Annotated in this window: 53 protein-coding genes; 23 read left to right on the top strand and 30 right to left on the bottom strand. The window is 60.8% G+C overall.

The annotated features are described in order from the left end of the window. Positions 1-62 precede the first annotated feature (62 nt). A complete protein-coding gene (tam, locus tag NTD85_RS01520; RefSeq protein WP_262141252.1) occupies positions 63-833 on the bottom strand; it encodes a trans-aconitate 2-methyltransferase in 771 nt (256 codons plus the stop codon). Positions 834-1,206: 373 nt separating this feature from the next. Between tam and NTD85_RS01525 the strand changes: the two genes are divergently transcribed. The 3 genes from NTD85_RS01525 to NTD85_RS01535 all read left to right on the top strand — a co-directional run bounded on the left by NTD85_RS01525 (position 1,207) and on the right by NTD85_RS01535 (position 2,905). Next, positions 1,207-1,710 carry an inclusion body family protein gene (locus NTD85_RS01525; protein ID WP_008076892.1) on the top strand — a complete coding sequence of 168 codons (504 nt, stop codon included), beginning with the start codon at positions 1,207-1,209 and terminating at the stop codon, positions 1,708-1,710. Positions 1,711-1,834: 124 nt separating this feature from the next. Further along, a complete protein-coding gene (locus NTD85_RS01530; protein WP_262141253.1) occupies positions 1,835-2,374 on the top strand; it encodes an inclusion body family protein in 540 nt (179 codons plus the stop codon). A gap of 120 nt (positions 2,375-2,494) precedes the next feature. Beyond that, the gene (locus NTD85_RS01535) at positions 2,495-2,905 is read left to right on the top strand and encodes a low affinity iron permease family protein (RefSeq protein ID WP_003222503.1); all 411 of its coding nucleotides are present in this window, start codon (positions 2,495-2,497) and stop codon (positions 2,903-2,905) included. Positions 2,906-3,004: 99 nt separating this feature from the next. Here the strand turns inward: NTD85_RS01535 and NTD85_RS01540 are convergent, their stop codons facing one another. The 6 genes from NTD85_RS01540 to NTD85_RS01565 form a co-directional block, all read right to left on the bottom strand. Then, positions 3,005-3,508 carry a DUF4142 domain-containing protein gene (locus NTD85_RS01540; RefSeq protein ID WP_003222501.1) on the bottom strand — a complete coding sequence of 168 codons (504 nt, stop codon included), beginning with the start codon at positions 3,506-3,508 and terminating at the stop codon, positions 3,005-3,007. Positions 3,509-3,583: 75 nt separating this feature from the next. Beyond that, the gene (locus tag NTD85_RS01545; RefSeq protein WP_003222499.1) at positions 3,584-3,742 is read right to left on the bottom strand and encodes a KGG domain-containing protein; all 159 of its coding nucleotides are present in this window, start codon (positions 3,740-3,742) and stop codon (positions 3,584-3,586) included. Between the two features lie 118 nt (positions 3,743-3,860). Beyond that, positions 3,861-5,210, bottom strand: a complete 1,350-nt coding sequence (locus tag NTD85_RS01550) for a sensor domain-containing diguanylate cyclase (RefSeq protein ID WP_262141254.1) — start codon at positions 5,208-5,210, stop codon at positions 3,861-3,863. A gap of 79 nt (positions 5,211-5,289) precedes the next feature. After that, positions 5,290-5,928, bottom strand: coding sequence for a LysE family translocator (locus NTD85_RS01555; protein WP_103485687.1), 639 nt, complete (start codon positions 5,926-5,928; stop codon positions 5,290-5,292). Positions 5,929-5,988: 60 nt separating this feature from the next. Next, positions 5,989-6,405 carry a fosfomycin resistance glutathione transferase gene (gene fos, locus NTD85_RS01560; protein ID WP_262141255.1) on the bottom strand — a complete coding sequence of 139 codons (417 nt, stop codon included), beginning with the start codon at positions 6,403-6,405 and terminating at the stop codon, positions 5,989-5,991. 4 nt (positions 6,406-6,409) lie between these two features. Further along, on the bottom strand, positions 6,410-7,126 hold the full coding sequence (locus NTD85_RS01565; RefSeq protein WP_262141256.1) for a hypothetical protein: 717 nt from the start codon (positions 7,124-7,126) through the stop codon (positions 6,410-6,412). A 107-nt stretch (positions 7,127-7,233) separates the two neighbouring features. Here NTD85_RS01565 and NTD85_RS01570 point away from each other — a divergent pair, with 107 nt between their 5' ends. Next, positions 7,234-7,473, top strand: a complete 240-nt coding sequence (locus NTD85_RS01570) for a CopG family ribbon-helix-helix protein (RefSeq protein ID WP_103485684.1) — start codon at positions 7,234-7,236, stop codon at positions 7,471-7,473. Then, on the top strand, positions 7,463-7,747 hold the full coding sequence (locus NTD85_RS01575; RefSeq protein WP_103485683.1) for a type II toxin-antitoxin system RelE/ParE family toxin: 285 nt from the start codon (positions 7,463-7,465) through the stop codon (positions 7,745-7,747). The genes NTD85_RS01570 and NTD85_RS01575 overlap by 11 nt, the downstream gene beginning before the upstream one ends. A gap of 7 nt (positions 7,748-7,754) precedes the next feature. Here the strand turns inward: NTD85_RS01575 and NTD85_RS01580 are convergent, their stop codons facing one another. After that, complete coding sequence (locus NTD85_RS01580; protein WP_262141257.1) at positions 7,755-8,678, bottom strand: LysR family transcriptional regulator; 924 nt, start codon at positions 8,676-8,678, stop codon at positions 7,755-7,757. Between the two features lie 77 nt (positions 8,679-8,755). Between NTD85_RS01580 and NTD85_RS01585 the strand changes: the two genes are divergently transcribed. The 3 genes from NTD85_RS01585 (at position 8,756) to NTD85_RS01595 (ending at position 11,832) form a co-directional block, all read left to right on the top strand. Beyond that, a complete protein-coding gene (locus tag NTD85_RS01585; RefSeq protein WP_262141258.1) occupies positions 8,756-9,244 on the top strand; it encodes a DMT family transporter in 489 nt (162 codons plus the stop codon). A 171-nt stretch (positions 9,245-9,415) separates the two neighbouring features. Further along, positions 9,416-10,651: an aminotransferase class I/II-fold pyridoxal phosphate-dependent enzyme gene (locus NTD85_RS01590; RefSeq protein WP_003222486.1), complete on the top strand. Its 1,236-nt coding sequence runs from the start codon at positions 9,416-9,418 to the stop codon at positions 10,649-10,651. A gap of 14 nt (positions 10,652-10,665) precedes the next feature. After that, the gene (locus NTD85_RS01595; protein WP_262141259.1) at positions 10,666-11,832 is read left to right on the top strand and encodes an MFS transporter; all 1,167 of its coding nucleotides are present in this window, start codon (positions 10,666-10,668) and stop codon (positions 11,830-11,832) included. Here the strand turns inward: NTD85_RS01595 and yiaY are convergent. After that, a complete protein-coding gene (gene yiaY, locus NTD85_RS01600; RefSeq protein ID WP_262141260.1) occupies positions 11,829-12,977 on the bottom strand; it encodes an L-threonine dehydrogenase in 1,149 nt (382 codons plus the stop codon). The genes NTD85_RS01595 and yiaY overlap by 4 nt on opposite strands. A 153-nt stretch (positions 12,978-13,130) precedes the next feature. Between yiaY and NTD85_RS01605 the strand changes: the two genes are divergently transcribed. Next, entirely contained in the window at positions 13,131-14,156 is a 1,026-nt protein-coding gene (locus NTD85_RS01605; RefSeq protein WP_262141261.1) for a DUF4917 family protein, read from the top strand. A 97-nt stretch (positions 14,157-14,253) separates the two neighbouring features. Here the strand turns inward: NTD85_RS01605 and NTD85_RS01610 are convergent, their stop codons facing one another. Further along, entirely contained in the window at positions 14,254-14,796 is a 543-nt protein-coding gene (locus tag NTD85_RS01610) for a helix-turn-helix domain-containing protein (protein ID WP_003222480.1), read from the bottom strand. Positions 14,797-14,902: 106 nt separating this feature from the next. Between NTD85_RS01610 and NTD85_RS01615 the strand changes: the two genes are divergently transcribed. Continuing rightward, positions 14,903-15,685 (top strand): aldolase, encoded by a 783-nt coding sequence (locus NTD85_RS01615; RefSeq protein WP_262141262.1) that lies wholly within the window; start codon positions 14,903-14,905, stop codon positions 15,683-15,685. Positions 15,686-15,710: 25 nt separating this feature from the next. Continuing rightward, a complete protein-coding gene (locus NTD85_RS01620) occupies positions 15,711-16,592 on the top strand; it encodes a dihydrodipicolinate synthase family protein (RefSeq protein WP_262141263.1) in 882 nt (293 codons plus the stop codon). A 52-nt stretch (positions 16,593-16,644) separates the two neighbouring features. Here the strand turns inward: NTD85_RS01620 and NTD85_RS01625 are convergent, their stop codons facing one another. The 5 genes from NTD85_RS01625 to NTD85_RS01645 form a co-directional block, all read right to left on the bottom strand. After that, positions 16,645-17,166 carry a hypothetical protein gene (locus tag NTD85_RS01625; RefSeq protein ID WP_262141264.1) on the bottom strand — a complete coding sequence of 174 codons (522 nt, stop codon included), beginning with the start codon at positions 17,164-17,166 and terminating at the stop codon, positions 16,645-16,647. After that, positions 17,166-17,810, bottom strand: coding sequence for a hypothetical protein (locus NTD85_RS01630; RefSeq protein ID WP_045122715.1), 645 nt, complete (start codon positions 17,808-17,810; stop codon positions 17,166-17,168). Before NTD85_RS01630 ends, NTD85_RS01625 begins: the two co-directional genes overlap by 1 nt. Before the next feature lie 153 nt (positions 17,811-17,963). After that, on the bottom strand, positions 17,964-18,308 hold the full coding sequence (locus tag NTD85_RS01635) for a YegP family protein (protein WP_003222469.1): 345 nt from the start codon (positions 18,306-18,308) through the stop codon (positions 17,964-17,966). A 177-nt stretch (positions 18,309-18,485) separates the two neighbouring features. Then, on the bottom strand, positions 18,486-18,791 hold the full coding sequence (locus tag NTD85_RS01640; protein WP_003222468.1) for a ribbon-helix-helix domain-containing protein: 306 nt from the start codon (positions 18,789-18,791) through the stop codon (positions 18,486-18,488). Between the two features lie 13 nt (positions 18,792-18,804). Further along, on the bottom strand, positions 18,805-19,386 hold the full coding sequence (locus NTD85_RS01645) for a DJ-1/PfpI family protein (RefSeq protein ID WP_003222466.1): 582 nt from the start codon (positions 19,384-19,386) through the stop codon (positions 18,805-18,807). Positions 19,387-19,715: 329 nt separating this feature from the next. On the opposite strand from NTD85_RS01645, the gene NTD85_RS01650 reads away from it, so the two are divergent. Continuing rightward, positions 19,716-20,621 (top strand): DMT family transporter, encoded by a 906-nt coding sequence (locus NTD85_RS01650; protein ID WP_086792057.1) that lies wholly within the window; start codon positions 19,716-19,718, stop codon positions 20,619-20,621. 65 nt (positions 20,622-20,686) lie between these two features. On the opposite strand, the gene NTD85_RS01655 is transcribed toward NTD85_RS01650, so the two are convergent. The 4 genes from NTD85_RS01655 to NTD85_RS01670 form a co-directional block, all read right to left on the bottom strand. Beyond that, positions 20,687-21,913, bottom strand: coding sequence for a class I SAM-dependent methyltransferase (locus NTD85_RS01655; protein ID WP_262141266.1), 1,227 nt, complete (start codon positions 21,911-21,913; stop codon positions 20,687-20,689). A 269-nt stretch (positions 21,914-22,182) separates the two neighbouring features. Next, positions 22,183-22,800, bottom strand: coding sequence for a TPM domain-containing protein (locus NTD85_RS01660; protein ID WP_103485673.1), 618 nt, complete (start codon positions 22,798-22,800; stop codon positions 22,183-22,185). 33 nt (positions 22,801-22,833) lie between these two features. Beyond that, positions 22,834-23,586 (bottom strand): TPM domain-containing protein, encoded by a 753-nt coding sequence (locus NTD85_RS01665; protein WP_262141267.1) that lies wholly within the window; start codon positions 23,584-23,586, stop codon positions 22,834-22,836. Between the two features lie 13 nt (positions 23,587-23,599). Beyond that, positions 23,600-24,208 (bottom strand): LemA family protein, encoded by a 609-nt coding sequence (locus NTD85_RS01670; RefSeq protein ID WP_003222455.1) that lies wholly within the window; start codon positions 24,206-24,208, stop codon positions 23,600-23,602. Positions 24,209-24,466: 258 nt separating this feature from the next. Between NTD85_RS01670 and bglX the strand changes: the two genes are divergently transcribed. Continuing rightward, on the top strand, positions 24,467-26,758 hold the full coding sequence (gene bglX / locus NTD85_RS01675; RefSeq protein ID WP_262141268.1) for a beta-glucosidase BglX: 2,292 nt from the start codon (positions 24,467-24,469) through the stop codon (positions 26,756-26,758). A gap of 141 nt (positions 26,759-26,899) precedes the next feature. Here bglX and NTD85_RS01680 read toward each other — a convergent pair whose 3' ends face one another. The 5 genes from NTD85_RS01680 to NTD85_RS01705 all read right to left on the bottom strand — a co-directional run bounded on the left by NTD85_RS01680 (position 26,900) and on the right by NTD85_RS01705 (position 31,296). Next, complete coding sequence (locus NTD85_RS01680) at positions 26,900-28,057, bottom strand: phospholipase D-like domain-containing protein (protein WP_003222452.1); 1,158 nt, start codon at positions 28,055-28,057, stop codon at positions 26,900-26,902. 1 nt (position 28,058) lies between these two features. After that, the gene (locus NTD85_RS01685) at positions 28,059-28,649 is read right to left on the bottom strand and encodes a YceI family protein (protein WP_103485669.1); all 591 of its coding nucleotides are present in this window, start codon (positions 28,647-28,649) and stop codon (positions 28,059-28,061) included. A gap of 218 nt (positions 28,650-28,867) precedes the next feature. Further along, complete coding sequence (locus tag NTD85_RS01695) at positions 28,868-29,173, bottom strand: amidase (protein WP_262141269.1); 306 nt, start codon at positions 29,171-29,173, stop codon at positions 28,868-28,870. Continuing rightward, entirely contained in the window at positions 29,170-30,249 is a 1,080-nt protein-coding gene (locus tag NTD85_RS01700) for a serine hydrolase domain-containing protein (RefSeq protein WP_262141270.1), read from the bottom strand. The genes NTD85_RS01695 and NTD85_RS01700 overlap by 4 nt, the downstream gene beginning before the upstream one ends. Before the next feature lie 168 nt (positions 30,250-30,417). After that, a complete protein-coding gene (locus NTD85_RS01705; RefSeq protein WP_262141271.1) occupies positions 30,418-31,296 on the bottom strand; it encodes an acyl-CoA dehydrogenase family protein in 879 nt (292 codons plus the stop codon). Between the two features lie 153 nt (positions 31,297-31,449). On the opposite strand from NTD85_RS01705, the gene olsB reads away from it, so the two are divergent. Further along, positions 31,450-32,205 carry an L-ornithine N(alpha)-acyltransferase gene (gene olsB / locus NTD85_RS01710; RefSeq protein WP_003222441.1) on the top strand — a complete coding sequence of 252 codons (756 nt, stop codon included), beginning with the start codon at positions 31,450-31,452 and terminating at the stop codon, positions 32,203-32,205. Beyond that, complete coding sequence (locus NTD85_RS01715) at positions 32,205-32,999, top strand: lysophospholipid acyltransferase family protein (protein WP_262141272.1); 795 nt, start codon at positions 32,205-32,207, stop codon at positions 32,997-32,999. The genes olsB and NTD85_RS01715 overlap by 1 nt, the downstream gene beginning before the upstream one ends. Before the next feature lie 110 nt (positions 33,000-33,109). Here the strand turns inward: NTD85_RS01715 and NTD85_RS01720 are convergent, their stop codons facing one another. Next, on the bottom strand, positions 33,110-33,688 hold the full coding sequence (locus NTD85_RS01720) for an ACP phosphodiesterase (RefSeq protein ID WP_262141273.1): 579 nt from the start codon (positions 33,686-33,688) through the stop codon (positions 33,110-33,112). Between the two features lie 169 nt (positions 33,689-33,857). On the opposite strand from NTD85_RS01720, the gene NTD85_RS01725 reads away from it, so the two are divergent. Genes NTD85_RS01725 through NTD85_RS01735 form a run of 3 tightly spaced genes read left to right on the top strand, consistent with a single transcriptional unit; the run spans position 33,858 to position 36,430 of the window. After that, complete coding sequence (locus NTD85_RS01725; protein WP_003222436.1) at positions 33,858-34,178, top strand: ArsR/SmtB family transcription factor; 321 nt, start codon at positions 33,858-33,860, stop codon at positions 34,176-34,178. A 5-nt stretch (positions 34,179-34,183) separates the two neighbouring features. Further along, on the top strand, positions 34,184-35,350 hold the full coding sequence (locus NTD85_RS01730; protein ID WP_003222434.1) for an MFS transporter: 1,167 nt from the start codon (positions 34,184-34,186) through the stop codon (positions 35,348-35,350). A gap of 30 nt (positions 35,351-35,380) precedes the next feature. Continuing rightward, positions 35,381-36,430, top strand: a complete 1,050-nt coding sequence (locus NTD85_RS01735) for an alkene reductase (protein WP_003222432.1) — start codon at positions 35,381-35,383, stop codon at positions 36,428-36,430. A 342-nt stretch (positions 36,431-36,772) separates the two neighbouring features. Here the strand turns inward: NTD85_RS01735 and emhR are convergent, their stop codons facing one another. Continuing rightward, a complete protein-coding gene (emhR, locus tag NTD85_RS01740; protein WP_045122322.1) occupies positions 36,773-37,405 on the bottom strand; it encodes an efflux system transcriptional repressor EmhR in 633 nt (210 codons plus the stop codon). Between the two features lie 267 nt (positions 37,406-37,672). On the opposite strand from emhR, the gene emhA reads away from it, so the two are divergent. The 5 genes from emhA to NTD85_RS01765 all read left to right on the top strand — a co-directional run bounded on the left by emhA (position 37,673) and on the right by NTD85_RS01765 (position 46,203). After that, positions 37,673-38,827, top strand: a complete 1,155-nt coding sequence (gene emhA, locus NTD85_RS01745) for an efflux RND transporter periplasmic adaptor subunit EmhA (protein ID WP_262141274.1) — start codon at positions 37,673-37,675, stop codon at positions 38,825-38,827. Positions 38,828-38,830: 3 nt separating this feature from the next. Continuing rightward, complete coding sequence (emhB, locus tag NTD85_RS01750; protein ID WP_003222425.1) at positions 38,831-41,980, top strand: efflux RND transporter permease subunit EmhB; 3,150 nt, start codon at positions 38,831-38,833, stop codon at positions 41,978-41,980. Beyond that, positions 41,977-43,437, top strand: a complete 1,461-nt coding sequence (emhC, locus tag NTD85_RS01755) for an efflux RND transporter outer membrane subunit EmhC (RefSeq protein ID WP_003222424.1) — start codon at positions 41,977-41,979, stop codon at positions 43,435-43,437. Before emhB ends, emhC begins: the two co-directional genes overlap by 4 nt. Before the next feature lie 415 nt (positions 43,438-43,852). Then, positions 43,853-45,112 (top strand): OprD family porin, encoded by a 1,260-nt coding sequence (locus NTD85_RS01760; protein ID WP_262141275.1) that lies wholly within the window; start codon positions 43,853-43,855, stop codon positions 45,110-45,112. A 284-nt stretch (positions 45,113-45,396) separates the two neighbouring features. Further along, positions 45,397-46,203: a methyltransferase domain-containing protein gene (locus tag NTD85_RS01765; protein ID WP_262141276.1), complete on the top strand. Its 807-nt coding sequence runs from the start codon at positions 45,397-45,399 to the stop codon at positions 46,201-46,203. 123 nt (positions 46,204-46,326) lie between these two features. Here the strand turns inward: NTD85_RS01765 and pcaC are convergent, their stop codons facing one another. From pcaC to NTD85_RS01785, 4 genes are read right to left on the bottom strand one after another with little or no spacing between them, the layout of a single operon-like run. Next, positions 46,327-46,719, bottom strand: coding sequence for a 4-carboxymuconolactone decarboxylase (gene pcaC, locus NTD85_RS01770; RefSeq protein WP_262141277.1), 393 nt, complete (start codon positions 46,717-46,719; stop codon positions 46,327-46,329). A 10-nt stretch (positions 46,720-46,729) separates the two neighbouring features. After that, positions 46,730-47,521, bottom strand: coding sequence for a 3-oxoadipate enol-lactonase (pcaD, locus tag NTD85_RS01775; RefSeq protein WP_201135606.1), 792 nt, complete (start codon positions 47,519-47,521; stop codon positions 46,730-46,732). 11 nt (positions 47,522-47,532) lie between these two features. Further along, on the bottom strand, positions 47,533-48,897 hold the full coding sequence (locus tag NTD85_RS01780) for a 3-carboxy-cis,cis-muconate cycloisomerase (protein WP_262141278.1): 1,365 nt from the start codon (positions 48,895-48,897) through the stop codon (positions 47,533-47,535). Positions 48,898-48,943: 46 nt separating this feature from the next. Beyond that, positions 48,944-50,239 carry an MFS family transporter gene (locus NTD85_RS01785; RefSeq protein ID WP_103520919.1) on the bottom strand — a complete coding sequence of 432 codons (1,296 nt, stop codon included), beginning with the start codon at positions 50,237-50,239 and terminating at the stop codon, positions 48,944-48,946. Between the last annotated feature and the right edge of the window lie 141 nt (positions 50,240-50,380).

Consider the following 50,380-nt stretch of genomic DNA (forward strand, 5'->3'; position numbering starts at 1 on the left):
CCCGCCCCCCCCCCCCCCCCCCCCCCCCCCCCCCCCCCTCGCCACAGAATTGTTGTTTGCCTTTAGCGAGTCGCGACGATAAATAGCCGTGGAAACGGCAACAGCACCGAACCATCAGGCAACGCCGGATACGCCTCGGCAACGGCCGCCAGATACTGCTGCAGATACTGCGTCCGCTCCTCTTCGCTCAGCGGGCTCAGAAACGGAATCAAGCCACTGCCCTTGAACCACTCCACGATCCCCGCCGCTCCACCGGATAACTGATGGTGATAGGTGGTGCGCCACACATCGACCCGCGAGCAGTGCGGACGCAACATCGAGAAGTACTCGCTGGCGCTGGCCATGTCGGTGCGCTGTCCGGCGGCGCCTGCCAGTTTCGCGGACCACGGGCCGTTGGCGGCAACTTCGCGCATCAGTCGATGGGAAGGTTCGTTGAGGTTGTCCGGCATCTGGATCGCCAGACTGCCACCGTCCGACAGCTTACCCACCAGCGCCGGCAGCAACGTCGCGTGATCCGGTACCCACTGCAATACTGCGTTGGCGAAAATCACATCGAACGGGCCTTGATCCGCCCAACTATCGATTTCTGCGACCTCGAACTGCAACTGCGGCAGGCGCTTGCGCGCGGCGTTGACCATGTCCGGCGAACTGTCGAGGCCCCTGACCTGGGCCTGCTCAAAACGCGGCACCAGCAGCTCGGTGGAGTTACCCGGGCCGCAACCGATATCGACCACCGATCGCGCCTGAACCGTGGGGATCGCCGCCAGCAGATCACGGGCCGGGCGGGTGCGTTCATCTTCGAAAGCGACGTATTGTCTGGCGGACCAACTCATTGCGTTCTCCTGTCGGGACACTTCAGCGGTTCGTCACAATACAGGCAGCCATGCGAGCAGTTCCAGAGCGACTGATTGCAAACGATGTCAGCGGGCGGGCTGCTTATCGCCAATTGGGCGATTCTTATGCAATCAACGACCGTCCGTCGAACCATTAACACGCATTTTTGACAGCTAAAAAATCAAACCTATAGTCAATTTGCGGCAGTCGGAAGGAACCCGACTCATCTGATTTCGTGCAAGGAGCACGGCCTGCGCGTCTCTCATGACCGATGGGTTCCCCCAGTAGTGTGCTCGCAAAAGCCATACGGCAAGCAAGCGTCGTCGTGCCTGGATTGCAGTCCGACGTTCACTATGAAAAAGGAGCCTCACCATGTCTCGAGTTACGGATATTCTGGTTTCCATCGACACCGAAACCATTTTGAAAAAGTATCCAAACATCAGCAAGGATCCGAAGAATCCCACGCTGATCGACTGGCATCATGTGTATATGGTCACCAACCAGGACAATGTCGTCAGTGGCCAGGCCGGTGGTGAACTGGACCTCAAGGCGCAAGTCGGCGACCTGATCCGCTGGCGTGAAACCAGCCTGTCGCAGAGCTTCGAACAAGCGGTAATTTTCTACAAGTTCATCGGCAACGCGGGGGCCGACCTGATCTCCCCACCCTCACCGCGCAAGGCCACGGCGTGCGTTGCAGTGCCAAACCGGGAAAATCCATCTGTGCCGAGCTGCCAGAAAGTCGACAACCATTACTGGTCATCCGAGACCCTGGATTGCGGCCGCGTGACCTATCACTTCCACTTCCTGATCGTCGACCGCAACTGCCAGATCATCGGCTGCTGCTCGTGGGACCCGTTCATCTCAATCCACAACTGACCCTGTAACGAGCCCCTTGGCAACGAGGGGCTCCACCGATCCGATGCAGCCCGGCGGAATCAGGATGTCTTGCCTTGACCGATGCGGCCGCCAGTGTTTAGCGACGTCATGAAAGGAATCCATGATGACTTCCGAACCGATCACCTCCCCTTTTTCCACCGTCGACAACGCGCAGAATGTATTGCTGATCGTCGATGCCGAATCTCTGCTTGCGCACTATCCAACACCCAGCCAGGACCCCGCCAACCCTACCGACATTGCCGATGGATTTATCTTTTTCGCCACGGGTAATAACTCAAAAGAAATAGTTACAAATGACAGCACTACCAAAGTCTTAGTCGTGATGGACCGTGATGTTCACTTTCGCGTCAGAAGCGTCAGCCTGATCGCCGAGCACAGCGTGGTGGCCTGTCGCATGACCGTCGATGACAGCGGCTTTCTTACTGTACCCAAACTGGAAATCCACACCGGCCTTACCGTCCCCGCGCCCAACCCCGAAACCCCCACCGTGCCGGGCAGCCGCAAGGCAGACGATCATTTTTGGGCCTGCACCCCGAAAACACCTGGCACTGTCCAGTGCGGATTAACGTTCATGCTGGTCAATCAGCAATGTGAAGTGGCGGGGTACTTTCAGTGGCAGGTGGGGGTCGAACTGACGTCCTGAGCCTACTCATGTATGAGCCGGTCGCGAGACCGGTTTTTCATGGACAGGCAACGAAAAACAGAATTTTCGCAACGCCCTCACTGTCTGAATTTCTAGCGTCTCCCAATAAGGAACACCGCAATGAAATTCGCAAAAATATCCCAGACCCTGGCCCTTTGGGCCGGTAGCCCCAAAACGTTCATGGGCGCATTGATCCTGATTTTTCTGTGGGGGCTGAGTGGGCCGATTTTTCATTTCAACGACACCTGGCAACTGATCATCAACACCTCGACTACCATCATCACCTTTCTGATGGTGTTCCTGATCCAGAACACGCAGAACCGCGATACGGACATCCTGCATCTGAAGCTCGATGAGTTGTTGCGGGTAAATAAGGAAGCGCAGAACGCGATGCTTGGCTTGGAATCGCTGGACCTCAAACAATTGGAGGCGCTGCGCAAGCATTACCGTAGCCTGGGGGAAAGCGAGGTGTTCAATCTCGATGGGCTGGGGGAGAAGAGCAAGCCGAAGCAGGATTTGAATGACTGCTGAGTAAAGTCAAAAAAGCAAAAGATCGCAGCCTGCGGCAGCTCCTACATGGAATGGTGCAGGAGCTGCCGCAGGCTGCGATCTTTTGACATGTAATCGGGATCAGCGGCTGGCTTGCAGCGCTCGCGCCATTTCCAGATGGTTTTGCAGTTTTGGCAACGTCTCGTCGGCAAATGCCTTGATTTCCGGAACGTCGGTTGACTGCGCTTCCTGCTGGATCTGCTGAATAGCTTCTTCGGTCGCTTTCACCTGGCTCGCGGCGTAGGCCTGATCGAAGGTTTCACCGTCTTTCACCTGGGGGATCATGGTTTTGGCCTTGTCGGCAATTTCTTCACGAGGTGCGACGGGCAGGTCTAGCTTTTTCGCGATCTTTGCCAGATGCTGGTTGGCCGTGGTGCGGTCATTGATCACGACGATGGTGTAATCCTTGACCTCTTTGGAGTCGGATTTCTGGTGCGCCAGACGACTGGCTTCGATGTCGGCCATGCCTTTGGCGGACGCATCGTTGATGAAGTCGGCAGGCGACTGGGCGAATGCACTGCCAGCGAACAAGCCCAACAGCGTGGCAAAACTGAAACGACGTATCTGGGTGGCCATCCGGCTCATGGTCGCGCCCTCCTATCTCTGCAAATTCAAGCGGGGGCTTGCGCCCCCGCCTCTCAATCAAAACTACCTCACCGACTACTTCGACTTCTGAGCTGGCTTGCGGCCCATTTCGGTTTTCGCAGGCTCTTTGTCGACTGTCGTGGTGGTGGTTTTCCCACCTTTGCGACCGGCTTCAGAGGCCTTGGTTCGATCGTTGGCGAAGTTTCCCGAGTTCGAGTTTCTTGAATTAGGCATGATTCTCTTCCTCTTGGTGTTGATCGTTGGCGAGCAGGTGCCCGCCTAGATTGAGAATTGCCGGACCGATAAAGGTTTAGAAAAGTTGCCCGCGCCGCGACGAACGGCGTGCACTGTTTCAGGTATCCACTACCCGGTGATTGAGGCGTTTGGCGGCGTACATCGCCTGGTCGGCGTGCCGGAACAGTTGTTGCTCTTCGCGGCCATGTTCGGGATAACGGGCCACACCGATGCTCGGCTCGATGCACAGGTTGTGACCGTCCAGGCGCATGGGCTGCATCAGCACCTGTCGGATTTTTGCGGCCACGCTGTCGGCGTCTTCAGCGGCATGAACACTGTGCAACAGCACCACGAACTCGTCGCCACCAATGCGCGCCACGGTATCGGTATCGCGTACGCAGCCCTTGAGCCGACTCGCCACCGTTTGCAACAGCATGTCGCCGACCGCATGGCCAAAGGTGTCGTTGACCTGCTTGAAGCGATCCAGATCAACGTACAGCAGCGCCATGTTTCCCGACGCTTCGCGGGCACCGGCCAGCGCAGCCTTGAGGCGGTCTTTGAGCAATCCTCGATTGGGCAACTGAGTCAATTGATCGTACTGCGCCATGCGCTTGAGCCGCGCGTGCAGTTGCTGGCGCTCGATGGCGGTCGCGACCTGGGCGCAGACGTATTGCAGCAGTTCCTTGTCCTGTTCGGTGTAACGCTCGCCACCCGGCAGGCTTTTGACGATCAGCGCACCGATGGTGCCGTTCTTCGAATTCAGCGGCACACCGAGCCAGCACGGTGAATCCTGCCCCGCCACCAGCGCCGCGAAGTCGGGTGGGGCGTCGGGACTGTCCGGCGTCAGCAGAATCGGCTGACCGCTGCGGATAACCTCCGCACACAGGCGCCCGGTGACGGTGCCCGGTTGCTCGGGCTGCAATTCGTGATCGTCGACGTGATAGGGAAAATTCAGCTGCGCACAGTGCTCGTCGTACAGCGCCACGGAGAAATTCAGCGCCGGCAACCACTCGCCGATGATCAGGTGAATGCGCTTGAACAGCGCCAGCAAGTCTTCGGCGACATGCGCCGCTTCGGAAATCGCATACAACGCCGCCTGACGTGACTCGGCCTGCTTGCGCTCAGTGATGTCGCGGGCCACGGCGATGCGCAGTTGATCGACCTGCGACCAGCGCGCCGACCAGAGGATGTTGACGATGCGGCCATCCTTGCGCACGTAACGGTTTTCAAAATTGTGTTTGGGTTCGCCGCCCATGATGTCGCGGGCGGCGGCGAGGGTGCGCTGGCGGTCTGCAGGATGCACCAGTTCGATCATCGGCCGACCGATCAACTCGTCAGGCGTATAGCCGAAAATGCGCTCGCAGGCGGCGCTGACAAAAACGAAACGGCCCTGCGTGTCCACCGCACAGACGGCATCGAGCAACAGGTCCATATAACTCGCCAGCGGCGCGGAATTTCGGCTTTCCATGGTTCAGCGTGGGTGTCCGGACAATGCAGCACTGTTCAACCATCCCTGACCCTTTGTTCACGCATCCCTGCACACAACTTCAAGCCTTGTTCGGCAGCAATCCCGGTAGTGCGTGCACCAGTGCGTTTATGGCAAAACCGATGAACATCACGCCACACAAACGCGTGATCATCAGCTCGTGGCGCTGATACAGCGTGCGCACCCGTCGGGCGCCGACCACGCCGATCAGAATAGCGTAGGCCAGCAAACCGCCGAGGAAACTCAGGGCGATCAGCGCCGGCAGCATCGACCAGTTGAGCAGTTCGGCACGGCTCGACAGCAGCGCGGTAAACGTCGCCACAGCCACCGGATACGCCTTGGGATTGGTCAGGCCAAACAGGATGCCGTGCCAGAACGGCTGACGCGCTGCGCCCTGGGGCTGATCATCGCTGCGCCGTTTGGCCCGCACTGCGCGCCAGCCGAGCCAGAACAGGTACAAACCGCTGAGCACACCCAGCACATCGAACGCGGTGCTGCCGATTTCGCGGGCACCGACGATGGCGATCAGCGCGGTACTGCACCACACCACATCACCGAGCAGGTGCCCGCAGAGAAACCCCGCCCCGGCCCGCCGCCCATGCGCCGCGCCAATGCCGAACACGGCCAGCACGCCCGGCCCAGGCGTGATGCCGTAAATGAAACCCGAGGCCAGAACGGCCATTAGCAGCGATGGAGTCATGAAAAACCTGCTGGCGCCAGTACAAATGATGGCCAGTCTATATCAGCCCGCAACGCCAGATCACGACGCGTCGTAAAAACGCATGCCCGCGTACGGTTTGTGCCGACAGGCTGCCAGTCGCGACGCGAGATCGCCGACGTGAGCCTCGAGCTTGTGGCCATCAGGGTCGAGAAAGTAGAACGACGCGCCTTCACTGCGGTTGTCGCGCCATTCCCTCACATTCGCCGCTTTTAGCGTCTGCACAAACAACGGAAAATCTGTCTCGGCGAGGCTGAACGCGTAATGGGTGTAGTCGACGGACGGCTCGGTGGGGCGCTGCGCATCCAGCGACAGACACAACCACAGCCCCGGCAGCGACAGGTAGGCACCGGCGTCCCATGTGGCTTCGACGCGCAGACTCAGCACATCGCGGTAGAACGCCAGGCTGCGGGGCAAATCACTGACGGCGAGGGTCAGGTGGTTGAGGCCGGTGAGCATGGGGTCAGTAACCTCTGAGGTCTTCAGGAACGTTGTACTGCTGACCATCGTACGTCAGGGTGATCTGCTTTTTCTTCAGCTCGGTGGTGTTCGATACGCACTGATTGCCGGACTTGGTGTTTTTCATTTTGCTGCCGCTGGTGGTGACGATCAGATCGGCGAAACCATTGTGGCTCGTTGGAGCGATCTCGAGCGTCCGGCGGATTTTTTTGCTGTAGCCCTCGCAGTCATTCACGAACTCACCGTTGTCCTTGAAGACCACCAGCCCTTCGAGCACTGGACGCAATTCATCACCCTCGCGCACATACAGCGCCAGATCGGTTTTCTCGTAGGGAATGGCATGGGAACTGTGGACGAACTTGGCTCGCAGCCCAAAAGCGCGGATATCCGGCGTCAGTCGATAGCGCGCCGTGTCGATGCGCACATCATCCAGGCGCACGGCATCAGAGTTGTAGGCGCCCGGTTTACGGTAGGTGGCGATGGGTTTGGCATTGCTCGCATTGAGCAGCGCCAGATCCAGATCGAACGCCCCGGCATCGTCGCCGCCAGAATCGGCCAGATAAGTGGACTTGACCGAGATCGCCTGACTCGGAAACGCCGGCCAGACATTGCAGCGCGACATGGATTTGCCGTCGAAACTCTTGGTGGTGCAGGAGGCTTGGGCGTGGGGGGTGATGGCCAGGAATGCAAAAGCCAGGATGAAGGTGTTTCTGCAGGTCATTTTTCTTCCTTGATAAAGTCTTGTGCGCAACCGTTAGACGAATGGCGGGCCGTGGCAAGTATGACGCTGTAGTATGTTGCACTACAAACCACTACACCGAGACCACCATGTCCGTCATGTCTTTGCGGCTTCCCGACGAAATTGCAGATACGCTGGCTAACCTCGCCAAAGCGACCGGGCGCAGCAAGTCCTATCTGGCAGTCGATGCATTGCGCGAGTACCTGGCTCGTGAAGCCTGGCAAATTGAAGAAATCCAAAAAGCGCTGAACGAAGCCGATGCCGGTGATTTTGCTTCTGCCGATGATGTCAGGGCGATCGCTAACAAATGGAATGCCAATGCGCGTTGAGTGGCTGCGTACTGCACTAAAGAATCTCGATGACGAAGCCGCCTACATCGCGATTGAAAATCCGCAGGCGGCCTCTGAGTTTGTTCAAGCCATTCTCGACTGCGTCGATCAGCTTGCCCGCTTTCCCGCCTCCGGGCGCGAGGGACGTTTGCCCGGAACCAGAGAATGGGCACTCCCTGATCGCCCCTATCTGATTCCTTACCGCGTTCGTCAGGGCAGGCTTCAGGTTCTGCGCGTTTTTCATACTCGCAGGCTTCCTCCCCGCACTTGGTAGCACATTCTCAATCGCAGATCCCGGATCGATCTAACCCCTCCTCAATCCTGCGATTCAACCAGTTCAACGCCTGATCCCCACCCCGGCGCTTATGCCACGCTAGCACAAACGTGAACGGCGCGATCTCGAACGGTGGCGGCAGCACAATCAATTCCTGTTGATCAATCTCGCGCACGCTGCGTGACGACACCGTGAGAATCAAATCCGTACCGCTGATCAACTGTGGCGCGACGTTCCAGTGCGGCAGGCTGATGGCGACTCGGCGGCGTTCGCGCAATGAGGTCAGCGCCCGTTCGATTTCCGGGGTGCCGCTGCCGCGCATTTCCAGCAGAACATGCGGGCGCGACAGGTAGGTCGGCAAATCCAGTACGCCGTCGGCCGGCAAGCTGCGGCGATCCAGCAGGCAGACGTAGCGCTCTTCGAACAGCAGCGTGCTGCGCAATTCGTTGGGCATTTCCGGGAACACCCCGGCGGCCAGATCAATGTCGCCGTTGAGCACACCTTCGAGCATGCCTTCGCGGCTGGCGTGGCTGATTTGCAGGTCGATGCCCGGTGCCTCGCGACGCAAGGTGCGGATCAGATCGGGCAGGATGATGGCCGCGCCGTAGTCGGACATCGCCACACGAAAGGTCCGCCGCGCAGTGGCCGGATCGAAAGTGTTCGGCGCCAGCAACGATTGCACCTGAGCCAGTGCTTCAGCAAGCGGTGCGACCAGTTCGAGCGCCCGCGCCGTGGGCACCAGGGTCGAACCGGCGCGCACCAGCAGCGGATCGCCGAGCAAGTCGCGCAGACGCGCCAGCGCATGGCTGACTGCCGGTTGGCTGAGGTGCAACCGCTCGGCGGCGCGGGTGACGTGTTGCTCGCTGAGCAAGGCGTCGAGAACCACCAGCAGGTTGAGATCGATACGGCGCAGATCATTCATCTTGTGCATGTTCTGGATGACAAAACGGAATTTAAATCTGCGCGACGAATACTCTAGAGTCCAGCAAAACCTGTTGGAGAATGATCATGAGTACGTTGCAGTGGGTCGGTTTGTTGCTGCTGGCCGCGTTTGCCGGGGCGGTGGTGCCGTTTCAGAGTGCGATCAACAGTAATCTGGCCCGGGGACTGGGACATCCGCTGTGGGCGACCCTGGCCTCGTTACTGGTGAGTGTGTTGGTGCTGTTGCCAGTGATTCTGGCGTTGCGCCTGCCGCTGCCGTCGCTGGGGTTTATCAGCAAGGCGCCGTTGTGGATGTGGGCTGGCGGTGCGTTCGGCGTGTGCTTTGTGGCGCTGGCGGTGATGTTGCTGCCAAAACTCGGCGCGTCCGGGTTTGTTGCGCTGGCGTTGGCCGGGCAAGTGATTGCTTCGATGCTGCTCGATCACTTCGGGCTGTTTGGATTGCTGGAGAAACAGCTGACGTTGTCGCGGTTTTTGGGCGCGTTGCTGCTGATTGGCGGGGTGGTGTTGATTCAGTTTGGTGAGGCAACGAGCAGGAATCTGGCACCTGCCGGGTAGGACTCGGAGGTGCCCGACAGCCCATCAGGACATCGCCCTACAAGCAAATATCCAATAGCGTTCAATATTGCAGGACGTGTCTGATTCAAGCCCGAAGTCGCATTCCGTAAAGTCTGGCAATACACACAAATTGCAACGACCCGCGGATTGCTACGCTCAAGGGATGCCCTGATGAACCAGATGCAGCAAGCACCAAACCTTTATTCCAACTATCGAAAAGTCATCGCACTGGCAAACCAGGACTGGGAGAACGCCGAGCTCGGCAAAGTCGCCGGGCTCAATGTCGAAGTCATGGGTCCCAACCGCCTGCTCGACCAATATGGACGGGAGCTACAACATTTCTGTACCACGTCCTACCTTGGCCTTGATCATCACCCTGCCCTGCTCGAAGGTGCTATTGCCGCACTGCAGGAAACCGGCTCCATGCGCGTTGCCAACTCGAAAAATCGCTGCAAACTGGAGATTCTCGAAAAATACGAAACCGAGCTTTCGCAGCTGTTCGATGCTGTGTGCCTGACGACCTTGTCCTGCAGCGCTGCTAGTGCGGGGATCTTGCCGCTGCTGGCCAGCGGTGTATTGACCGATAATCGCCCGCCAGTAATGGTCTTTGACCGTCAGGCGCATTACTCGATGAATCATTTGAAAGCTGCCTGCGCCGACGAAACTCGTGTCATGACCTGTCCACACAACGACATGGATTTTCTGGAACAGATGTGCCAGCAATACGGCCGCGTGGCCTATGTTGGCGACGGCGCCTACAGCATGGGCGGCGTGACCAACATGGAAGGCCTGCTGTACCTCAAGGATCGTTACGGGCTGTTTCTTTATCTGGATGATTCCCACGCGTTGTCAGCCGTCGGCCATAACGGCGTCGGCCTGGTACGACCGAGAATCCAGACGCTGGAAGATGACTGCCTGATCGTTGCGTCGCTGGCCAAGTCATTTGGCGCCAGTGGTGGATTGGTGATGCTCGGTAACCTGCGCCAGAAAAAAATCATCCAGCGTTATGGCGGCCCGAGCAACTGGTCACAAAGTCTAAACTGTGCGGCAATCGGCGCCGGCCGAGCGTCGATCCGCCTGCATTACAGCGCCGAATTCGCCGCTCTACAGGCCAGCCTCCAAGCTAATATCCGCCTCTTCGACAGTTTGATCAGCACCGAGCAATGCCACAGCGCGATGGCGATCCGCTTGATCGATTGCGGCCAGGCGGATCTGGCCAACTGCATCGCCAGCGAACTGGCCGAGCAAGGCTTTTTCACCAGCGCGGTATTTTTTCCAGTGGTTGCCCAAGGTAAAGCGGCCATTCGGGTAACCTTGCGTGCTGATATGGAGCCGTCGCTGATCCGATATTTCTGCGAAGCAGTCAGCGAGTTGTTGCGCACGCATCGCGTCGATTTCGACATCTGAGCCAAGGACGACAGATGAACGCCAGCGCCACCCTTCTTATCACCTGCTGTACCGTGTTCCTCGCGCAGCTGGGCATGAGTATTTACCTGCCAGCGCTGCCGGAGATTGCCGGCCATCTGCACGCGGAGCCTGCACAAGTGGCGTGGGGCTTATCGATTTATCTGGTCGGCATGGCGCTGCCAATGCTGCTTTGGGGTTCACTGGCCCAGCGTATCGGACGCAAACCGGTGTTGCTCGCAGCGCTGGGCTTGTATGGCGTGACGAACCTGGGCTTGCCGCTGGGTTCGACGCTGGAGTCGTTCCTTTTACTGCGCCTGATTCAGGGCGTTGGCGCCAGCGGGATTTCGGTGATGGCAAGGGTGCTGATTCGCGACAGTTTTCGCGGCGACCTGCTGGCCAAGGCATTGTCGTGGATTTCGATTTCGTTCGTGGTGGCACTGGGTATCGGCCAGTACCTGGGGTCGATCATTCAGGTCGCGCTGGGCTGGCAGGCCATCTTCTACTTGCTCGGCATCACAGGCTTGCTGATGGCTCTGATCGTATCCCGGGTCAACTTCGCGACCTTGGAGGAGGTGCAAACAAACGCTTCGGCATGGAGGGTTTACCGGCGCATCCTGATCCATCGCGCGTTCCTGTTGCCGGCACTGGCCGGCGGTCTTGGCTACGGCGTCATCATCGCCTTCAACACGGCTGCACCGCTGATCCTGCAAGGGCCGTTCAATTGGTCCACGATGGATTACGGTCTGCTCGGCTGGCCGGTCAGTGCGGCGTACTTTCTCGGAGCGCTAGTGGTCAATCGCTGCGTTCTGCGCGCGGGTCAACACCGTTTGATGACGCTGGGCGTGGCGCTGGTGATGGCGGGCTGCGGCGTGATGCTACTGGGCAGTCTGATGGCCAACTCCATCGCGCTGCTGCTGTGGCTGCCCTACTGCGTGGCGGTATTCGGTCAGTCGCTGAACTATCCGATCAGCCTGTCCCGTGCCAACGATGGCGCACCGATTGCGGGAGCTTACGCGATGGCATTGAGCGGATTTATTCACCAACTGATAGCGGCGTTGATCGGCGCGATTGCCAGTCTTATTGCCAGCCCTTCGGCGTGGCCGCTAGCACTGTTGTGCAGTGTGCTTGCGTTCGGCGCGATGCTCTGTGTGAGATTCACGCCGACGCGTGTCAGCCCTTAAAACGCGTTACGGAAAATCTCCTCGATCTGCCGCTGATCCGCCGCCCGTGGATTGGTCAGGCCGCATGCATCTTTCAGCGCGTTGCTGGCGAGCACCGGGATGTCGCTGAGCTTGGCGCCGAGTTCACGCAGGCCGCCCGGGATCTCGACGTCCCTGGCCAAACAACGGATCGCGTTGATCGCCGCCTGGGCACCCTCTTCCGGGCTGAACCCACGAATATCCGCGCCCATGGCGTGGGCGACGTCAGTCAGGCGTTCGGCACAGATCAACGCATTGAAGGTCTGCACGTGCGGCAGCAACACGGCGTTGCACACGCCATGGGGCAAGTCGTAGAAACCGCCCAACTGGTGGGCCATCGCGTGCACGTAGCCGAGCGATGCGTTGTTGAACGCCATGCCGGCGAGGAACTGCGCGTAGGCCATGTTCTCCCGCGCCGTGAGATCGCTGCCGTCGCGCACGGCCAGGCGCAGGTTGTTGCTGATCAGGGTCATGGCCTTCAGTGCGCAGGCGTCGGTGATCGGGTTGGCGGCAGTTGAAACGTAGGCCTCGATGGCGTGGGTCAGCGCGTCCATGCCGGTGGCGGCGGTCAGGCTTTTCGGCATGGCGACCATCAGCGCCGGGTCGTTGACCGACAGCAGCGGCGTGACGTTGCGGTCGACGATGGCCATTTTCACGTGGCGCGATTCGTCGGTGATGATGCAGAAACGGGTCATCTCGCTGGCAGTGCCGGCGGTGGTGTTGATGGCGATCAGCGGCAACTGCGGCTTGCTCGATTGATCGACGCCTTCGTAGTCGCGGATCTGCCCACCGTTGGTCGCACACAGGGCGATACCCTTGGCGCAGTCATGGGGCGAACCGCCGCCGAGCGACACCACGAAATCGCAGCGACTGTCCTTGAGCAGCGCCAGTCCGGCCTCGACGTTGGCGATGCTCGGGTTCGGTTTGGCACCGTCGAAGATCACCGAGTCGATGTCCTGCATCGCCAGTTTCTCGGCGACCATGGCCGCCACACCGGCCTTGGCCAGCCCCGCGTCGGTGACGACCAGCGCCTTGCGAAAACCGTAGTTGCGGATCGCAAGCATGGCCTCGTCGAGGCATCCGTTGCCCATGATGTTTACGGCTGGAATGAAAAAGGTGCTGCTCATGCGCGTCTCCTGACTGGGGCCGAATCGACTGCTCCGATACGGCGGATGTGCACAGGATCGACCGATCGGTCACCACCGATGTTGATCTGGCTCAATGCCCGCTCGTGATAAAGTCGCCGCCCATCTGCCCTTTGTTTTGAGACTGCCCACGCAATGACCGATTTTCTGCAAGTCGATGCCACCCTCGAAGACTGGAGCGCCCTGCGCGCCACCGCCGACTTCAACGGTCTGCTGGTGGGCAATGGCGCCAGCCGCGCGGTGTGGGACGATTTCGGCTACGACTCGCTGTTCGAAAACGCGCGCACCGTGGAAGAGAAACCACTGAGTCCGTCGGAGCTGAGCGTGTTCGATGCGATGCAGACGCGCAGCTTCGAGCAGGTGCTCGGTGCACTGAAAACCACCAGCCGGGTCAACAAGGCGCTGGCGGTCAGCTCGGCCGCACCGCGCAATCGCTACTACGCGATCAAGGAAGCGCTGATCAACACCGTGCATGCGGTGCACATTCCATGGCGACTGGTGCAGGCCTCGACCCTGGCGACGCTCAACGAAGAACTGGCGCGTTATCGCACGGTGTTCACCACCAATTACGACCTGCTGAGCTACTGGGCGATTCAGCACCGCAGCGAGGCGATCGACGACCTGTTCAACGGCCCCGACGCCAGTTTTGATCTGAGCGAAAGCGCCAGCGCCAGCGCCAAACCGCGTCTGCTGTATCTGCACGGTGGTCTGCAACTGGTGCGCAATCAGGACGGCACCGCCCGCAAACTGACTTCGACCGAAGGCACCCTGCTCGGCAGTTTCGCGATCAACAACACGATCAAGACCCTCGACGACGTGCCGCTGTTCGTCAACGAAGGGCCGAGTGCGGACAAGCTGAAGACCATTCGCAGCTCGGATTATCTGTCGTTCTGCTATGAGCAGTTATTGGGCCACGCGCAGAACCTGTGCATCTTCGGGCATGCGCTTGGCGAGCAGGATGCTCACATCGTGAGGGCGCTGCGCCTGGCGAAACCGGCGAGCGTGGCCATCTCGATCTATCCGCGCAGTGCGGCGTTCATTCAGCACCAGAAGCGACATTACGCGAAGGTGTTCGAAGGGACCGGGGTTGAGTTGCGGTTTTTTGATGCGAAGACGCATGCGTTGGGCAATCCGAAGCTTTCGGTTCCCGTCGAAGTTTGATGTAACCGGACTGACGCCTTCGCGAGCAAGCTCGCTCCCACATTGGAACGCGAACTACTGTGGGAGCGAGCTTGCTCGCGAAGCTTTTGGGGCCAACTCATTCTTCCGAGCTGTGCACCACCACCAGCAACTGCGCCTGCACCTCGCCCACCGATCTGATCCGATGCGGTTTCTGCGCATTGAAATGCAGCGCATCGCCGCGCTCCAGCAGCACTCGCTCGTTCATGAAATCCACTTCCACCTGCCCTTCGTGGACGAACAGAAACTCTTCGCCCAAATGCTCCTTGAAGGTCTTGTCGGTGAACTCGCTCGGCGGGTAGATGATGAACGGCAGCAGGTTGCGCTCGCTGACCTGATGCGCCAGCACCGCATACCCCGGGCTCTGATCGTTGGCCGCCAGTGACTGGCGCTCGTGGCTGCGCACTAGGCTGTAGCTGTCGAGGCTCACGTTGTCTTCGGAGAACAATTCCTCGACCTTCACGTTCAGCGCCTTCGCCAGTTTCAGCGCGGCCGCAATCGACGGGGTGTTCAACCCGCGCTCGACTTTCGACAGATAACTCTTGGTCATGCCGGATTTTTCGGCCAGCGCCTCAAGCGTTACCCCAAGTTTTTTTCTCAATAATTTCAAACGGATAGACATGCGCAGCAGTTATTCCATCAAGGAAACGACGATTCATGCTTGCTTATGACACTTTGTGTCATATAGGCTCTTTAGTGTCATTTGCAATCACCCAAAGGACACAGACATGGCCAAGACATTAGCACTACCCAAAGCGCAACTGGTCAAGCAAGCGCTGACCCAGATGCAAAACACCCTGGCGGATAATACGTGGACTGACCGGCAAAAGCTGGCGCTGACCTGCCGGATCCTGTTCGAGAGCGGTCATGACTCCGGTCTGGCCGGACAGATCACCGCCCGTGGCCCGCAACCGGGGACCTATTACACTCAGCAACTGGGCCTGGGTTTCGATGAAATCACCGCGAGCAATCTGCTGCTGGTCAGCGAAGACCTGGAAGTGCTCGAAGGCCACGGCATGGCCAACCCGGCCAACCGTTTCCACAGCTGGGTCTACCGCGCCCGGCCGGACGTGAACTGCATCATCCACACCCATCCGACGCACATTGCCGCACTGTCGATGCTGGAAGTGCCGCTGCAGATTTCCCACATGGACCTGTGCCCGTTATACGAAGACTGTGCGTTTCTCGAAGGCTGGCCGGGCGTGCCGGTGGGTAACGAAGAAGGCGAACTGATTGCCGGTGCACTGGGCGACAAGCGTGCGATTCTGCTGTCGCACCACGGCCAGCTGTCGACCGGAAATACGATCGAAGAAGCGTGTGTCATCGCCCAGCTGATCGAGCGCGCCGCCAGACTTCAGTTGCTGGCAATGGCCGCTGGCACGATCAAGCCGATCATGCCGGCGCTGGGTCGCGAGGCCCATGACTGGGTGTCGAAACCCAAGCGCCACGCCGCCGCTTTCAACTACTACGCCCGGCAGAACCTGCGCCAGCACGCCGATTGCCTGAACTGATTTCAGCTTTTCAAGGAGACACCGCATGTCCAACATTCACGGCATCATCGGCTACACCATCACCCCGTTCGGCGCCAAGGGCGAAGGCCTGGATCTGCCCGCCCTCGGCCAATCGATCGATCGCCTGATCGACAGCGGCGTCCACGCCATCGCCCCGCTGGGCAGTACCGGCGAAGGCGCTTACCTGAGCGACGCCGAGTGGGATCAGGTCGCCGAGTTCAGCATCAAACACGTGGCCAAACGGGTGCCGACCATCGTCAGCGTGTCCGACCTGACCACCGCCAAAGCCGTGCGCCGCGCGCGCTTCGCCGAAGCGCATGGCGCCGACGTGGTGATGGTGCTGCCGGCCTCGTACTGGAAGCTCAGCGAGGCGGAAATCCTCGCCCACTACCGGGCCATCGGCGACAGCATCGGCGTGCCCATCATGCTCTACAACAACCCGGCCACCAGCGGCACCGACATGTCGGTCGAGCTGATTCTGCGCATCGTCAATGGCGTGGAAAACGTGACCATGGTCAAGGAGAGCACGGGCGACATTCAGCGCATGCACAAACTGCAATTGCTCGGTGAAGGCCAGGTGCCGTTCTACAACGGCTGCAATCCGCTGGCGCTGGAAGCGTTTGCCGCCGGGGCCAAGGGTTGGTGCACCGCCGCGCCGAACCTGATCCCGCAACTGAATCTGGATCTGTACGCGGCATCGCTGGCCGGCGATCTGGAGCGGGCACGTGAGGTGTTCTACCGCCAGTTGCCGCTGCTGGATTTCATCCTCAAGGGCGGCTTGCCGGCGACGATCAAGGCTGGATTGCGCGAGACGAGGCTGGAGGTCGGCGATCCCCGGTTGCCAGTGTTCCCGTTGAGTGACACCGGCAGACATCACCTCACAGCGCTGCTCGACGTTTTGCGCTGATGAAAAAAATCCCGCCCGGAACACTCCGGGCGAGATTTTTCCTGCCTGTCGGTCAAAGACTGGCGGCGTGCTTCATCGCTTCGCGGTGGAAGGGCTGATCCTTCAGGACCTGCGCAATGAACGTGTCAGTGATCAAGCGCACATGTTCGAACTGCCCGCCCGAGGCGTTGAAGGCGCCCCGCCAGGATTCAGTGTGATTGTGCACGGCATAGACACCCAGTATCTCCTTGCCATGGCTGAGACTGAACACCACTGTGCTGTCGAAGCTCACCGGTACCGGTACCAGGAACAGTGTGAAGGCACTCAGGAACAACTGAGGCTGAAGCGCGCCGACATCGCTGTTGGCGACTACCAGAACGTTGTAGCCATCCTCGCTTCGACCGGAGCGAACTTCGTCGAAAGTGCCGCGCCGACGCAGTTCGTCTCGCAACATCCAGCTCGGCAGACCGAGCACATTGACGTTGATCGCCGGCAGTTGCTGGCTGTAGTCGACGTCTGGGGCCTTGAGACTGTGGGTCGCCTGACAACCACCCAGCAACATGAGCAATCCCAGAAACAGAAGCTTGAGGCGCATTAGAGTTTTCCTGACAGCATGGCTTTATAGACAGAGGCGCTGGGGCCGTTTTCTTCGCGAATGAACGGCGTGGCAGTGTCCAGATTCGGCAGGTCCAGACGCTGCAATCCCGGTACTTGCGGGTATTTGGCACGAACCAGCGCCGCATCACGTTCAAGATGATCGCTGTGCAGGAACAGGCATGACAGCTGGAGACCGATCAGGCACCCGGCGCGAAAATCGCCGATGTAATAAGCCTTGCCCGCCTCGAGTTGCATGCCGATGGTGAAGTCTTCACGGCTCCACGTCACCGACTGCCCATGATCGAAACGCACGTTGTAGATCTCGTAACGACCGGGTTTGAGCGGCATCACAAACAACGTGCCGATGCCGTGATCGGTCTCGCGTACATCTCGCTCGGTTCGGGCGTAAAACTCGTTGTGCAGGCGTGCAGTGGCGAAATCATCGCTTCCACGCTTACGGATCATCAGCATTTGTTCCTTCGCTGAAAACCTCGTCTTGGGCCAGATGCCGACCACACCTACCACATAAGCCACGCCGGAGTCGGCGGTTGGCTTGAGTTCATCGTCAATGTGGGTCGGTGACATGCTATAGCAACCGCTCAGGCCGAGCAGCGCCGTCAGAACAGCGAAAAAGCGAATCATCAAAGGAAAAACTCTCGCGTAAACATTGAAAAACACACGAAAGAGTATTGAACGCCGCCCCTTCCATGGATTGGTCGCGAAGGATAAGCGATGTAGTGGCACATAGCCAGAATTCAGTCGCCATTGTTTTGGCGACTGAGTCGTCGAGTTATTTCAAAGCACCGGCAACGTCTTGTCCTTGATCACTTTGCTCGGCCCGTTGGCCTTGACGCTGGCGATACCTTTGGCGCACGCGGCGTCCGTGGAGTACGACTCGCTGCTGCCGATGATCTGATGGTTGGCGGCCTTGAGGTTGAAGTATGGGTGGCCATCCTTCGTCGATTTCTTCTCGTAGCGTTCATCCAGCGGGCTGTTGGTCTGCACCGAAGCAATGCCGTTGTCGACTGCCGCGCGAGTGGTGTAGAGCTCGCTGGTGAGAATGGTTTCAGCGTTGGCGGCCTTCAGCACAAACCTGAACTGGCCGTTGCTGCTTTTGCTCACTTCGTACCATCCGGACATGCTCGAATCTCCTTGGCGGTTGAGAGGTTTCGCGCCAGTGAGTAAAGACCAGCCCAGGATTTCTGTCGCCTGTAATGGCCTCTTCGCGAGCAAGCCCGCTCCCACAGTGGATCTCCACAGAGCACAGTCTCCACTGTGGGAGCGGGCTTGCTCGCGAAGGGGTCGACCCGCAGTGGGCTATTTCACAACTGCTCGCACCACCGACAACTGCGGCTCCGTCACCCGCCGCTGACTCAGATACCGCGTGCAGCTCACCCGCAGGAAAGAGGCAAAATTCACCACCTCCCCGCGATAATCCATCACTTCTTCATACAGCTTGGCGATCAACTGGTTAGTGGTCATGCCATCGACTTCGGCGATTTCGCTGAGGATGTCCCAGAACTGGTTTTCCAGACGCAATGTCGTCACCACGCCGCAGATGCGCAGCGAGCGCGAGCGGGATTCGTAGAGAATCGGGTCGGCCTTGACGTAGAGCTCGCACATCAGCGCATCCTCGTTACAGGGTGATTTTGGTGCCAAGCAGGCCGAGGAATCCGGACAGCCAGTTCGGATGCGCCGGCCACGCCGGAGCAGTCGCCAGATTGCCTTGAACGTGGCCGTCGGTCACCGGGATATCGATGAACGTGCCACCGGCCAGGCGTACTTCCGGCGCACAGGCCGGATAGGCGCTGCATTCGCGACCTTCCAGAACGCCCGCCGCCGCGAGCAACTGTGCGCCGTGGCACACAGCGGCAATCGGCTTGCCAGCCTTGTCGAATGCTCTTACCAGCGCCAGCACCTTTTCATTCAGGCGCAGGTATTCCGGCGCACGACCGCCGGGAATCAGCAGCGCGTCGTAATCGGCCTCGGCGACCTTGGCAAAGTCGAAGTTGAGGGCGAACAGGTGCCCCGGTTTTTCGCTGTAGGTCTGGTCGCCTTCGAAGTCATGGATCGCGGTGCGCACGGTGCTACCGGATGGCTTGTCCGGGCACACGGCGTGCACGGTGTGACCGACCATTTGCAGGGCCTGGAACGGCACCATCACTTCGTAGTCTTCGACGTAATCGCCGACCAGCATCAGGATTTTTTTCGCGGCCATGGGGAGGACTCCTCTGGGAAAGGGCTTGCAGGAGTATTCAAGGTAGACCTTATCCGTTCGGGCGGGTAACAACCGGCTACTACGCCTCCCCGCCTTTGTGGCGAGGGAGCTTGCTCCCGCTGGGGCGCGAAGCGTCCCCTCGCTTTCCGTGAGTAAAGAATGCATTCAGGTTTGGCGCCTGCTGCGCAGGCGAGCGGGAGCAAGCTCCCTCGCCACAGGACTTATTCCAACTGTATGGATAACTCTGTGCCTAGCTGTAACAGCCCGACCCGCCCGGTTTATGGCTAGATGAAGCCACCTCCCTGTCACCTTCAATTCTGGTCACTCACATGTCCTCGCGCGAAAACACCGGCATGGCCCTCGGCCTGCTCGGGGTTGTGATTTTCAGCCTGACCCTGCCCTTCACCCGGATCGTGGTGCAGGAACTGCATCCGCTGCTCAACGGCCTCGGCCGGGCGCTGTTCGCGGCGATTCCGGCGGCGGCGCTGTTGTTATGGCGGCGCGAGAAGTGGCCGAGCTGGCAGCAGATCAAAGGCCTGAGCCTGGTGATCGCCGGGGTGATTCTGGGCTTTCCGGTGCTGTCGGCGTGGGCCATGCAGACCTTGCCGGCGTCCCATGGCGCACTGGTCAACGGTTTGCAGCCGCTGTGCGTGGCGCTGTATGCCGCGTGGCTGTCCCATGAGCGTCCGTCAAAAGCCTTCTGGGCCTGCGCCGCACTGGGCAGTGCGCTGGTGCTCGGTTATGCGCTTTACACCGGTGCCGGGAGCATTCAGGCCGGTGACTTGCTGATGCTCGGCGCGATTGCCGTGGGCGGTCTGGGGTATGCCGAGGGTGGCCGGTTGGCCAAGGAAATGGGCGGCTGGCAGGTGATCTGCTGGGCGCTGGTGCTATCGACGCCGCTGCTGATCGGGCCGGTGCTGTACCTGGCGCTGCAGCATCAGGGCGCGGTGTCGGCCAAGACCTGGTGGGCCTTCGGCTACGTGGCGCTGTTTTCGCAGTTTCTCGGCTTCTTCGCCTGGTACGCCGGGTTGGCGATGGGCGGAATCGCGCGGGTCAGTCAGATCCAGTTGCTGCAGATCTTCTTCACCATCGCGTTTTCGGCGCTGTTCTTTGGTGAACATGTCGAGCCGATCACCTGGGTGTTTGCCTGCGGGGTGATCGCAACGGTGATGCTCGGGCGCAAGACCGCCATCAAACCCCATGTGGGAGCGAGCCTGCTCGCGAAGGGGCCATAACAGCCAGCAGCATCCTTGGCTGGCAGTCCGCCTTCGCGAGCAGGCTCGCTCCCACAAGGTCAAGGTCAGGCGAGAAAGCCGTCGGCGCGCAGCAGGGTTTCCAGACAGTGCTCGCTGATGTTGTAGAACGCCTTCAACTCAGCAATCTTCACCAGCAACTGAGCCGGGTCCGCCGGCTCGGCGCGTTTCACCGCGAGAATCATCTTGTTCTTGTTGGTGTGTTCCAGCGAGATGAACTCGAACACTTTGGTCTCGTAACCGCAGGCTTCGAGGAACAGCGCACGCAGGCTGTCAGTGACCATTTCCGCCTGTTGCCCCAGGTGCAGACCGTATTGCAGCATCGGCTTGAGCAACGCCGGGCTCTGGATCTGCAGGCGGATTTGTTTGTGGCAGCACGGCGAGCACATGATGATCGACGCGCCGGAACGGATGCCGGTGTGGATTGCGTAGTCGGTGGCGATGTCGCAGGCATGCAGGGCGATCATCACGTCCAGTTCGCTCGGCGCCACGCTGCGCACGTCACCGCACTTGAACACCAGCCCCGGGTGCTGCAGTTTCGCCGCGGCGGCGTTGCACAGGTTGACCATCTCGTCACGCAGCTCGACGCCAGTGACTTCGCCTTCGGCCTTGAGCGTGTTGCGCAGGTAATCGTGAATCGCGAACGTCAGGTAGCCCTTGCCCGAACCGAAGTCCGCGACCCGCACCGGTTTGTCCAGCGCCAGCGGTGACGAAGTCAGGGCGTGGCTGAAGACTTCGATGAACTTGTTGATCTGCTTCCACTTGCGCGACATCGCCGGGATCAGCTCGTGTTGCGCGTTGGTCACGCCCAGGTCCTTGAGGAACGGCCGGCTCAGGTCCAAAAAGCGGTTTTTCTCGCGGTTGTGCTCGGCGGACGGCGCCTCGCGCAATTGCTGAGGTTTGCTCTTGAACAGCGAAGGCTTGCCCTTTTTGCTGTATTCGAGCTGGGCCTCGTCGGTCACGGTCAGCAAATGCGCATTCTTGAACGCCGCCGGCAACAGCTCGGCAATCACCGCCACGCCTTCACTCAGCGGCAGGTTCTTGGTGATGTCGCGGGTCTTGTAGCGATAGACAAACGACAGGTTTGGCTGCGCCTTGACCGTCACCGCTTTGATGATGATCCGCTGCAGATCCGCCTCTTCACCCACGTACTTGGCCAGCACCAGTTTGATGAAGCCGTTGTGTTCGAGGCTGGTTTGCAGCAGCTCGATGAACTGGGCGTGGTGATCGGGCGCGGGTTTGGCAGACGGCGCGGATGGGGCGGTAACGGACATGAACAAGCGGCCTCGGGCGGGGCGAAACGGGAATGGCGGGTATTTTAGGGGGGATGGGGGTTGGGGACACGTTCTTATTTACCCAACGGCAAAAGAACCCAGTACACCGGGTCTTCTGTGGCGAGGGAGCTTGCTCCCGCTCGGCTGCGCAGCAGTCGTTAAAACAGGCGATTACTAACCAGACAAACCGCGTTTACCGGGTTCAGGGCCGCTTCGCGCCCCAGCGGGAGCAAGCTCCCTCGCCACAGGGGATGACTGCGGCCAGAGAATCAACCCAACACAATCAACCGATTGGGCAATTCATTCCTCACCTGCGTCACCGGCACATGCACCTTGAGCAACTCCCCACAGGCCTCGATGCAGGTCACGAACCCCTCAAGCGTGCGCCCCTGCCGCACTTGCTCGGTGAACGCGGCGACAATCGCGTCCCAGCTCTTGTTGTCCAGCCGCCGGGAAATCCCCTCGTCCACCAGAATCTCCACGTAACGTTCGGCCTCGCAGACAAAAATCAGCATGCCGGTGCTACCCACGGTGTGGTGCAGGTTCTGTTCGAGGAACTGGCGCCGCGCCAGGTTCGATGCGCGCCAGTGGCGCACACGGCGCGGGATCAGATGGGTGGTGACTTGCGGCAGACGAAACAGCAGGCACAGGACAATGAACAGCCCCCACTGCACCAGCAACAGGCTGTGCATGGTCAGCCAGCCGGTCAGGTAATGGACGATGCCCGGCACCAGCAACGCCAACAGGCTGGCCCACAGCAACGGGATGTACGCGTAGTCATCGGCGCGGGCCGCCAGCACGGTCACCAGTTCGGCGTCGGTGTCGCGCTCGACCCGGGCGATCGCCTCGGCGACTTTGCGTTGTTCGTGTTCGCTCAGTAATGCCATGTCGAAAAATGCCTGATCATTATTGTTGTGTGTTCACCAGCCGCCGGACGAACCACCGCCGCCGAAACTGCCCCCGCCGCCGCTGAAGCCCCCGCCTCCACCGCCGCCGCCAAATCCACCACCGCCGAAACCGCCCCCGCCTCCGGAGCCGCCACGGCCGGCGGGAAGGATACCGAGCATCTGGCAGACAAACACGGTCAGGATGAACAACACCACCAGAAAAACAAACAACAGCGGATGGCGCGAGACAAAATCGCTTTGCGGATCGCCGCTCGACTCATACACCGTCGAGGGCTCGTCCAGCGGGTTGCCGCCGAGCACCACCAGCATCGCCGCCACGCCGTCACTGATGCCCTTGCTGAAATTGCCGGTCTTGAATGCCGGGGTGATCACTTGATGGATGATCACCGAGGTCTGCGCATCGGTCAGCCGATCTTCCAGCCCGTAACCGACTTCGATGCGCCGCTTGCGCTCATCACGGGCGACGATCAGCAGCGCGCCGTTGTTCTTGTCTTTCTGGCCGATGCCCCAGTGCCGGCCCAGTTGCACGCCGTAATCCTCGATGGTGGTGCCCTGCAGATCAGGCACCGTGACCACCACCAGTTGCTCGCCGGTCGCTTGCTCGTGAGCCTGCAACTGCTGGCTCAACTGGGCGCGCACCGAGGGCTCGATCATCTGCGCCTCGTCCACCACCCGCCCGCTCAGCGCCGGGAACGTCAACTCGGCCCGGGCGCTGACGGCGAACAGCCAGAGCATCAGCACCAGGCCAATCTTCAACACACGCATGGGCAACCTCGAATCAGAACTTCACTTCCGGGGCCTTTTCCGCACCGGGGGTGGTGGCTTCGAAGGTTTCGCGAATCGGCAGATCGCTGTACATCACGCTGTGCCAGAGGCGACCGGGAAATGTGCGGATCTCGGTGTTGTACTTCTGCACCGCCAGAATGAAATCGCGCCGCGCCACGGCGATCCGGTTTTCCGTGCCTTCGAGCTGCGATTGCAGGGCAAGGAAGTTCTGGTTGGCCTTGAGATCCGGGTAGCGCTCGGAGACCACCATCAATCGGCTGAGCGCACCGCTCAACTGATCCTGGGCCTGCTGGAACTGCTTGAGCTTTTCCGGGTTGTCGAGGGTGCTGGCATCGACCTGGATCGAAGTTGCCTTGGCCCGCGCCTCGACCACTGCCGTCAGGGTTGCTTCTTCATGCTTGGCATAGCCTCTGACGGTTTCCACCAGATTGGGAATCAGGTCGGCACGACGCTGGTACTGATTCTGTACCTGGCCCCAGGCCGCTTTCGCCTGTTCGTCGAGGGTCGGAATGTTGTTGATGCCGCACGCGGTCAACAGCGTTGCCATCAGCAGCAGCGTGGCGACCTGCAAACGCGAGCGGTAGGTTGGACTTACATTCATCAGACTGATGCTCCCTGGCGTATTCGTGAAAAGACCGACCGTGAAACCTTCTGCATCGGCGGTTGGGGCATAATCGGCGGCGCCACTGGATTGCAACGGGCCGATGGGCTAAAAAGAGGCCCTGCGCAAACGCTGCCGAAGGTCGGTGGGCGTTTTTGGCTCGGTCATTTTGAGCCTGCACCCGAACAACAATAGTCGCTCCCTAACTTTTGGCTGGCCGGCATTGCATTGCCGCTTGGGCCCTTGAGAAAAATATTCATGAAGAAGCTGTGTTTGCTGGGCCTGTTCGTCAGCCTGGCCAGTCATCAAGTATTGGCCGCCACGACCCCGGTACCCCTGGAAAACAAGGACGCGTTCATCAGCAATCTGATGAAACAAATGACCCTCGATGAAAAGATCGGCCAGTTGCGCCTGATCAGCATCGGCCCGGAAATGCCCCGCGAACTGATCCGCAAAGAGATCGCCGCCGGCAATATCGGCGGTACGTTCAACTCGATCACCCGCCCGGAAAACCGTCCGATGCAGGACGCGGCGATGCGCAGTCGCCTGAAGATTCCGATGTTTTTTGCGTACGACGTGATCCACGGTCACCGTACGATTTTCCCGATTCCGCTGGCCCTGGCATCGAGCTGGGACATGGACGCCATCGGTCGGTCCGGGCGCGTTGCCGCCAAAGAGGCTGCATCTGACAGCCTCGACATCACCTTCGCGCCGATGGTCGACATCTCCCGCGATCCGCGCTGGGGCCGCAGCTCCGAAGGCTTCGGTGAAGACACCTACCTGACCTCGCGCATCGCCAAAGTGATGGTCAAGGCCTATCAGGGCGACACGCCGAGCGCAGCCGACAGCATCATGGCCAGCGTCAAGCACTTCGCCCTGTATGGCGCGGTCGAGGGTGGTCGCGACTACAACGTCGTCGACATGAGCCCGGTGAAGATGTACCAGGACTATCTGCCACCGTACCGCGCGGCGATCGACGCCGGTGCCGGCGGGGTGATGGTGGCGTTGAACTCGATCAACGGCATCCCGGCCACCGCCAATACCTGGCTGATGAACGATCTGCTGCGCAAGGACTGGGGCTTCAAGGGCCTGGCCGTCAGCGACCACGGGGCGATCTTCGAGCTGATCAAGCACGGCGTGGCCGCCGATGGTCGCGAAGCGGCGAAGCTGGCGATCAAGGCCGGCATCGACATGAGCATGAACGACACCCTGTACGGCAAAGAGCTGCCGGGGCTGCTCAAGTCCGGCGAGATCGAACAGAAAGACATCGACAACGCGGTGCGCGAAGTGCTCGCCGCCAAGTACGACATGGGCCTGTTCAAGGCCCCGTACCTGCGTATCGGCAAGGCCGAGGATGATCCGGCCGACACCTACGCCGAAAGCCGTCTGCACCGCGCCGACGCGCGTGACGTCGCGCGTCGCAGCCTGGTGCTGCTGAAGAACCAGAACGACACCCTGCCGCTGAAGAAAACCGCGAAAGTCGCGCTGGTCGGCCCGCTGGCCAAGGCGCCGATCGACATGATGGGCAGTTGGGCTGCTGCGGGTAAACCGGCGCAATCGGTCACGCTGTTCGACGGCATGAGCTCGGTGATTGGCGACAAGGCCAACCTGATCTACGCCCGTGGCGCGAACATCACCAGCGACAAGAAGGTGCTGGATTACCTGAACTTCCTCAACTTCGACGCCCCGGAAGTGGTCGATGACCCACGCCCGGCCAACGTGTTGATCGACGAAGCGGTGAAGGCAGCCAAGGACGCTGACGTGATCGTCGCCGCCGTTGGCGAGTCCCGTGGCATGTCCCACGAATCCTCCAGCCGCACCGACCTGAACATCCCGGAAAATCAGCGCGAGCTGATCCGCGCATTGAAAGCTACCGGCAAACCGTTGGTACTGGTGCTGATGAACGGCCGTCCGCTGACCATTCTCGAAGAGAACCAGTCGGCTGATGCAATTCTGGAAACCTGGTTCAGCGGCACCGAGGGCGGCAACGCCATCGCTGATGTGCTGTTCGGCGACTACAACCCGTCGGGCAAACTGCCGGTGACCTTCCCGCGTTCGGTGGGCCAGATACCGACCTACTACAACCACCTGAGCATTGGCCGGCCGTTCACACCGGGCAAACCGGGCAACTACACCTCGCAGTATTTCGATGACACCACCGGGCCGCTGTTCCCGTTCGGTTACGGCTTGAGCTACACCCAATTCGCCCTGAGCGACATGGCGCTGTCCTCGACCACCCTGAACAAGACCGGCAAGCTCGACGCCAGTGTCACCTTGAAAAACACCGGTCAGCGCGACGGCGAAACCGTGGTGCAGCTGTACATTCAGGACGTCACCGGCTCGATCATCCGCCCGGTGAAAGAACTGAAGAACTTCCAGAAAATCATGCTCAAGGCCGGCGAACAGAAAGTCGTGCACTTCACCATCACCGAGGATGACTTGAAGTTCTACAACGCCCAGCTCAAGTACGCAGCAGAGCCTGGCAAGTTCAACGTGCAGATCGGCCTGGATTCGCAGGATGTGACGCAGCAGAGCTTTGAACTGCTGTAATTATTCAGGCAACACATAAAACCTGTGGGAGGGGGCTTGCTCCCGAAGGCGGTGTATCAGCTACCTATATGCTGAATGACGCTCCGCCTTCGGGAGCAAGCCCCCTCCCACATTAGATTTCCGTAATTTTCGAAATTGGCGTTATCCACGCCGATCGAGAATGTTGACCACCACCCGATCCACCCAGCCCCAGATCCTCTGCTTCACCCGCCGCCACAACGGCCGGCGCTGCCACTCCTCCAGACTGACCTGCTGGCTCAGACCGAAATCCTTCTCGAAACTCTGCACCACCGCTGCCGTCAACGACGGGTCCAGCGCCTCCAGATTCGCCTCCAGATTGAAGCGCAGGTTCCAGTGATCGAAGTTGCATGAACCGATGCTCACCCACTCATCCACCAACACCATTTTCAGATGCAGGAAGCACGGCTGGTATTCGAAGATCTGCACCCCGGCCTTGAGCAGACGCGGGTAATAGCGATGGCCGGCGTAACGCACCGACGGGTGATCGGTGCGCGGCCCGGTCAGCAGTAACCGGACGTCGACACCGCGAGCAGCGGCCTTGCGCAGCGAGCGGCGGATGTTCCAGGTCGGCAGGAAATACGGGGTGGCCATCCAGATGCGTTTTTGCCCGCTGTTGAGGGCGCGAAACAGCGACTGCAGAATGTCACGATGCTGGCGCGCATCGGCGTAGGCCACACGGCCCATGCCCTCGCCCATGTCCGGCACCTTGGGCAGGCGTGGCAGGCCGACATGCGCCGACGGTTTCCAGGCCCGGCGATGGCGGTTGGCGATCCATTGGCGGTCGAACAATATCTGCCAGTCGAGCACCAGCGGGCCGCTTATTTCCACCATCACTTCGTGCCATTCGCTGCTGTCCTGCTCCGGCGTCCAGAATTCATCGGTCGCACCGGTGCCGCCGACGAACGCCAGACGCTGGTCGACCAGCAACAGTTTGCGGTGATCGCGATAGAAGTTGCCGACCCAGCGCCGCCAGCTCAGGCGATTGTAGAACCGCAACTCGACCCCGGCCTGAATCAGGCGCTGACGCAGGTGCAGGGTAAACGCGAGGCTGCCGTAGTCATCGAACAGGCAGCGCACCCGCACACCGCGCTCGGCGGCCTGCACCAGCGCCTGCACTACGGCTTCGGCACAGGCACCCGCCTCCACCAGATACAACTCCAGCTCGACCTGTTCCTCGGCGCGGGCAATCTCCACCAGCATGCGCGGGAAGAATTGCGGGCCGTCGATCAACAGTTCGAAGCGGTTGCCGTCCCGCCATGGGAACACCGCGCCGCGCATGTCAGCGCGCCGTGAAAATCAGCACCGCACCCACCGGCACCGACAGACTGATGGCCGACAGGCCGGCAAGGTTACGCAGGGTTTCCAGGCCCGGCACCAGGTCGAAATCCTCGGCGTTGATCACCAGCGGCTCCAGGGTCACCACTTGAAAACGCCGGTCATCGAGACGGGTGGCCAGCAACTCCGCCGGGTATTCATGTTGCTTGCCGTGCAGGTTGACGGTCAGCGGCAGACGCAATTCCAGCTGCGCACCGGGGGCCAGATCGTTGATCGGGCGCAGGTCGATCCGGGTGCTGATGGTCGCTTCGGGGAATTGCTCGATCTGGAACAGTTCCTTGCGCATGCGCTCGTCGCGCAGCGGGATGCCGCTGTTGATCGACTCCAGTTCGACTTCAACCTCGGCCCGACCGCTGGGATCGACCTTACCGTGCAACACCAGAAAGCGCTGCACTTCGGAAATGTGGGCGTTTTTCGTGCTGACAAACGATAGCCGCGACGACTCGCCATCCAGATACCAGTTGGCCTGCGCCGGCAGCGCGGCGGCAGCCAGCAGCAGACTGGCGAAGGCTTTATAGAGGGAGCGGTTGAACATTGAATACTCGTGGGGGCGATAAACCTGCACGAACCTTAACCGCCCACGCCGTTATTGCAAACTGATCGCCGCAAATCTATCGATTGGTGAAAATCCCTGTGGGAGCGGGCTTGCTCGCGAAGGCGGTGAATCAGTCAACACAAATGCTGAATGGCACACCGTATTCGCGAGCAAGCCCGCTCCCACAGGTTTGTTCATTGACTGAAGGATCGAGGATTTCAGGGATTGAGGCGGCAGCCCTGCCGTTCACTCAACCACTGCGCACTATTGCTGCGGCCCATGCCGCTGACGGTGATGGTTTTGCTCGCGCTGTCATCGGTAAAGCGGCTGGTTGGCAGCCACTGTTTCACATAGCCGCGGCAATATTCGGCGTCGTTGTTCATCACATAACGACACGAACAATATTCCTTGGCGGTGTACGCGCTGATGATATCGGGGAAGGCCCACAGGTTGTCCCGCTCGAGCCAGATCCAGCAGAGGAGCACGATCAGCACCAGCAGCAGCGTCCGTTTCAACAGCTTCATGGCTGCACCGCCTTGAGCACGCGCCTGAGCAGTTCGTTATGGCGATAGCTGCCGTCGCGATCATCGGCGTAACGCACGATCACCAGTTTCTCGCTGGGGATCACATACAGTGCCTGCCCCCAATGCCCAAGGGCGGCGAAGGTGTCGGGCGGTGCGTCGGGCCACGGCGCGGCGGCAGCATCCACCGGGCGATTGAGCCACCATTGGCCGCCGGGCACCGCTTCGTCCTGATGCGCCTTGTAGCCGGCGAAGGGAGTGCGGTTGAAGGCGACCCAATCCTGAGGCAGCAATTGCCGGTCACTCCAACGTCCATCGCGCTGCATCAACAGGCCAACCCGCGCCAGATCCCGCGCCGTGAGATACGCGTAAGAAGAGGCGACAAACGTGCCGCCGGCATCGGTTTCCCACACGGCATGGCGGATGCCCAGCGGCTCGAACAGCGCCGACCACGGATAGTCGGGATAACGCTGGGGGCCAACCATGGCTTTCAACGCAGCGGCCAACAGATTGCTGTCGCCACTGGAGTAACGGAACGCCTGCCCCGGCGGCGCGTAGGCGTCGTGATCGGCGGTGAACCCTGGCATGTCGCGGTGCCCACGGGTGTAGAGCATCGCTACCACCGAGGATTTCAGCGGCGCGTATTCGTAGTCTTCCTGCCAGTCCAGCCCGGAAGCCCAGTGCAGCAGATCCGCCACGGTGATCGCCGGGTGTTTTTCCAGCGCCGGATAAAACGTCGAGACCGGATCATCCAGTTTGAACAGCCCTTCGCCATACGCCACGCCAAGCACCGTGGCCATCAGGCTTTTGCTGATCGACCAGGTCAGGTGCGGGGTCTCGGCACGGGTCGGGCCGGCGTAGCGTTCGTAGATCAACTGGCCGTCGCGGATGATCAGCAAGGCGTCGGTGCGGATGCCTTGGCGGGTGGTGTCGTCGCGAGGCGGGAAGGCGTAAGTTTCCAATGCCTCGACCGCGGCGCCGCTGATTTTTGCGCCAGTCGGCCATTGTTCATCGGGCCATTGCCCGGCCTGAACCGTGAAGCTGACCAGCAGCAGAAACAGGGACAGGCCTTTGTACATGTTGAGGGCTCTGGGAATGACTTTGCTCAGAGTAGTCGGGGTTTATGACAGGGGTGTGGTGATTTTGCGGCCGCCTTCGCGAGCAAGCCCGCTCCCACAGTTTGATCGCATTCCTGCTGAAGGAACTCGGTCAACCTGTGGGAGCGGGCTTGCTCGCGAAGGGGCCCGTCAGCCCACCGCCAAAGCCTTGGCCAAGCGCTTGGCCCGCGCGCCCGCCGCCAACTGCATCACCGACTGATCACGCTGCCACATCAACGCCCACTCCGGATTACCCTCGGCCAACGCCCGGTCGATCTCGGGTTTGAACGCATCGAACTGCGCAAACAACCCACCCAACAGCACATGCCCGGCCGGGTTGTTCGGCGGCTGGCGACTCGCTTCCGCACAGCCACCCAGCAGCGCCAGCAAACGCAACAGCAGCGGCTGCGACCAGCCGCTGTCCTGACCGACGCCGTAAAGCCACGCGGTCATCGCGCTCAACACGTAAACATCTTCCAGAGTGCGGAACGGCTTCACATAAGCATCCCAGCCGTCCCCCGCGAGCAACTCGCACAACGCGCCGTCCAGATGCAGACGACCGTGACTGATGTCCGGCATCAGCGGCAGCGCCGGGAGTTTTTCCACGCGCACGCCGGGTTCGCCGGGATAGACCACCGCCAGACTCAGGCGCGGCGTTTCGCCGGGTTCGTCACTGCGCGCGGCGATCAATAGCCAATCCGCCGCATCCCCTGCGGTGACGAAATCCTTTTGTCCGTTGAGGCGCAAATCCGTCAGGCGCGTCTGCATGTCCGCCGGGCGCAAGCTGCGCTGTTCGGTCGCACACAACGCGCCAAGACTCGGCGGAGCGCTCGGCCAGAGCATGCGCAATGCCGCCTGATACCCCACCAGAAACGCCAGCCCCGGCGTCGCCATCCGCCGCCCTCCGGCCACCGCCAGTTCGAACGGCGTCACGCTGCCCAGTTGATGCAACAACGTGGCGAAACCTTCCGCCAGATCAGCGACGGCGGGCAGGCGTTCACGACTTTCGAGCAGGGTTGGCCAGGGCATAAGAGGCTCCTTGTGGGCTGTCATACAAGCATCACCAAACGTTCATGGCGATGACACCGGGGCTACATAGCCTGACTTTGCACAACATGGCTGCATAAAGAAAGTCGATCGGCTGCAACCCACGACGGGTTCAAGGCCCGTACGGAGATTCCAATGACTCAGATCGCCCGCATCAGCGACACCGGCAATGAACGCCGCCTGCAAGCCGAACGCCTGATCGGCGCCGAGGCCTTGCAGCAAGCCCAGGCCCTGCGCTTCAACGTGTTCAGCGGCGAGTTCAACGCCAAGCTGAAAGGCGCGGAGCTGGGTCTGGACATGGATGACTATGATGTTCACTGCAGCCACATCGGCGTGCGTGACCTGAACACCGGGCGCCTGGTGGCGACTACCCGTCTGCTCGATCACACCGCTGCCAGCAGTCTGGGCCGTTTTTACAGCGAAGAAGAATTCAGCCTGCATGGCCTCGCCCATCTGCAAGGGCCGATCCTCGAAATCGGCCGCACCTGCGTCGACCCGGCCTACCGCAACGGCGGCACCATCGCCGTGCTCTGGGGTGAACTGGCCGAAGTGTTGAATCAGGGCGGCTACAGCTACCTGATGGGTTGCGCGAGCATTCCGATGCAGGACGGCGGTGTGCAGGCCCACGCGATCATGCAGCGTCTGCGCGAACGTTATCTGTGCACCGAACACTTGCGCGCCGAACCGAAGAATCCGCTGCCGTCGCTGGATATCCCGTCGAACGTGATCGCCGAGATGCCGCCGCTGCTCAAGGCCTACATGCGCCTGGGTGCGAAGATCTGCGGCGAGCCGTGCTGGGACGAAGACTTCCAGGTCGCCGACGTGTTCATCCTGCTCAAGCGCGACGAACTCTGCCCGCGCTACGCCAAACACTTCAAGGCGGCCGTGTGATGAGCCGGTTGCGCGTGTACGCGCGGATCGCGCGGGTGCTGCTGGTGGTGGCGCTGGGCTTGACCATGGCCAGCGTCTTCGGGATGTTCGAACGTCTGGGCCTGGCGCACTCGATGCAACGTCGGCAACGCTGGTCGCGGTTTTTCATGGCGCGTCTGAGCAATGCCCTGCCCTTTCGCGTAACCGTGCACGGCGACTTGCCGAAGCAGCCGATGCTGTGGGTCAGCAATCATGTGTCATGGACTGACATTCCGCTGCTGGGCATGCTCACGCCGCTGTCGTTTCTGTCCAAGGCTGAAGTGCGCACCTGGCCGGTGGCCGGTTGGCTGGCGGCGAAGGCCGGCAGTCTGTTCATCCGTCGCGGCTCGGGCGACAGCCAGTTGATCCGCAAACAGATGACCCGTCACCTGCAAACGCAACATCCGCTGCTGATGTTCCCGGAAGGCACCACCACCGATGGCCGTTCGCTGCGCACCTTTCATGGTCGCCTGCTGTCGGCGGCGATTGATTCGGAGGTGATGCTGCAGCCGGTGGCGATCCGTTATCTGCGCGATGGCGAAATCGACACGCTGGCACCGTTCATTGGCGACGATGATTTGCTGTCGCACCTGATGCGTCTGTTCAGCAACGACTGCGGCGATGTCGAGATTCATGTGCTCAAGCCGATTGCCTGCGTGGGTCGCGAGCGTGCAGCACTGGCGTTCGAAGCACAGCAGGCGGTGCAGAAGGCGTTGTTTGGTGAGGTGGCCAAACCTGCCGAACCGCGTCGCGCCGGCGAATTGATCGCCGCCTGAAACACAGATCCCCCCTGTGGGAGCGGGCTTGCTCGCGAAAGCGGTGGTTCAGCCAATGCACATGTTGAATGACCTACCGCATTCGCGAGCAAGCCCGCTCCCACAGGGGGTTACTGCGTTGCCGACGTTTGTGCAAATTCTTGAAGCTGCGGATAGAACAAACGGAAATCCTCACTCAGCGGCTCGTACAACCGCCGCAATTCCTGCATCGCCCCCGCCAGCTCCTCAGGCCGAGTCAGACGCCGCGAGATCCCGCGCAGCACCTGGTCCAGCACTTCGAATTCCTGGTACGAACCCAGCCAGTCATTGGCGACCATGTGCGGGGCGATTTTCGCCAGGCGTTCGGGCAATTGCGGCTCGCTCGACAGCACCCGATAAACGTCGGCGGTGAACTGCCCCAGTGGCTGATCGGCGTACTGCATCCAGTCCCGCGCCAGGCAATGGTCGAAAAACACATCAAGGACAATCCCGGCGTAACGCCGCCGGGTTTCGGTGAAACGCCCGAGGGCGATGTCCACCAAAGGGTGGCGATCGGTGAACACATCGATTCGCCGGTGCAACTGAATCGCCGCTTCGATCTGCGGAGCAAACTGCCCCTGCAGCCGTCCTTTGACGAAATCGCCATACAGGCTGCCAAGTAATTGCTCGGGGCGCTGGCCTCCGAGGTGTAAATGTGCGAGATAGTTCATGGGCGCAGCTTAGCACTGCGCGCTTTCATCGTTACAGCATACGTATCGTTATAACCCGATATACCGATTTATGCGGTCGTCAGATCAAATTCATATTGGTATATCGCGAAATACCGATTTAAAGTTCGCCTCATCGCGATATAGCGCTACACATCACGAGCATAAAGCCATGAACCTCGACCTCGACGAAATAATAAAAGCCCTGGCACACCCAGTACGGCGAGACATTCTCATCTGGCTGAAAGACCCCAAAGCCCAGTTTCCTGAGCAGATTCACAACCACGAGTACGGCATCTGCGCCGGGCAGATCGATCAACGCTGCGGCCTGTCGCAGTCGACCGTTTCCGCCCACCTGGCGACCCTGCAACGCGCAGGTCTGATCAGCAGCCAGAAAGCCGGCCAGTGGCACTTCTTCAAACGCAACGAGGACGTGATCCAGGCGTTCCTCGACGCCATCGTCAAAGAGCTCAGCGCTCCCACAAGGAATTGATTCAAATGCCCCTCTCGCTACTCATTCTGGCCTTGAGCGCCTTCGCCATCGGTACCACCGAGTTCGTCATCATGGGCCTGCTGCCCGATGTGGCAGCCGACCTCGGTGTGTCGATCCCGGGCGCCGGCTGGCTGGTGACCGGTTACGCCCTGGGCGTGGCCATCGGTGCGCCGTTCATGGCACTGGCCACCGCCAGACTGCCGCGCAAGGCCGCACTGGTAGCACTGATGGGCATTTTCATCGTCGGTAACCTGCTGTGCGCCATCGCCAGTGACTACAACGTGCTGATGTTCGCCCGTGTCGTCACCGCGCTGTGCCACGGTGCGTTCTTCGGTATCGGTTCTGTCGTAGCTGCCGGACTGGTAGCGCCGAACAAACGCGCATCCGCCGTGGCGCTGATGTTCACCGGCCTGACCCTGGCCAACGTCCTCGGTGTACCGCTGGGCACGGCACTGGGTCAGGAAGCCGGCTGGCGTTCGACCTTCTGGGCGGTGACCGTGATTGGTGTTGTGGCACTGATCGGTCTGATCCGCTTTCTGCCGGCCAAGCGTGACGAAGAAAAACTCGACATGCGCGCCGAACTCGCCGCCCTGAAAGGCGCCGGCATCTGGCTGTCGCTGAGCATGACCGCGCTGTTCGCCGCATCGATGTTCACCCTCTTCACCTACGTCGCGCCGCTGCTCGGCGATGTCACCGGCGTCTCGCCCAAAGGCGTGACCTGGACCCTGCTGCTGATCGGCCTCGGTCTGACGGTGGGCAACATCATCGGCGGCAAGCTGGCGGACAAGCGTCTCGGCGCGACCCTGATCGGCGTGTTCGTGGCGATGGCGGTGGTCTCCACCGTGCTGAGCTGGACCAGCGTGGCGCTGATTCCGACGGAAATCACCCTGTTCCTCTGGGCCACCGCTTCGTTTGCCGCCGTTCCGGCGCTGCAAGTCAACGTGGTGACCTTCGGCAAGGCCGCACCGAACCTGGTGTCGACCCTGAACATCGGCGCTTTCAACATCGGCAACGCCCTGGGCGCCTGGGTCGGCGGCAGCGTCATCGCCCACGGTTTCGGCCTGACCAGCGTGCCCCTGGCCGCCGCCGCGCTGGCCGTGCTCGCGCTGCTGGTGACCCTGATCACTTTCCGTCAGAACGGCGATGCCGGCCTGGCCCCTGCTACCCACTGATTAACCACTTAACTGACGAGGGTTGTACACATGGCAACTATTTTCGATCCGATCAAACTGGGCGACCTCGAGCTGTCCAACCGCATCATCATGGCCCCGCTGACCCGCTGCCGCGCCGATGAAGGCCGCGTGCCGAACGCGCTGATGGCCGAGTACTACGTGCAACGCGCCTCTGCCGGCCTGATCCTCTCCGAAGCCACCTCGGTGACGCCGATGGGCGTTGGCTACCCGGACACCCCGGGCATCTGGTCCAACGATCAGGTGCGCGGCTGGACCAACGTGACCAAAGCCGTGCACGCTGCCGGCGGCAAGATCGTTCTGCAACTGTGGCACGTCGGCCGCATCTCGCACCCGTCGTACCTCAACGGTGAAACTCCGGTCGCGCCGAGCGCCATCCAGCCTAAAGGTCACGTCAGCCTGGTGCGCCCATTGGCCGACTACCCGACTCCACGTGCCCTGGAAACCGCTGAAATCGCCGAGATCGTCGACGCCTACCGCACCGGTGCCGAGAACGCCAAAGCCGCCGGGTTCGACGGCGTGGAAATCCACGGCGCCAACGGCTACCTGCTCGACCAGTTCCTGCAAAGCAGCACCAACCAGCGCACCGACAACTACGGCGGCTCCCTGGAAAATCGTGCACGTCTGCTGCTGGAAGTGACTGACGCGGCGATCGACGTCTGGGGCGCCGGCCGCGTCGGCGTGCACCTGGCGCCACGCGCCGACTCCCACGACATGGGCGACGACAATCTGGCCGAGACCTTCACTTACGTCGCTCGCGAGCTGGGCAAGCGTGGCATCGCCTTCATCTGCTCCCGCGAAAAAGAAGGCGCCGACAGCCTCGGCCCACAGCTGAAAGAAGCCTTCGGCGGCGCGTACATCGCCAACGAACGCTTCACCAAGGACAGCGCCAATGCCTGGTTGGCAGAAGGCAAAGCTGACGCGGTGGCGTTCGGCGTACCGTTCATTGCCAACCCGGACCTGCCGGCACGTCTGAAGGCCGACGCACCGCTGAACGATCCGCGCCCTGAGCTGTTCTACGGCAAGGGCCCGGTCGGTTACATCGACTACCCGACGCTGTAAACCTTATTCAGGACGCGACAGAAATACAAAAGCCCCCGACTTGTGAAAGTCGGGGGCTTTTTCTTGGGTTTTGCCCCGCAATCGCTGAAGCTTCATTGTGGGAGCGGGCTTGCTCGCGAAAGCGGTATGACAGTCGGCAGATGTATTGAATGTTCAGACGCCTTCGCGAGCAAGCCCGCTCCCACAAGGTGATGCTGTCATTATTGGCGACAGCTAACATTCGTTCACAGCGAAGACACAAAATCCCTACAAAATCCGTAGCTCGCTACGTTTAAACTCGCGGTTCGGGTCTATATAAAAGCAGGCCGATTGACATAACCTGTGCCAATTACGCATTTTGTTTCATTTGCGCAGGCTGGGGCTCAGGCGCAGCATGTCCAGCCCTGTATCGACCCAGCGCTCGGCTTCGGCATGCAATTGAAAGCTGTCCGGAGCCAATAGCCATCCATACAGGAGGCCATCGATATACGCATGAATGCTGATGGCCGCCCGGGCAGTGTCGAGATCTTCCGGCAACTGGCCGCGATTTACCGCATTACGCAAGGTCAGGCCGATGCGCAGGTTGCAATCGAGACTGGCCGTGCGGCGCTGCTGGCGCAGATCGCACATTTCATCGGTGAATTCGCACTTATGAAAAAGAATCTCGTTGATGCGACGGGTCTTCGGATCCAGGGCTACCTGATGGAACAGATGGATCAACAGCTTGCGCATGCACCCCAGCGGGTCGAGTTCGTCCTCGCTCTCGCTGGCCTTCGCCAATTCATCCAGCGGTTCATGCAGGCTGTCGAGCATCGCCTGCACCAGATCCGCCTTGTTGCTGAAATGCCAGTAGATGGCACCGCGCGTGACGCCAGCCAGCGTTGCGATATCCGCCAGGGTCGTGCGGGCCACGCCTCTTTCATAAAACGCTTTCTCGGCCGCTTCGAGAATCTGGCTGCGCGTTTCCTGAGCTTCCTCTTTGGTACGACGGACCATGGCAGTAAAACCTCAAACAGGATGTTTCAGGGATGGCTGAATATCCGCTGAATAAAGAGGGGGCCGATCTCTCACGAATCGGCTCCCCAGCCTACAATTTCAAACCTTGCGACGACTTTTGTAACAGGGTGGGTACGACGCCAAGGTGTTTACAAACAACCATGAACGTAAGTATATTCCTTAGCAAGCTACTTATCCACTCGACCCGATTTTTTTACCCTTCCACACTTCTTGTGCGCACTGTGCGCGCCTGACCCGAGGATCTTCATGCAATTCAAGCCAGCTGTTACCGCTCTGGTCACTGCCGTCGCCCTGGCATCGCTGCTCAGCGGATGTAAAAAGGAAGAAGCGGCCCCAGCCGCTCCGCCTCCTCAGGTCGGCGTCGTCACCCTGCAACCACAAGCCTTTACACTCACGTCCGAACTGCCGGGCCGCACCAGTGCGTACCGCATCGCTGAAGTTCGACCACAGGTCAACGGCATCATTCTCAAGCGCCTGTTCAAGGAAGGCAGCGACGTCAAGGCCGGTCAGCAGCTGTATCAGATCGACCCGGCCGTCTATGAAGCCACCCTGAAAAGCGCCGAAGCCAACCTGCGTTCGACCAAGTCGATCTCCGACCGCTACAAGCAACTGGTTGACGAGCAGGCTGTAAGCCGCCAGGAATACGACACTGCCGTGTCCAACCGCATGGAGTCGGAAGCCTCGCTGCAAAGCGCGCAGATCAACCTGCGTTACACCAAGGTCTACGCACCGCTCTCCGGACGTATCGGCCGCTCTTCGGTGACTGAAGGTGCACTGGTCAACAACGGCCAGGCTGACGCGATGGCGACGATCCAGCAACTGGACCCGATCTACGTCGACGTTACCCAGTCCTCGGTTGAACTGCTGGAACTGCGCCGCGAGCTGGAAAGCGGTCGCCTGCAGAAGGTCGGCGACAACTCGGCAGCGGTCAAACTGACCCTCGAAGACGGCAGCCAGTACAAGCTCGACGGTAAGCTGGAATTCTCCGAAGTGTCGGTTGATCCGACTACCGGTTCCGTGACCTTGCGCGCCGTGTTCCCGAACCCGGATCACACCCTGCTGCCAGGCATGTTCGTACGCGCCCAGTTGCAGGCCGGGGTCAACGCAGCCGCCATTCTGGCGCCGCAACAAGGCGTGACCCGCGACCTCAAGGGCACCCCGACCGCACTGGTTGTCGGCCCGGACAACAAGGTTGAACTGCGTCAGCTCAAGGCCAGTCGCACCGTCGGCAGCCAGTGGCTGATCGAGGATGGCCTGAAAGCCGGCGATCGTCTGATCACCGAAGGCCTGCAATATGTTCGACCAGGTGTTCAGGTCAACCCGACTGAAGCGACCAACGTAGCCAAGAACCCGGCCCCCGCTCAGGCAGCTGACAAAGCCGCTGGCGGCAAAGGGGAGTAACTCATGTCGAAATTTTTTATCGACCGTCCGATTTTCGCCTGGGTAATTGCCCTGGTGATCATGTTGGTCGGGGCACTATCGATCCTGAAATTGCCGATCAACCAGTACCCGAGCATTGCGCCTCCGGCCATCGCGATCTCCGTGACCTACCCGGGTGCTTCGGCACAAACCGTGCAGGACACCGTGGTCCAGGTGATCGAGCAGCAGCTCAACGGTATCGACAACCTGCGTTATGTGTCCTCGGAAAGTAACTCCGACGGCAGCATGACCATCACCGCGACCTTCGAGCAAGGCACCAACTCCGACACCGCGCAGGTTCAGGTTCAGAACAAGCTGAACCTGGCCACCCCGCTGCTGCCGCAGGAAGTGCAGCAACAGGGTATCCGCGTGACCAAGGCAGTGAAGAACTTCCTGCTGGTGATCGGCGTGGTATCGCGTGACGGCAGCATGTCCAAGGACGACCTGTCCAACTACATCGTGTCGAACATGCAGGACCCGATCTCGCGGACTGCCGGTGTCGGTGACTTCCAGGTCTTCGGTGCCCAGTACGCGATGCGCATCTGGCTCGACCCGGCCAAGCTGAACAAGTACAACCTGACCCCGGCCGATGTCAGCACCGCGATTTCGGCGCAGAACGTCCAGGTGTCGTCCGGTCAGCTCGGTGGTTTGCCGGCGCTGCCTGGCCAGCAACTGAACGCCACGATCATCGGCAAAACCCGTCTGCAGACTGCCGAGCAGTTCAAGGCGATTCTGCTGAAGGTCAACCAGGACGGCTCGCAAGTACACATCGGTGATGTTGCCGACGTCGGCCTGGGCGGTGAAAACTCGACCATCTCGGCCCAGTTCAACGGCAAGCCTTCTTCCGGTCTGGCGGTAAAACTGGCCAACGGCGCCAACGCCCTCGACACCGCCAAAGCCCTGCGTAAAACGATCGACGAGCTCAGCCCGTTCTTCCCGCAAGGCATGGAAGTGGTGTTCCCGTACGACACCACTCCGGTGGTGACCGAGTCGATCAAGGGTGTGGTTGAAACCCTGGTCGAAGCGATCGTGCTGGTGTTCCTGGTGATGTTCCTGTTCCTGCAGAACTTCCGCGCGACCGTCATCACCACGATGACCGTGCCGGTGGTATTGCTTGGTACGTTCGGCATCCTCGCGGCGTTCGGTTTCAGTATCAACACCCTGACCATGTTCGGTATGGTGCTGGCCATCGGCTTGCTGGTGGACGACGCCATCGTAGTGGTGGAAAACGTCGAGCGGGTGATGAGCGAAGAAGGCTTGTCACCGAAGGAAGCGACCAAGAAGTCCATGGGCCAGATCCAGGGCGCTCTGGTCGGTATCGCCCTGGTTCTGTCGGCGGTACTGCTGCCGATGGCGTTCTTCAGCGGCTCCACCGGTGTGATCTACAAGCAGTTCTCGATCACCATCGTTTCGGCCATGGCCCTGTCGGTGATGGTGGCGCTGATCTTCACCCCGGCGCTGTGCGCCACCATGCTCAAGGCGATTCCGAAAGGCGAGCACGGCACACCGAAAAAAGGCTTCTTCGGCTGGTTCAACCGCAGCTTTGACCGCGGCGTGAAAAGCTACGAGCGCGGTGTCGGCAACATGCTGTCGCGCAAAGCGCCGTACCTGCTGGCCTACGTCCTGATCGTGGTCGGCATGATCTGGCTGTTCACCCGCATTCCGACCGCGTTCCTCCCGGAAGAAGACCAGGGCGTACTGTTCGCCCAGGTGCAGACCCCGGCCGGTTCCAGTGCCGAGCGTACGCAAGTCGTGATCGACGAAATGCGCTCCTACCTGCTGGAAAAAGAGTCCGGTGCGGTGTCCTCGGTGTTCACCGTGAACGGCTTCAACTTCGCCGGTCGTGGTCAGAGCTCGGGTCTGGCATTCATCATGCTCAAGCCGTGGCACGAGCGTGATGCGAGCAACAGCGTGTTTGCCCTGGCCCAGCGCGCCCAGCAGCACTTCTTCAGCTTCCGCGACGCGATGGTGTTTGCCTTCGCTCCGCCGGCAGTACTGGAGCTGGGTAACGCCACCGGTTTCGACGTGTTCCTGCAAGACCGCGCCGGTATCGGTCACGAAAAACTGATGGAAGCGCGTAACCAGTTCCTCGGTATGGCCGCGCAGAGCAAGGTGCTCTACCAGGTCCGTCCGAACGGTCTGAACGACGAGCCGCAATACCACCTGGAAATCGACGATGCGAAGGCCCGCGCCCTGGGCGTGAGCATTACCGACATCAACAGCACCCTGTCGATTTCCTTCGGTAGTAGCTACGTCAACGACTTCATCGACCGCGGTCGTGTGAAGAAGGTGTACGTGCAAGGCCAGGCCGGTTCGCGCATGAGCCCTGAAGACCTGAAAAAGTGGTACGTGCGCAACAGCGCCGGGACCATGGTGCCGTTCTCCGCGTTCGCCAAGGGCGAGTGGATCTACGGTTCGCCGAAACTGGCGCGTTACAACGGTGTGGAAGCGATGGAGATCCTCGGTTCTCCGGCGCCGGGTTACTCCACCGGTGAAGCGATGGCCGAAGTCGAAGCGATTGCCAAGAAGCTGCCGGCCGGTGTCGGTATCTCCTGGACGGGTCTGTCCTACGAGGAACGTCTGTCCGGTTCGCAGGCGCCAGCGCTGTACGCCCTGTCGCTGCTGATGGTGTTCCTGTGTCTGGCGGCACTGTATGAAAGCTGGTCGATTCCGATCGCGGTCATGCTCGTGGTACCGCTGGGGATCATCGGTGCGCTGATGGCCACCAGCCTGCGCGGTCTGTCCAACGACGTGTACTTCCAGGTGGGCCTGTTGACGACCATCGGTCTGGCAGCTAAAAACGCCATTCTGATCGTCGAATTCGCCAAGGAGCTGCATGAACAAGGGCGCAGTTTGCGCGATGCGGCGATCGAAGCCTGCCGCATGCGTCTGCGACCGATCATCATGACCTCGCTGGCATTCGTCCTCGGTGTAGTACCGTTGGCGATCTCCACCGGCGCCGGCTCGGGCAGTCAACACGCAATCGGTACAGGCGTGATTGGCGGTATGCTCACGGCCACGATCCTGGCAATTTTCTGGGTCCCCCTGTTCTTCGTCACCGTGTCGTCCATGGGCCAGCGCAAAAATGCGGACCAGGATGACACCACAGAAACTCCTAAAGAGGCTGGCCAATGAGCAAGTCGCTACTCTCCATCGCGGTCGCAGCCTTCGTGCTGAGCGGTTGCTCGCTGATTCCTGATTATCAGCGACCAGAAGCACCGGTTGCGAACCAGTTCCCGCAGGGCCCGGCGTACTCGCCGGCCCAGGCACCGGCGCAAGCCGCTGCCGAGCAAGGCTGGAAGCAGTTTTTCCATGATCCTGCCCTGCAACAGCTGATCCAGGTCTCGCTGGAAAACAACCGCGACCTGCGCGTCGCGGCGCTGAACATCGACGCCTACGCCGCTCAGTACCGCATCCAGCGGGCCGATCTGTTCCCGGCGGTTTCGGCGAACGCCACCGGCAGCCGCCAGCGCGTTCCGGCACGGGCTTCGCAGACCGGTGAAGCGGGCATCACCAGCTCCTACTCCGCCACCGTCGGCATCAGCGCCTACGAACTCGACCTGTTCGGTCGAGTGCGCAGCCTGAGCGAACAAGCGCTGCAACAATACTTCGCCACTGAAGAAGCGCGTCGCAGCACCCAGATCAGCCTGGTGGCCAGCGTGGCCAACGCCTACCTGACCTGGCAGGCCGACAAGGAACTGCTCAAGCTGACGCAGGACACCCTCGGTGCCTTCGAAGAAAGCTACAAGCTGACCAGCCGCAGCAACGAAGTCGGTGTCGCCTCGGCGCTGGACCTGGCGCAGTCGCGTACCTCGGTGGAAAACGCCCGGGCGCAACTGGCCAAGTACACGCGTCAGGTGGCTCAGGACGAAAACAGCCTGACCCTGCTGCTCGGCACCGGTATCCCGGCCAACCTGCAAGCGGCCAAACCGCTGTCGGATGACCTGCTCAGCGACGTACCGGCCGGCCTGCCTTCGGACCTGCTGCAACGTCGTCCGGACATCCTGCAAGCCGAGTACAACCTGAAAGCGGCCAACGCCAACATCGGCGCGGCCCGTGCCGCGTTCTTCCCGAGCATCAGCCTGACGGCCAACGCCGGTACGCTGAGCCCGGACCTGTCCGGCCTGTTCAAGGGTGGTTCGGGTACCTGGCTGTTCTCGCCGCAGATCAATCTGCCGATCTTCAACGCCGGCAGCCTGCGCGCCAGCCTCGACGCGGCGAAGATCCAGAAAGACATCGACGTGGCGAACTACGAGAAGTCGATTCAGACCGCCTTCCAGGAAGTCGCCGACGGCCTGGCCGCCCGCCAGACCTACACCGAGCAGTTGCAAGCGCAACGTGACTTCGTCGCGGCCAACCAGGATTACTATCGCCTGGCCGAGCGTCGTTACCGCATCGGTGTCGACAGCAACCTGACCTTCCTCGACGCCCAGCGTCAGTTGTTCAGCGCGCAACAGGCGCTGATCACCGACCGCCTCGCGCAGCTGACCAGTGCGGTCAACCTGTACAAGGCGCTGGGTGGTGGCTGGAATGCGCAGACCGCGCAGAACGAACCGCTGAAAGAAGAAGCACCGAAGATGAAGCTGTTCTGATCATCCGGTGAACACAGGGAGCCCGCCACTTGGCGGGCTTTTTGTTGCCTGCCAGAAAGATTGCGGCGTCTGAACCGGCCTCTTCGCGATCAAGCCCGCTCCCACTTTTGGAATGCATTCCCCTGTGGGAGCGGGCTTGCTCGCGAAGAGGCCCTGATAGACGTCAAAAAAACCCGACTCAATCTTGCGTTCGATAATCGCCCAAAACCCGCTTTCCCCGATTGAATCCCGCCCATCGCGCCCCGCACCATTCGTTCCACAAAACCAATAACAACAGGTTCGACACCATGCTCCCGCGCCCTGTCCCGTCCGGCTGATCGCCGCCACTGCATCCCAGATTCTGCAAGCGCTTGCCTGCCCCGAAAGTGGCGGCAACGGACCCGTTCGACCCAAAAAAATAACAAGAGACCCTGCGATGACTCATCCAACTGCGCCGTACGCCCTCCCCGGCCTGATCGCCCTCGCACTGACCGGCGCTGCCCTGCCTGTCGCAGCCGAAGAAGCCGGATTTGTCGAAGGCGCCAGCGCCAACCTGAACCTGCGCAACTTCTACATCAACCGCAACTTCACCAACCCGACCAAGGCTCAGGGCAAGGCTGAAGAGTGGACGCAGAACTTCATCCTCGACGCCAAATCCGGCTTCACCCAAGGCACCGTCGGCTTCGGCATGGACGTGCTCGGCCTGTATTCGGTAAAGCTCGATGGCGGCAAAGGCACCGGTGGCACGCAATTGCTGCCACTGGATCACGACGGGCGCCCGGCGGACAATTTCGGCCGTACCAACGTCGCGTTCAAGGCCAAACTGTCGCAGACCGAAATCAAGGTCGGCGAATGGATGCCGGTGCTGCCGATCCTGCGTTCGGACGACGGCCGTTCGCTGCCGCAAACCTTCCGTGGCGGACAGATCACCTCGAAGGAGATCAACGGTCTGACCCTGTACGGCGGGCAGTTCCGCGCCAATAGCCCGCGCGACGACAGCAGCATGAGCGACATGTCGATGTTCGGTAAGCCGGCGTTCACCTCGGACCGCTTCAACTTTCAGGGTGGTGAATACGTTTTCAACGAAAAGCGTACGCAGATCGGCCTGTGGAACGCCGAACTCAAGGACATCTACAGCCAGCAATACGTCAACCTGACTCACAGCCAGCCACTGGGCGACTGGACCCTGGGCGCCAACCTCGGCTTCTTCTATGGCAAGGATGACGGCAGCGCCCGCGCCGGCGAACTCGACAACAAAACCTGGTCTGGGATGTTCTCGGCCCGCTACGGCGGCAACACCTTCTACGTCGGCCTGCAGAAACTCACCGGCGACAGCGCCTGGATGCGCGTCAACGGCACCAGCGGCGGCACCCTGGCCAACGACAGCTACAACTCCAGCTACGACAACGCGCAAGAACGCTCATGGCAGATACGCCACGACTACAACTTCGCCGCCCTGGGCATCCCCGGCCTGACCCTGATGAACCGCTACATCAGCGGCGACAACGTGCACACCGCAACCGTCACCGACGGCAAGGAGTGGGGCCGCGAATCGGAACTGGGCTACACCGTGCAGAGCGGCACCTTGCGCGACCTGAACGTGCGCTGGCGCAACTCGACGATGCGCCGCGACTTCAGCAACAACGAGTTCGACGAAAACCGCCTGATCATCAGCTATCCGATCAGCTTGCTCTGATTCGAGAATGGCCCCGGATTATCTGTAGGAGCTGCCGCAGGCTGCGATCTTGTGCTTTTTTAAGATCAAAAGATCGCAGCCTTCGGCAGCTCCTGCAGGGAAAGGGATATCAGAGAGCCATCCGTCAGGATCTGTAGCGCTTCGCAAAGCCTCGGGTAGAGTAGGAAACACCTGAAGGACTCAGGCGCCACACCCTCCCCGCTTCCGCTATCCAAAGTTGTTGGTCCTCAAGATTTGGCCAGGTTGTCATCGGAAGACACTGCTGATCATCGGAGGACCACCTCATGATCAACCCACTCAACGCAGCCCCCGACTGGGACGCCAAGGCGTACCAGCAGTTTTCCCGTCAACGCCAGCGCCCGGTCAACGAACTGCTCGATCGCGTCGAACTGGATAACCCCAAACGTATTTATGACCTGGGCTGCGGCACCGGCATTGCCACGCAGCTGCTGGCCGAACGTTGGCCGCGAGCGCAGTTGCTGGGCGTCGACAGTTCGCGGCAGATGCTCGATCAGGCTCGATGTCTGCCGATCAACGCCCGCTGGCAAGAGTGCGACCTGCTCGAATGGCAACCCAGACAACCCGCCGACCTGCTGCTCGCCGCGGCGGTGCTGCATTTCATTGGCGATCATCAACAACTGCTGCCGCGCCTGCTGGGGCATCTGAACCCCGGCGGCTGTCTGGCGGCGCACATGCCGGACTGGCGCGATGCCTTGTGGTATCGACTGATGCTCGACACCCTGGAAGACGCCGGCCCGGGTCACACCCCCATCGGCACGCCGCAACTGCGCCAGCACATGGCGGCGCGACCGCTATTGTCGCTGGAGGATTACTACCGCTTGCTGGCGCCGCTGACCACGTCACTGGACATCTGGGAAACCGAGCAATTGCAGGTGGTCGGCGGCAAGTCGCCGATCTACGACTGGGTGAAGGTCTCGGCGCTACGGCCGGTGATGCAGGCGCTGACGCCACAGGAACAGGCGCGGTTTATCTACCACTATCTGATGCGGGTGCATAAGCATTATCCGCCGGAGAAAAACGGGCAGACGCTGTTTCCGTTCAAGCGGATTTTCATTGTCGCCAGGGTCTGAGTGCCTGTGCTGATTAATGCATCACGGCTTCTGCCGCTTTCGCGAGCAAGCCCGCTCCCACAGGGGAAATGCATTCCAAATGTGGGAGCGGGCTTGCTCGCGAAGGCGTCAGTTCAGGCACCATCACTCCCGGGATTCGACCCCCAGCTCATCCCACACCGACTCCGCCAGATGGAACGTGGCATTCGCCGCCGGGATCCCGCAATAGATCGCACTCTGCATGATCACTTCCTTGATCTCGCCCCGGCTCACACCGTTGTTGGCCGCCGCACGCAAATGCAGTTTCAGTTCGGCCTCGCGGTTCATCCCGATCAGCATGGCGATGGTGATCAGGCTGCGGGTATGCCGAGGCAGGCCCGGGCGGGTCCAGATGTCGCCCCAGGCGTGACGGGTGATCATCTCCTGGAATTCCGAGTTGAACTCGGTCAGCGCATTCAGGCTGCGCTCGACGTGGGCATCGCCCAATACCGCGCGGCGTACTTGCAAACCTTCGTCGTAACGTTGTTTCTCGTCCACAAATCTTCCCTCACTGAGCGTTCAGAAACGCCAACACCCGATCACTGAAAGCGGCACCGGCCTGCACGTTGGACAGGTGCGCGGCATAGAACTCGGCGTACTCGGCGCCGCGCACATGCTCCTGAATGAAATGCCCGCCGGACGGTGGCGTCACCGCATCTTCGGTACCCGCGATCACCAGCAGCGGCAGGTTGATCGACGCCAGTTGCTCACGGAAATCGGCATCGCGTACCGCCGCGCAATTGGCCGCATACCCTTCAGGTGACGTCGCCGCGAGCATGTCGGTGATCTTCTTCGCCGCGGCCGGATTGGCCGTGGAAAAGTCCGGGGTAAACCAACGGGCAATCGACGCATCACGCAGTGCGACCATCGCTGCCGGGCCATCACGCAACACGGTTTCGATGCGCGGATTCCACACCGACGGGTCGCCGATCTTCGCGGCGGTGTTGCACACAATCAGTTTGTGCAGACGATGACCGGCATTGATCCCCAGCCACTGGCCGATCAACCCGCCCATCGACAATCCGCAGAAATGCGCACGCTCGATGTGCAGCGCATCCAGCAGACCCAGCACGTCGCGACCCAGTTGCTCGATGCTGTACGGCCCCGGCGTCACCAGCGACTGGCCGTGTCCGCGCGTGTCGAAACGCAGCACCCGGAAGTGCTCGGTGAACGCCGGTATCTGCGCGTCCCACATGTGCAGGTCGGTGCCCAGCGAGTTGGACAGCAACAACACCGGCGCATCGACCGGCCCATCCAATTGATAGTGCAGTTCGCCATCGGCGAGTTGAACGAAAGCCACAGCCCTCTCCTTCAGACAGTCAAAGCATTGTGTTCGGCGACTGCGCGCTCGACCCAGGTTTGCGCCTGGCCGAGGTAATGCGCAGGGTCGAGCAGATGATCGAGTTCGGTGCTGCTCAGTTCGGCAGTCACTTGCGGCTCGTCGCCGAGTACCGCACGCAGGTGGCGCTGTTCGGCCACCGCGCGTTTGCAGCATTGTTCGAGCAAATGGTGCGCGGTGTCGCGTCCGACCCGCTGTGCGAGGACGATGCTCACCGCTTCGGCGAGCACCAGGCCTTGGGTCAATTGGAGATTGCGCGCCATGCGTTCGGCGTCGACTTCCAGGCCATCGGCCAGCAGGCGCGCCTGTTGCAACGCACCGGACACCAGGCAGCAGATGTCCGGCAGGGTTTCCCATTCGGCATGCCACAGACCGAGGCTGCGCTCGTGTTCCTGCGGCATGGCGCTGAACAGCGTCGAGACCAGCCCCGGCACCCGCGTCGCGGCACCGATCAACACTGCCGCGCCGACCGGATTGCGCTTGTGCGGCATGGTCGACGAACCGCCCTTGCCCGGCGCCGACGGCTCGAACACTTCCGCCGCTTCGGTCTGCATCAACAGACTGACGTCGCGCCCGAGTTTGCCGAGGCTGCCGGCGATCAAACCGAGTACCGCGCCGAACTCGACGATGCGATCACGCTGGGTGTGCCACGGTTGCTCGGGCAAAGTCAGTTGCAGCTCTTCGGCCAACGCCTGGGCGATTAGCAGCGCTTGCTCGCCGAGTGCCGCGAGGGTGCCGGACGCTCCGCCGAATTGCAGCACCAGCAGCCGTGGCTTGAGTTCGCGCAGACGCTGACGACTGCGGGTCACCGCGCCGAGCCAACCGGCAATCTTCATCCCGAGCGTGACGGGCGTGGCGTGCTGCAGCCAGGTGCGCCCGGCCAGTGGCGTCGCCGCATGACGTTGGGCTTGGGCGGCGAGCGAATCGGCAAGCGCTGCCAGATCGCTTTCAATCAGCTCCAGCGCCTGACGCAATTGCAGCACCAGCCCGGAATCCATCACGTCCTGACTGGTCGCCCCCAGATGCACATAGCGCTCGGCCTCGGCACTGCTCGCGGCGATCTGCTTGCCCAACGCCTTGACCAGTGGAATCGCCGAGTTACCGGCCGTGGCAATCGCCTCGCCCAGCGCCGCGAAGTCATACAGACCGGCGTTGCAGGCGGCGGCAATCGGCGCGACGGCGGACGCCGGAATCACCCCGCCCCGCGCTTCGGCCCGGGCCAGCGCCGCTTCGAAATCGAGCATCGCCTGCACCCGGCCCTGATCGCAGAACACGTCACGCATATCGCGGGCAGTGAAGTAGGCATCGAACAATTGATTGCCCGGTCGCTGAGTCATAAACAGTCCTTGCCGGCGCGGGCCATCGCGGCCCGCGCTCATCGGTTTACAGATCGTGATGCAAGTACGCCGCCTGTTTCGGCAGGCGCAGGCTGAACAGGAACGCCACCGCCATCATCACCGTGACGTACCAGTAGAAGGCGTTTTCCATGCCCCCGGCCTTGAGGCTCAGGGCCACGTACTCGGCCGAGCCGCCGAAGATCGCGTTGGCCACCGCGTAGGCCAGACCGACGCCGAGGGCGCGGACTTCCGGCGGGAACATTTCGGCTTTCACCAGGCCGCTGATCGAGGTGTAGAAACTGACAATCGCCAGCGCCACGGTAATCAGCACAAAGGCCAGCACCGGGCTGCTGATGCTTTTCAGGCTCAACAGGATCGGCACAGTGAACAGCGTGCCGAGCGCGCCGAACCAGAGCATCGAATTACGCCGGCCGATCTTGTCGGCGAGCATGCCGAACAGCGGCTGCATGCACATATACAGGAACAGCGCGCCGGTCATGATGTAGCTGGCGGTCTTCGCGTGCATGCCGGCGGTGTTCACCAGGTACTTCTGCATATACGTGGTGAAGGTGTAGAAAATCAGCGAGCCACCGGCGGTGTAACCGAGCACGGTGATGAACGCGGCTTTGTGATCACGGAACAGCGCGCGGATGCTGCCGGCGTCCTTGTTCTCGCGCATTTCCTTGCTGGCGGTTTCTTTCAGCGAACGCCGCAGGAACAGCGAGATCACCGCCGCCACCGCACCGACCACAAACGGAATCCGCCAGCCGTAGGCCCGCAGTTCGTCTTCGCTGAGGAACTGCTGCAGGATCACCACCAGCAACACCGCCAGCAGTTGTCCGCCGATCAGCGTCACATACTGGAACGAAGCGAAAAAGCCGCGCTGGCCCTTGAGCGCAACTTCACTCATGTAGGTCGCGGTGGTGCCGTATTCGCCACCCACCGACAAACCTTGCAGCAGACGCGCGAACAGCAACAGCAACGGTGCCCACACGCCGATGCTGGCGTAGGTCGGCAGACAGGCGATGAGCAGCGAGCCGAAGCACATCATCAGCACCGAAATCATCATCGAAGTCTTGCGGCCCTTCTTGTCCGCCAGCCGCCCGAAGATCCAGCCGCCAATCGGGCGCATCAGGAACCCGGCGGCGAATACACCGGCGGTGTTGACCAGTTGCACCGTGGGGTTGTCGGAGGGGAAAAACGCCGGGGCGAAATAGATCGCGCAGAAGGCATAGACATAGAAGTCGAACCATTCGACCAGATTGCCGGACGAGGCACCGACAATGGCGAAGATGCGCTTGCTGCGCTCTTCGCCGGTGTAATGAGCGGTGGTAGTTGTCATTGTTTTTACTCTGAGGGGACAGGTGAGAGTCTAGACACACTTCGCAACAGTCCCGTTCCACATCGAATCAGCCATACAGTTTCCCTGTGGGAGCGGGGGGGGGGGGGGGGGGGGGGGGGGGGGGGGGGGTTTTTTTTTTTT

Origin of the sequence: Pseudomonas sp. 13B_3.2_Bac1 (assembly GCF_025466205.1) — a bacterium.
GTDB lineage: Bacteria > Pseudomonadota > Gammaproteobacteria > Pseudomonadales > Pseudomonadaceae > Aquipseudomonas > Aquipseudomonas fluorescens_H.

What these genes read in the sequence shown, in the direction of transcription:
- tam (WP_262141252.1), bottom strand. Translation starts at nt 833, where the DNA reads ATGAGTTGGTCCGCCAGACAATACGTCGCTTTCGAAGATGAACGCACC.
- NTD85_RS01525 (WP_008076892.1), top strand. Translation starts at nt 1,207, where the DNA reads ATGTCTCGAGTTACGGATATTCTGGTTTCCATCGACACCGAAACCATT.
- NTD85_RS01530 (WP_262141253.1), top strand. Translation starts at nt 1,835, where the DNA reads ATGACTTCCGAACCGATCACCTCCCCTTTTTCCACCGTCGACAACGCG.
- NTD85_RS01535 (WP_003222503.1), top strand. Translation starts at nt 2,495, where the DNA reads ATGAAATTCGCAAAAATATCCCAGACCCTGGCCCTTTGGGCCGGTAGC.
- NTD85_RS01540 (WP_003222501.1), bottom strand. Translation starts at nt 3,508, where the DNA reads ATGAGCCGGATGGCCACCCAGATACGTCGTTTCAGTTTTGCCACGCTG.
- NTD85_RS01545 (WP_003222499.1), bottom strand. Translation starts at nt 3,742, where the DNA reads ATGCCTAATTCAAGAAACTCGAACTCGGGAAACTTCGCCAACGATCGA.
- NTD85_RS01550 (WP_262141254.1), bottom strand. Translation starts at nt 5,210, where the DNA reads ATGGAAAGCCGAAATTCCGCGCCGCTGGCGAGTTATATGGACCTGTTG.
- NTD85_RS01555 (WP_103485687.1), bottom strand. Translation starts at nt 5,928, where the DNA reads ATGACTCCATCGCTGCTAATGGCCGTTCTGGCCTCGGGTTTCATTTAC.
- fos (WP_262141255.1), bottom strand. Translation starts at nt 6,405, where the DNA reads ATGCTCACCGGCCTCAACCACCTGACCCTCGCCGTCAGTGATTTGCCC.
- NTD85_RS01565 (WP_262141256.1), bottom strand. Translation starts at nt 7,126, where the DNA reads ATGACCTGCAGAAACACCTTCATCCTGGCTTTTGCATTCCTGGCCATC.
- NTD85_RS01570 (WP_103485684.1), top strand. Translation starts at nt 7,234, where the DNA reads ATGTCCGTCATGTCTTTGCGGCTTCCCGACGAAATTGCAGATACGCTG.
- NTD85_RS01575 (WP_103485683.1), top strand. Translation starts at nt 7,463, where the DNA reads ATGCGCGTTGAGTGGCTGCGTACTGCACTAAAGAATCTCGATGACGAA.
- NTD85_RS01580 (WP_262141257.1), bottom strand. Translation starts at nt 8,678, where the DNA reads ATGCACAAGATGAATGATCTGCGCCGTATCGATCTCAACCTGCTGGTG.
- NTD85_RS01585 (WP_262141258.1), top strand. Translation starts at nt 8,756, where the DNA reads ATGAGTACGTTGCAGTGGGTCGGTTTGTTGCTGCTGGCCGCGTTTGCC.
- NTD85_RS01590 (WP_003222486.1), top strand. Translation starts at nt 9,416, where the DNA reads ATGAACCAGATGCAGCAAGCACCAAACCTTTATTCCAACTATCGAAAA.
- NTD85_RS01595 (WP_262141259.1), top strand. Translation starts at nt 10,666, where the DNA reads ATGAACGCCAGCGCCACCCTTCTTATCACCTGCTGTACCGTGTTCCTC.
- yiaY (WP_262141260.1), bottom strand. Translation starts at nt 12,977, where the DNA reads ATGAGCAGCACCTTTTTCATTCCAGCCGTAAACATCATGGGCAACGGA.
- NTD85_RS01605 (WP_262141261.1), top strand. Translation starts at nt 13,131, where the DNA reads ATGACCGATTTTCTGCAAGTCGATGCCACCCTCGAAGACTGGAGCGCC.
- NTD85_RS01610 (WP_003222480.1), bottom strand. Translation starts at nt 14,796, where the DNA reads ATGTCTATCCGTTTGAAATTATTGAGAAAAAAACTTGGGGTAACGCTT.
- NTD85_RS01615 (WP_262141262.1), top strand. Translation starts at nt 14,903, where the DNA reads ATGGCCAAGACATTAGCACTACCCAAAGCGCAACTGGTCAAGCAAGCG.
- NTD85_RS01620 (WP_262141263.1), top strand. Translation starts at nt 15,711, where the DNA reads ATGTCCAACATTCACGGCATCATCGGCTACACCATCACCCCGTTCGGC.
- NTD85_RS01625 (WP_262141264.1), bottom strand. Translation starts at nt 17,166, where the DNA reads ATGCGCCTCAAGCTTCTGTTTCTGGGATTGCTCATGTTGCTGGGTGGT.
- NTD85_RS01630 (WP_045122715.1), bottom strand. Translation starts at nt 17,810, where the DNA reads ATGATTCGCTTTTTCGCTGTTCTGACGGCGCTGCTCGGCCTGAGCGGT.
- NTD85_RS01635 (WP_003222469.1), bottom strand. Translation starts at nt 18,308, where the DNA reads ATGTCCGGATGGTACGAAGTGAGCAAAAGCAGCAACGGCCAGTTCAGG.
- NTD85_RS01640 (WP_003222468.1), bottom strand. Translation starts at nt 18,791, where the DNA reads ATGTGCGAGCTCTACGTCAAGGCCGACCCGATTCTCTACGAATCCCGC.
- NTD85_RS01645 (WP_003222466.1), bottom strand. Translation starts at nt 19,386, where the DNA reads ATGGCCGCGAAAAAAATCCTGATGCTGGTCGGCGATTACGTCGAAGAC.
- NTD85_RS01650 (WP_086792057.1), top strand. Translation starts at nt 19,716, where the DNA reads ATGTCCTCGCGCGAAAACACCGGCATGGCCCTCGGCCTGCTCGGGGTT.
- NTD85_RS01655 (WP_262141266.1), bottom strand. Translation starts at nt 21,913, where the DNA reads ATGTCCGTTACCGCCCCATCCGCGCCGTCTGCCAAACCCGCGCCCGAT.
- NTD85_RS01660 (WP_103485673.1), bottom strand. Translation starts at nt 22,800, where the DNA reads ATGGCATTACTGAGCGAACACGAACAACGCAAAGTCGCCGAGGCGATC.
- NTD85_RS01665 (WP_262141267.1), bottom strand. Translation starts at nt 23,586, where the DNA reads ATGCGTGTGTTGAAGATTGGCCTGGTGCTGATGCTCTGGCTGTTCGCC.
- NTD85_RS01670 (WP_003222455.1), bottom strand. Translation starts at nt 24,208, where the DNA reads ATGAATGTAAGTCCAACCTACCGCTCGCGTTTGCAGGTCGCCACGCTG.
- bglX (WP_262141268.1), top strand. Translation starts at nt 24,467, where the DNA reads ATGAAGAAGCTGTGTTTGCTGGGCCTGTTCGTCAGCCTGGCCAGTCAT.
- NTD85_RS01680 (WP_003222452.1), bottom strand. Translation starts at nt 28,057, where the DNA reads ATGCGCGGCGCGGTGTTCCCATGGCGGGACGGCAACCGCTTCGAACTG.
- NTD85_RS01685 (WP_103485669.1), bottom strand. Translation starts at nt 28,649, where the DNA reads ATGTTCAACCGCTCCCTCTATAAAGCCTTCGCCAGTCTGCTGCTGGCT.
- NTD85_RS01695 (WP_262141269.1), bottom strand. Translation starts at nt 29,173, where the DNA reads ATGAAGCTGTTGAAACGGACGCTGCTGCTGGTGCTGATCGTGCTCCTC.
- NTD85_RS01700 (WP_262141270.1), bottom strand. Translation starts at nt 30,249, where the DNA reads ATGTACAAAGGCCTGTCCCTGTTTCTGCTGCTGGTCAGCTTCACGGTT.
- NTD85_RS01705 (WP_262141271.1), bottom strand. Translation starts at nt 31,296, where the DNA reads ATGCCCTGGCCAACCCTGCTCGAAAGTCGTGAACGCCTGCCCGCCGTC.
- olsB (WP_003222441.1), top strand. Translation starts at nt 31,450, where the DNA reads ATGACTCAGATCGCCCGCATCAGCGACACCGGCAATGAACGCCGCCTG.
- NTD85_RS01715 (WP_262141272.1), top strand. Translation starts at nt 32,205, where the DNA reads ATGAGCCGGTTGCGCGTGTACGCGCGGATCGCGCGGGTGCTGCTGGTG.
- NTD85_RS01720 (WP_262141273.1), bottom strand. Translation starts at nt 33,688, where the DNA reads ATGAACTATCTCGCACATTTACACCTCGGAGGCCAGCGCCCCGAGCAA.
- NTD85_RS01725 (WP_003222436.1), top strand. Translation starts at nt 33,858, where the DNA reads ATGAACCTCGACCTCGACGAAATAATAAAAGCCCTGGCACACCCAGTA.
- NTD85_RS01730 (WP_003222434.1), top strand. Translation starts at nt 34,184, where the DNA reads ATGCCCCTCTCGCTACTCATTCTGGCCTTGAGCGCCTTCGCCATCGGT.
- NTD85_RS01735 (WP_003222432.1), top strand. Translation starts at nt 35,381, where the DNA reads ATGGCAACTATTTTCGATCCGATCAAACTGGGCGACCTCGAGCTGTCC.
- emhR (WP_045122322.1), bottom strand. Translation starts at nt 37,405, where the DNA reads ATGGTCCGTCGTACCAAAGAGGAAGCTCAGGAAACGCGCAGCCAGATT.
- emhA (WP_262141274.1), top strand. Translation starts at nt 37,673, where the DNA reads ATGCAATTCAAGCCAGCTGTTACCGCTCTGGTCACTGCCGTCGCCCTG.
- emhB (WP_003222425.1), top strand. Translation starts at nt 38,831, where the DNA reads ATGTCGAAATTTTTTATCGACCGTCCGATTTTCGCCTGGGTAATTGCC.
- emhC (WP_003222424.1), top strand. Translation starts at nt 41,977, where the DNA reads ATGAGCAAGTCGCTACTCTCCATCGCGGTCGCAGCCTTCGTGCTGAGC.
- NTD85_RS01760 (WP_262141275.1), top strand. Translation starts at nt 43,853, where the DNA reads ATGACTCATCCAACTGCGCCGTACGCCCTCCCCGGCCTGATCGCCCTC.
- NTD85_RS01765 (WP_262141276.1), top strand. Translation starts at nt 45,397, where the DNA reads ATGATCAACCCACTCAACGCAGCCCCCGACTGGGACGCCAAGGCGTAC.
- NTD85_RS01780 (WP_262141278.1), bottom strand. Translation starts at nt 48,897, where the DNA reads ATGACTCAGCGACCGGGCAATCAATTGTTCGATGCCTACTTCACTGCC.
- NTD85_RS01785 (WP_103520919.1), bottom strand. Translation starts at nt 50,239, where the DNA reads ATGACAACTACCACCGCTCATTACACCGGCGAAGAGCGCAGCAAGCGC.